The sequence below is a fragment of the Pseudothauera rhizosphaerae genome (assembly GCF_004801305.1).
Taxonomy (GTDB): domain Bacteria; phylum Pseudomonadota; class Gammaproteobacteria; order Burkholderiales; family Rhodocyclaceae; genus Pseudothauera; species Pseudothauera rhizosphaerae.
In genome coordinates this window covers 333,480-386,879 of sequence record NZ_SSOD01000001.1, presented here as the reverse complement: position 1 = coordinate 386,879, position 53,400 = coordinate 333,480, and the positions used below count along the sequence as shown (strand labels likewise).

The following is a 53,400-nucleotide window of genomic DNA, read 5'->3' as shown; positions in this document are numbered from 1 at the left end:
CGTGAAAGGCGACGGCAACGCGCGCGGCGCGAAGTCCGGCGACGCCGGTTTCGCGCTGGGCGCGGATCACCATTACGCCAGCGCTCGCGCGGGTGTCGCCTTCGCCTACAGCCGCGGCGAGGCCGACGTGAACGCGGGCGGTGGGCTGGAGGCGGACAGCTACCAGCTTGCCGCCTACGGCCGCTGGCAGGGCGAGCGCTTCTATGTGGACGGCACGGCCGGCGCGGGCCGGCACCGGGTGGAAAGCCACCGCGACGTGCGCGTCGGCGCCCTGTTCGCCGCGCGTGCTAGCGCCGATTACAAAGCCGACAGCCTCTACGCCAGCGTCGAAGCCGGGCTGCCGCTGGGCAGCGTCACGCCCTACGCCGGCATCGAGGCGGCGCGGGTATCGCGCGAGGGTTTCACCGAAAAGGGCGCGGGCGCGGCCAGCCTCGCGGTGAAGCGCGACACGCAGGAATCGCTGCGGAGCAGGCTGGGCGTGCGCTACGCCTGGCAGGGCACGCGCTTCGCGCCCAGTGCCGACGTGGCCTGGGTCCACGAGTTCGGCGACGACCGCGGCCGCATCGCCGCGGGCTTCGCCGCTGCGCCGGCCGCGGCCTTCCGCGTCGCTGGCCCGGAACTGGAGCGCGACCGCCTGGCCGTGGGCCTGGGGCTGACGGCGTGGGCAGGCAAGGATGCCCGGCTGGATCTCGCCTACCGCGGCGAATTCGCCGAATCCGACCGGGAGCACGGGGTGGCGGCCACCTTCCGCCGGGTGTGGTGAGGTGCCGGTCGCCGCGCGTCCTTTCGGTGCCTTAGCCGAAAGCCCCTGCCTGCTGTATGGTCATGCACTCGTGGATCCCTCCGGCCCGAACCATTTCGGTGGCCGCGTTACCAAGGGAGCAGCACTGCACCATCACCGAGCGACCATGCCTGCATCGACAATTTCCCTTGCCCGCATCGACAGGTTCTGGGACGAACTGAGCGCCTTCCCCATCAACCGGACCGAATCCGCCCTGAACCACGCCCTGGGCTTCCTGGCCGGCCTCGTCGGCGCCCAGCAGGCCCTGTGGTTCGACGGTGTGCGCCTCAAGCACGACGGCTCCGATCCCGTGGACGGCTGGCGCTGCACCGCCACGCAGTTCCTGCACAGCGATCCGCAGCTCGAAAAGCGCCGCACCCAGCACACCGAGCGCGTCGAACGTGGCCAGGTGGACGTCTGCATCACCACCCTGCTCGCCGGGGCGGGCCGCTACCGCATCGCCACCAACCGGGAAATCGTGCCGCCCGAATGGTGGGAGTCCGAGTTCTACAGGACCATGTTCGCCCCGCTGCAAATCCGCGACGTGCTCTACCTGGCCCACCCCATCGGCGAGGATATCGAATCCTGGCTCGGCTTCTGGCGCATGGGGCCGAACGCGCAGCCCTTCGGCGCTGCGGACAAGGAAAGGCTCGACGACGCCATGCGTCCCCTCAAGTGGTTCCACCGCCGCCTGGCCCTGCACTACGGCCTGCACATCGCCGAGAATCCGCTCACCGCCACCGAGCGCAAGCTGATCGAACACCTGCTGAGCCATGCCGGCGAGGCCGACATCGGCAAGGCCCTGGGGCTTTCCGGGAACACCGTGCACACCTACGCCACGCGCATCTACCGGAAACTGGGCGTCAAGGGCCGGCAGGGGCTGGCCGCCCTGTGGCTCGGGAAATAGGCTACTGACTAACGCCCCGCGATCCCCTGCGGGCGCCACAGCACCACCGCCACCAGCACCGCGCCGAAGAGCAGCAGTTCCAGGCCGGCGGTGGCGGCGAGGTGGGAAGGCAGCAGGTCGCGCAGCAGGGCGATGAGCTGCGGGATGGCGACGATGATCAGCGCACCCCACAGGGCGCCGGCCAGGTGGCGGGCGCCGCCGATGAAGGCCAGCACCAGCAGCTCGAAGGACAGCATGAGGCCGAACTGCTCGGGACTCACGAAGCCGATCCAGTGGGCGTACAGCGCGCCGGCGAGCCCCGACAGGCCGCCGCCGATGGCGAAGGCCGCCGCCTTGGCGCGGGCGCAATCGATGCCGCTGGCCGCGGCCGCACCCTCGTCGGCGCGGATGGCGTGCCAGGCGCGCCCCAGGCGCGAATCCACCCAGCGCCGGCAGGCCGCCCACGCCAGCGCCAGGGCCGCCACGCTGACCGCAGCCTCGGCCGGCGCGCCGCCGGCCGCGACAGGGCCGAGGGCGAGCGTGGGCACGGTCAGCCCCGCCGCGCCGCCGGTGAGCCAGGCCGCGCGCGCCAGCAGTTCCTCGACGATGAGGGCGAAGGCCAGCGTGCTCATGGCGAAGTACAGTCCGCCCAGGCGGCGCGCCGGCAGGCTGGCGAGCCAGCCGCCGCCGGCCGCCACCGCCACCGCCGCCGGCAGCGAGACGGGCGGCGGCAGGCCGTGGCGCGCGAGCAGGCCCTCGGTGTAGGCGCCCAGCGCGAGCAGGGCGCCCTGGCCGAGAGTGATCTGCCCGGCCTGGCCGACGATCAGCACCACCCCCAGGCCGGCGATGGCGAAGGTGGCGACCAAGGCGAGCTGGCCCAGGGCGTAGCCGGCGCCCATCAGCGCCACGATGCCGGCGGCCGCGGCGAGCAGGGCGGCAGCCGCCGCGCGGCGCGGAATGGCCGGCAGGCGCGGCAGGCGGACGGAGGCCATCCTCATCCGCGCCACCGCGCGAAGGCCGCGCCGAAGCCGCCGGGGAAGAGCAGCAGGGCCGCCATCAGCAGTACGTAGGGCACCATGTCCTTGGCCCCCTCCGGCAGCACCAGCCCGGCCAGCGCCTCGGCCACGCCGAGGAAGACGCCGGCGGCCAGCGCCCCCGGCAGGCTGGTCATGCCGCCCAGCACGGCGGCCGGGAAGGCCTTGAGCGCGATCAGCCCCATGTTGAGATGGACGAAGGCGAGCGGCGCGAGCAGCAGCCCGGCGAAGGCCGCCAGCCCCGCGCCGAGCGCCCAGGCCAGGGTGTGCATGGCCGCCACCGGCACGCCCATCAGGGCGGCCGCGCGCGGGTCCTCCGCGCAGGCGCGCAGCGCCAGCCCGAGGCGGGTGTGGCGGAAGAACAGGGCCAGCAGGATGGCTACGGCCACCGTGGCGGCGATGGCGGCGAGATGCGCCGGGGCCAGCGCCAGGCTGCCGATGGCGAGCGGCGCGTCGCCGAAGGGCAGGTCCAGGCGGTGCACGGAATGGCTGGCGGCCGGCACCGCGGTGACCGCGCCCCGCAGCACCAGGCCGACGCCGAAGGTGAGCAGCACCGCGGTCAGATGGGGCTGGCCCAGCGCGCGGCGCAGCACCGTGCGCTCCAGCCCCGCGCCGAGCGCGGTCATCGCCGCCAGGCCGAGGGGCACCGCGAGCCAGATCGGCACGCCGGCGCCGGCGTTGAGCGCCAGCACGGCGAAGGCGCCCAGCATCAGCAGTTCGCCCTGCATGAAGCTGACCGTGGCGGTGGCCTTGTAGATCAGCACGAAGGACAGCGCCACCAGACCATAGACGCAGCCGATGGCGATGCCGCTGGTGAGAACCTGGAGCAGGGTGAGCATGAGGGCGAAGCATAGCCGATGGCGGCAGGCGCCACCGTGCAATGTGCCCCGTGGCGAGCCCGGGCCGAGCCACCGCCCGATTACTCCCTCCCCTTCAAGGGGAGGGTTGGGGAGGGGATGGGTTCATCAGCGTGCAGTATTGAAACCCATCCCCCTCCTGACCTCCCCCTTGAAGGGGGAGGAACGCGCTGTGGCATACGCGCGCCGTTTCAGCCACCGAGTGCGGGGCTCGCCGGCAGGGCGCAGGCGGCGCGGTACTCGGCGGCGAGGCGGTCCACCAGCTCCGCCACCGGCGGCACGTCGTGGATGGTGGCCACGCCGTGGCCGGCGCTCCACACGTCGCGCCAGGCGCGCGCCTCGTCGGCGATGGCGTGGATCTTCCCTTTGCCGAAGTTCACCGAGAGCTGTTCCCGGTCGAAGCCGGCGCGCTGCAGGCTGGGCCACAGGAAGTTGGCGTTGGTGCCGGAGATGGCGTCGGTATACACCACGTCGCTGGCGCCGCTGTCCACCAGCATGGACTTGTATGCGTCCTGCGCCATGGACTCGCGCGTGGCGATGAAGCGAGTGCCCATGTAGGCGAAGTCCGCGCCCATGACCTCGGCCGCGCGCACGCTGGCGCCGTCGGAGATGCTGCCCGCCAGCACCAGCGCGCCGTCCCAGAATTCGCGGATCTCGCGCACCAGGCTGAACGGGCTCTGCGTGCCGGCGTGCCCGCCGGCGCCGCCGGCCACCGCGATGATGCCGTCCACGCCCGCGGCGGCGGCCTTCTTCGCGTGGTAGGCGTGGATGATGTCGGAGAACACCAGGCCGCCGTATTCGTGCACCGCCTTCACGACTTCGCCCGGGTGGCCCAGGCTGGTGATGACGAAGGGCACGCGGTGGGCGACCACCAGCGCCAGGTCTTCGGCGAGGCGCGGATTGCTCGCGTGCAGGATCAGGTTCACGCCGTAGGGCGCCACCGGGGCGCCGGGATGGGCGGCGCGGTGCGCTTCGAGTTCGGCGTTGATGCGGCCCAGCCATTCATCGAGCTGGGCGGCCGGGCGTGCGTTGAGGGAGGGGAAGGTGCCGGCCACGCCGGCCTTGCAGGCCGCGATGACGAGTTCGGGGCCGGACACCAGGAACATGGGCGCAGCGATGACGGGTACGCGCAGGGCGCCGCGGAAGGTATCGGGAACGGACATGCTGTCTCCTCTCGGATGTTGCGGGTCTGTGTCGTGCCCGCGTCGGAGCCGACTCTAGCACGCCGCGGCGCCAGGTCAAACGGTCGTTTGAAATGGCGCCGGGTGCCGATGGCCGCCCGCGGCGGCGCGGTGCTATGCTCCCGCGCCATGCCTGCCCTGTCCATCGAACCCCTGATCTACGGCATCGGCCTGGCCGGCGTGGCGGTCAATGCCGCCTCCGGCGTGCTGGAAGCCGGACGCAAGCCCTTCGACCTGTTCGGCATGGTGGTGGTGGCGCTGGCCGCCGCGCTGGGCGGTGGCAGCCTGCGCGACATGCTGCTCGACCGCACGGTGTTCTGGGTCGCCGACCAGAGCTATCTGGTCGCGGCCCTGCTCGCCGGGGTGGCGACCTTCGCGCTGGTGCGCGTGGTGCGCCTGCCGCCGCGCCTGTTCCTGCTGCCGGACGCAGTGGGGCTGGCGCTGTTCACGGTGAGCGGCACCCAGGCCGCGCTGGCGATGGGCGCCCCGTGGCTGGTGGCGAGCCTGATGGGGGTGGTCACCGGCGTGTTCGGCGGCATCGTGCGCGACGTGCTGTGCAACGAGGTGCCGCTGGTGTTCACCGGCGAGCTCTACGCCACCGCGTCCTGGCTGGGGGCGCTGCTGCTGGTGGGGCTGGCCGCGGCGGGCGTGTCCGCCGGCTGGGCGGCGCTGGCGGCGGCCTCCGCGGTGCTCGTGGTGCGCCTGGGGGCGATCCGCTTCCGCTGGCGGCTGCCGGTGTTCACCGCGCGGAACTGAGCCGGCGGTTCCGCGACGGTCTGGCCGCGTTTCCGTTTCTACGGGCAGCCCCCTCTCCCCCAGCCCCTCTCCCGCAAGGGGAGAGGGGAGTCCCGGCCCGGGAAGTCCGCACGGACAACGGTTTTCTCCCTCTCCCCTTGCGGGAGAGGGTCGGGGAGAGGGGGCCGCCCCGCAAACAGGCAACCCGTTTCAGGGCAGGCGCAGAAGGATCTTCAGCCCGTCGGCCGCCTCGTCGGCGGGCAGATAGCCGATGGCGGCCGGAACGTCCGCCACCCGGCGCCGCACTTCATCGGCGTCGGCTGCTTCGCGCGGCGGCAGGGCGCGCCCGGAGAACACCTGGCGCGACCACCAGGCGCGCACTTGCGCCGGATTCTTGCCGGTCAGCAGCAGGTAGAAGCGGTCCCGCGCCGGGCCGGCGGGCAGGTCGATGAGCTGTACCGGCGTGCCGTCGGGCAGGGTGTTGCGGCGGCCCATGTAGAGCTGATCGGCCTGCTCGCGGCTCAGGCTGTCGAGCGGACCGTCGGGGTGGCCGACGAGCACGAACTCGGCATGCGCGGCCGCGCACAGCAACAGTCCGGCGAGTGCGGCGAGGAGGGCGCGGACCATGGCGGGGTTCAGAACACCACGTCCAGGGACAGGCTCAGCACGTGCACCCTGTGTCCGCCGGGCGGCTGCCGCGGGTCGCCCGGAAAGAAGCTGCCCCAGGCGTCGCGGTCGATGCGCGCGCGGGAGAGCTGCGCCTTGAAGGCGGCGTTGCGCGCGAAGTCCCAGCGCGTGCCCACGGTGACGCTGCGCTGGGCTTCGTTGCGGGAGGCGAGGAAGGCGGCGAAGCCGGCGGCTAGCGCCGGATCGGCGATGTCGGCGCGTGCCACGGGGCGGTCCTGGCGCTGGCGGGCGAGGGTCAGGAAATGGGTAAAGCTGCCGCTGCGCTGCCCCACCGTGAGCTGCCAGGCCTGAGCGCTGTTCACGTAGCGGTTGACGCGCCGTTGCACCGCCTCGGCGATCACCAGGTGGCGGCCGTCGTCCCACTGCAGGCCGGCGGAGCTGAAGCGGGCGCGGCCCTCGTCGCCGGCCAGTTGCGCCGGCACGCCGGCCAGCGCGCCGCCCGCCTGCGTCAGGCCGGCGGCCACCGCGCGGTAGCCGTCGTCTCCCCATTTCACGTGCAGCCGGCCTTCGCCGTGGGAGAGGTGGGCGCTCAAGTGCACGCCGGAGAGGGCGACGTTGATCCCGCGCACGTCGCGCAGGGTGGCGCGGCTGTCGTCCGCCAGGTCGATGCGGCCGTTGCCGAAATAGGGCTTCAGTTCCAGCTCCAGCGCACCGGCCGGTACGCGCAGCAGCAGGTCGGCGCCGTCGATCTCGCTGAACGGGTTGAGGCCGTACACCTCCTGCGGCGGCCGGACCCAGGGGTAGGCGTAATTGACGTTGAGGGAATCCGACAGCATGAAGAAGGGGGCGCGCAGGCGGCCGGCGCGCAGCGTGAGCGCGGCGTTCACGTTGTAGCGCCAGAACGCCCAGGCGATGCGCGGGTCGTAGTCGCCGTGCGGCGTCTCGCTGCTTACGGCCTGCACGGTGAAGTCGCTGGCCTGGCCGACGCGCAGGCTGCCCTGCACGCCGACCAGCGTGTCGGTGCCGAAGTCGAGGCGGTTCCTGCCCGGCTTGTTGAAGCCCGAGCGGTAGGCCCACACGTCGCTGCGGTCGGTGACGAGGGCGCCCACCGTGGCGAAGCCCGAGAGGTGGAAATCGGGTGCCTCGGCGCGCAGTTGCGCGGGCAGGACGGCACCCAGCGCCGCCACCAGGCAGGCCGCCAGGTGCGGGCGGGCTTTCATCGGATGAGTTCCTTGGTGTGCGGGGCGCTGGCCAGCAGGCGGGCCACGGCGTCGGCGTCGAGGGGGCGGGCGTACAGGTAGCCCTGCCCGAAATCGCAGCCCATGGTGCGCAGCAACGCTTCCTGTTCCGCGGTTTCGATGGATTCGGCGACCACGGTCATGCCCAGGTCGTGGGCCAGCGCGATGCTGCGGCGGACGATGGCGCCCAAGCGGGCATCGCCGGCCAGCGTGCGCACGAAGGAGCCGTCGAGCTTGATCACGTCGCAGGGGATGGTGTGCAGGTAGCTGAGCGCCGAATAGCCGGTGCCGAAATCGTCGATCAGCACCTTCATGCCGGCCTGGCGCAGCGCCGCGAGCATGGCCGGCGCGGGGCCGGCGGCGGCGGCCAGGGCGCTTTCGGTGACTTCCACGCGCACCGCCGCCGGCGGCAGGCCGTGGCGGGCCACCGTGTCCAGCAGTTGCTGCGGCAGGTCGGGCACGAGGAACTGGCGGGCGGACAGGTTGATGCTCACCGGCGGCAGCGCGCTGGTGCCGCAGGCGGCCTGCCAGCGCACGATGTCGGCGCAGCCCAGGTCCAGCACCAGCATGCCGAGCTCGTGGATCAGGTCCAGGGTTTCGGCCAGCGGCACGAAGTCCTGCGGGGGGAGCAGGCCCTTGTCCGCGTGGGGCCAGCGCACCAGCGCCTCGAAGCTGGCGAGGCCGCGGTCGGCCAGGCTGACGATGGGCTGGTAATGCACGATGAGGGTGCGTTCGCGCAGCGCGGCACGCAGGCCGGATTCGAGCCGCAGGGTGAGCAGGGTCTGGGCGTGCATGCCGGACTCGAAGATGGTCACCGCCTCGTCCGGGCTGCGCCGCGCGCGGTGCAGGGCGTTGTCGGCGTCGCGCAGGATGGCCTCGGCATCGTCGCCGTAGTCGTCGGAGAGCGCCACGCCGATGCGTGCCTTGGGATACACCGCATGGCCGGCGACCGTGGCCGGCTGGGCGAGCTGTTCGCGCAGCGCGGCGGCGAAGCGCGGCGCCTCGGCGCGGTTGCCGACGCCGTTGAGGAGGATGGCGAACTGGTCGCCGCCGATGCGCGCGGCCACGTCGCCGCCCCGCAGCCGGCGGCCGATGCGGTCGGCCACGGACCTGAGCAGCTCGTCGCCGGCCACGTGGCCGAAGCTGTCGTTGATGAGGCGGAAGCGCTCCAGGTTGATGGTGAGCACGGCGAAGCGGAAGTCGTCGTTGCGGCGCTGCTGGCCCAGGGCGCTGTTCAGGTGCTCGATGAACAGCGCCCGGTTGGGCAGGCCGGTCAGCCCGTCGTGCAGGGCATCGTGCAGCAGGCGCTGCTGCGCCTGGCGGCGCACATGCACGTCGCCCACCGAGCCGGCCATGCGGCAGGCCCGCCCCGCGGCGTCGCGCTGGGCCACGCCGCGGATCAGCACCCAGCGGTAGCTGTCGTCGGGCATGCGGACGCGGTGCTCCAGCATGAACTGGGCGCTGTCGCCCTTGAGGTGTTCGACGAGCTGGTCGCGGTAGCGGCCGATATCGTCCGGATGCAGGTGGGCGAAGACTTCCGCCGGGGCGACCTTCAGCTCGCCGGCGGACAGCCCGGCGATCTCCGAGCAGCGCGGCGACAGGTACAGGGTGCCGGCGGCGATGTTCCAGTCCCACAGCCCGTCGTTGGCGCCGCGGATCGCCAGCGCGTAGCGTTCCTCGCTGGCGTGCAGGCGGACGGCGGTGTCTTCCAGTTCGCCGATGCGCGCCTGCAGGCGTTCGGCCATGATATTGAAGCGTTGCGCCAGACGGGCGAGTTCGTCGCTTCCCTCTTCCTTCAGGCGGTGGTCGAGATGGCCCTCGGCCAGAGCCTGGCTGCCGGCCAGCAGCCGCCCCAGGTTGCGCGTGAGCAGATAGCCGATCAGTGACAGCAGCACGAAGGTGAGCACGACTTCGGCAACCGCGATCGCCGTGCCCTGTTCGAGGATGGCGCGCCGCGCGGCGGCCAGTACCGACACCGAGACGCCGAACTGCAGGAAGCCGACCTCGTTGCGGTCGAGCAGCAGCGGACGGCGCACGTGGATCAGCGCGTCGCCCAGTCCGCCCTGCAGGCGCCCGCCGGTTTCGGGGTGGGGCGGCGGCAGCACGGTCATGGTGGGCAGGCCGGCACTGACCAGCAGCGCGCCGTCCGGCCGGCCGATGCGCACGTACACCAGCCCTTCGCCGGCATCGGCGAGCAGTTCGCCGAGCACGTCCTGCAGCGCGGCGTAGCCCTCCTGCGGGCCGTAGGCCGCGGCCATGGTGTGCAGCATGGCCGCGTTCTGGGTGACCAGGGTGTCCAGGCTGGCCGAGGCCGCCTCGTCCATCAGCCGCACGCTGTTGGCGAGCAGCAGCGACAGCAGCACCACCTGCACCACCGTGCTGGCCAGCAGCAGCCGGATGCGGATCGAATGCAGTCCGAATGGGAATCGCGGCAACGTGGCGCCCCGGTTTTGTGCCGCCGTCAGCGGCGCGCCAGCCGCTTGACCGCGGTGGCGGCGTCGATGCGCCCTTCGCAGGCGAAGGATTCCAGGTTGTCCTCGATGCGGTCCGGGTCGTAAAGGTAGTTCACCATCACCCCCCACGACTGGTCGAAGCCCTTCGCGGACGTGTCGGCCAGCCAGTTCAGGCGCTCGACGCGGGCGCCGTTGCCCAGGTGGAAGCGCGCCACCGGGTCCACCGGCCGGCCTTCGCGCTGCGCCTCCAGCAGGTAGCGCGCGGCGATGCGCAGCAGCGGTTCGCGCAGGGCGCGGGCGAGCGCGGCGTCCTCGTGGCAGCCGGCCTTGCCGTCGAGCACCTCGCGCAGGCGGGGGGCGTCGGGGCCGTCCACGCCGGCGGCGGCGAGGCGCTTCCAGTCCGCCTCGGTGAAGGCGGCGGCGATTTCGGCCGGGTGCTTGCGCGTCCAGCGCGCCAGGCCGGGCAGCGGCGACAGGGTGGCGAAGGTGTCCAGCTTCGGGAAGTCGCGCCGCAGGTCCTCCACCACCCGCTTGAGCAGGAAATTGCCGAAGGACACGCCGCGCAGGCCGTCCTGGGTGTTGCTGATGGAGTAGAAGATGGCGGCGCCGGCGCGCTGCGGGTCGAGCACCGGGGCCTGCTCGTCGAGCAGCTTCTGCACGTTGTCGGCCAGTTCCTCCACCAGCGCCACCTCGACGAAGATCAGCGGCTCCAGCGGCATGCGCGGGTGGAAGAAGCCGTAGCAGCGGCGGTCGGAATCGAGCCGGTTCTTGAGGTCGGTCCACGAGCGGATTTCGTGCACCGCCTCGTATTCGACCAGTTTCTCGAGCAGGGCGGCGGGCGAGTTCCAGGTGATGCGGGCAAGCTCCAGGAAGCCCACGTCGAACCAGGCGCTCAGGCGCGCCTCCAGTTCCCGGTCCAGGGACTTCAGCTCCTTGTCGCCGGGCAGGAAGCGCAGCAGGTCGGCGCGCAGGTCCACGAGGAACTTCACCCCCTGCGGGATGGCGTTGAACTGGGTCAGGATGCGGATGCGCGAGGAGCGCATCGCCGCGCGCAACTGGGCTTCGGCGTCCCACTGGCGTTCGCTGCCGACCGCGGCCTGGTAGGCCTCGTGGGCCTTGGCGACGCGCTTGGGGTCGGGGCCGAACTCCAGCGCGATGATGCGCAGGAAGGCGTGGCGCGCGGCGTCGTCCAGGCGCAGATAGGTGTCGGCCAGGCGCGCGGCGCGCTGCCGCGTGGACACCTCGCCGCCGCGCCCTTCGGCGCACTCGCGCAACTGCCGGCGGATGCGCTCCAGCGTCTTCTCCGACGGTTCTTCCTTGCGGCCGGTGGCGCTCGCCACCATCTCCCGCACCATCGTCAGGCTGCGGGACATCAGTCCTGGGGCCATGTTGCCTCCCTGCGGGTGGGTCGGGCCTGGTGCCCGTTGCAATGGTTTTTTGGTGGATCATACCGTGCCGCCCGCCACGGTTGGCGGCGGGAAACGCGAGTAAGATCGTCCGACGCTGTAGCGGACATCCCGTTTCGAAGACTGCCGGCCATGACTTCCCGTTCCCCAGCGGCCGTGCCCTCGCCCGGGCGGCTGGCACTGGCCATCGCCCTGATCTACGCCGCGCTCGCTACCGGCTGGATCATCCATTCGGACCGCCTGCTGGCGGTATGGGCGCGGGACGCGGCGATGTTGACCGAACTGCAGACGTGGAAGGGCCTGTTCTTCGTCCTGTCCACCGCCATCCTGCTGTGGCTGATGATCCGCTTCGGCTTTTCCTCCATGCTCGGCCTGCAGGGCCGCCTCGCCGACCGCGAGGCCGTGCTGCAGGTGGCCTTGCGCGCCACGCGGGTCGGCCTGTGGGACTACCGTGTCGGCCGCGCCGAGATCGGCACCGACGAGACCGTGGCGCGCATGCTCGGCCATGAGCCCGAGACCTTCCGCGAGACGATCGCGGCGTGGCTGGACCGTGTCCATCCGGACGATCTCGCCGAGGTGCGGCTGCGTTTCCGCAACTACCTGGAAGGGCTCGCCCCGGACTACGTGTGCGAATACCGCATGCGCCTGGCCGGCGGCGGCTACCGCTGGTTCCGCGCCTCGGGCGAGATCGTCGAACACGACGGGGATGGCCGCCCCACGCGCGTGATCGGCACCTACCTGGACATCCATGAGCAGGTCGAGGCCTACCGCCGCCTGGCCGAGGGCGAGGCGCGCGCGCGGCTCTACCTGGAGCGCATCCCCATCGGCTGCATGGTGACCGACACCGACTGGCGCATCCTGGAGTGCAACCCGGCGTTCGAGCGCATGTTCGGCTTCCCTGCCGAGGAACTCGCCGGCCGCAGCGCGTTCGACACCATCATCCCGGCGAGTGCGCGGGCGCAGACCGAGATCATCCTGGCACGCCTGCGCCAGGGCGTCTTCGACGGCCACGACGTCAACGAGAACCTCACCCGCGACGGCCGCCGCATCCTGTGCGAGTGGTTCACCACCCCCATCCGCGACGGCGACGGCCGGGTCGTCAAGTTCCTCGCCATGGCCATCGACATCAGCGCGCGCGAAGCCGCCGACCGAGCGCTCGCCGACAGCCACCGCCAACTGGCGGAACTGTCGGCGCGCCTGCTGCAGATCCAGGAAGAGGAGCGCGGCCGGCTGGCGCGGGAACTGCACGACGAGATCGGCCAGGAGCTCACCGCGGTCGGATTCGACCTGCGCGCCATCGGCCAGGAAGCGCTCGGCGATGCGGCGCGGGCCCGGCTGGAGGACTGCGAGCGCATCGTGGACCGCAGCATCACGCGCATCCGGAACCGCGCGCTGGCCCTGCGCCCGACCATGCTCGACGACCTGGGCCTCGGTCCGGCGCTGGCGTGGTACTGCCGCGGCCAGGCCGAGCGCAGCGGCGTGCCGGTCGCGCTGGGCGGCGCGGAAGGCCTGCCGCGCCTGGCCGAAGCGGCCGAAACGGCGGCCTTCCGCATCGTGCAGGAATCGGTCGACAACGCGCTGCGCCACGGCGCACCCAGCCGGGTGGAGGTGGCGCTGGCGCTCGACGACGGGGTGCTCGAACTGCGCGTGGACGACGACGGCTGCGGCTTCGCGCCCGGCGAGGCGGAGGGCGGGCGGACGAGCCTGGGCCTGGCGGGCATGCGCGAGCGCGCCGAGCTGGCCGGCGGGCATTTCGAGCTCCAGTCCGCTCCCGGCGCGGGGACCCACGTCCTCGCCCGTCTGCCGGCCGCGGCAAGGGCGGCAACATGATCGGCGCGCACCTGTCGCCGCCGGGCGACACTCCGCCGGATGTGGAATCCTCCGCACATTTGAGGCGGATCAGGGTTTCTACGATGTCATCCGGCTGATGATTCAGGCATTATCGCGGCATGCCAACGAGGTGAATTCGTTCATGAGTTCGAATACCTGTACCGCCACCGCCGCCTGCGCGCAGGCCGAACCCGCGCTGCGGGTGCTGCTGGCCGCGCCCACGGAGGTGCGCAGCGGCCGTCTGGAAGCCCTGCTGGCCGAGTCGCCCGACGTGGAGCTGGCCGGCTGGACCGACAGCGAAAGCCGCGCCATGCAGCTCTTCTTCCTGCTTACGCCGGACGTCACGGTGCTCGACTGGCGCGTCTCGGTGTCCGAGCCGGCGCGCTTCGTCGGCCTGCTCAAGCGGGTCGCGCCCTATGCGCGCATCGTCTCGGTGGTGCCGGCCCACGACTCCATGCCGGCGCGCGCGGCGCGCGCGCTGGGCGCCGACGCCGTGGTCACCAGCGAGGAGCTGCCGGCCACGCTGCAGGCGTTCGCCGCCGATCGGGGGACGGTGCCCGCGCGCTACCGCTGAGTCTTCCCGGCCGCCAGCAGCCACGCCCCGGCAGCGATCATGGGCACGCACAGCCACTGGGCGGTGGATAGCCCCAGCGACAGCGTGCCGAAGATGCCCGGATCGGGCGTGCGGAAGAACTCCGCGGCGAAGCGCAGCACCCCGTAGCCCAGCAGGAAGGCGCCCGATACCGCCCGCACCGGGCGCGGCCGCGCGGCGAACAGCCACAGGATCACGAACAGCAGCAGCCCCTCGCCGAGGGCCTGGTAGATCTGCGACGGATGGCGCGGCACCGCGTCCACCCACGGAAAGATCATCGCCCAGGGCAGGTCGGGGTCGGCCGGGCGGCCCCACAGTTCGCCGTTGATGAAGTTGCCGATGCGCCCGGCGGCCAGTCCGGTGGGCACCAGCGGGGCGATGAAGTCGGTGACCTGCCAGAAGCCGCGCCCGCTGCGCCGGCCGTACAGCCACATCGCCACCAGTACGCCGAGGAAGCCGCCGTGGAAGCTCATGCCGCCCTTCCATAGCTGCGGGATTTCCAGCGGGTGGCTGAAGTAGTAGCCGGGTTCGAAGAACAGCACCTCCCCCAGGCGGCCGCCGATCACCACGCCGAGCACGCCGTAGAACAGCAGGTCGTCGATGTCCTGGCCGTTCCAGCCCAGGTCCGGGCGGCGGCGCGCATGCAGGCGGCCGAGCACGAGGAAGAGCACGAAGGCCAGCAGATACATCAGGCCGTACCAGTGCACCGAGACGGGGCCGATGGAGATCGCGACCGGATCGAAGCGGGGATGGGTCAGCATGGCGGGCGGAGCGGGGGGCTATTCGAACTGGGCGCGGAACTTCTCGAACTCGCCGCGCAGCCAGTCCACTTCCTGGCGCAGGCGGCGCACTTCGTCTTCCAGTTCCGCGACGCGGCCGCGCCCACTGCCGCCGGGGGCTTCCGCGGTGCTGCTCTCGGCCTGCAGCGCCAGGCCGGCTTCACCGCCCAGCAGGTGCGCCCAGCGCGTCTCCTTGGTGCCGGGCGCGCGGGGCAGGGCCACGGCCAGGGGCGGGTTCTTCTCCGCCAGGTGTTCCAGGATGGCCTCCACCTCGGCGATGTCGCCGAAGCGGTGCATGCGCTCGCAGCGCTGGCGAATCTCACCCGCGGTCTGCGCGCCGCGCAGCAGCAGCATGGCCAGCACGGCCTGCTCCGGCGGCGGCAGCGAGTGGCGCAGGCGCACCAGGTGTTCGTACTTGGCCACGCGTGCGCCGGCCTGGTCGCGGCGGGACGCCAGGCGGCGCGCCATCAGGCTGTCCATGGCGCCCTGCACGGCCGCCTCGGAGAGTTCCATGACGGGCTCGCGGCCGGTGAGCTGGTTGCAGCCCGCCAGCAGTGCATTGAGGGACAGCGGGTAGTTGTCCGGGGTGACGAAGCTCTTCTCGATCAGCACGCCGAGCACGCGCAGTTCGAAGGGGTCGAGGTCCAGGCCGGGCCCGTCCGCGGGGTGGTCTTGGGAATCCATGGAGTACCGTGGCTGCTCGGAAAGAAGGGGATGATAGCGCAGCGCCGCTGCCGGGCGGGCGCGGAGGGCGGTACAATCTTTTCCTTTGTCTCGCAGCATCCGCGGAGCCCAGCCATGCCCCAGTACCGTTCCCGCACCTCCACCGCCGGCCGCAACATGGCGGGCGCGCGCGCCCTGTGGCGCGCCACCGGCATGAAGGACGGCGACTTCGAAAAGCCCATCATCGCCATCGCCAACAGCTTCACCCAGTTCGTGCCCGGCCACGTGCACCTGAAGGACCTGGGCCAGCTCGTGGCGCGCGAGATCGAGGCGGCCGGCGGCGTGGCCAAGGAGTTCAACACCATCGCCGTGGACGACGGCATCGCCATGGGCCACGGCGGCATGCTTTATTCCCTGCCCTCCCGCGACCTCATCGCCGACAGCGTGGAGTACATGTGCAACGCCCACACTGCCGACGCCCTGGTGTGCATCTCCAACTGCGACAAGATCACCCCGGGCATGCTGATGGCCGCGCTGCGCCTCAACATCCCCACCATCTTCGTGTCCGGCGGGCCGATGGAGGCGGGCAAGGTGAAGTGGGAAGCCAAGGTGATCGCGCTGGACCTCATCGACGCCATGGTCAAGGCCGCGGACAAGAACTGTTCGGACGAGCAGGTGGAAGCCTTCGAACGCTCCGCCTGTCCCACCTGCGGCTCGTGCTCGGGCATGTTCACCGCCAACTCTATGAACTGCCTCACCGAGGCCCTGGGCCTGTCCCTGCCGGGCAACGGCACCACGCTCGCCACCCACGCCGACCGGGAAAAGCTGTTCCGCGAAGCCGGCCGCCGCATCGTCGAGCTGGCCAGGCGTTACTACGAGCACGACGACGCTTCGGTGCTGCCGCGCTCCATCGCCTCCTTCGCCGCCTTCGAGAACGCCATGAGCCTGGACGTGGCCATGGGCGGCTCCACCAACACCGTGCTGCACCTGCTGGCCGCGGCGCGGGAGGCCGGCGTGGACTTCACCATGAAGGACATCGACCACGTCAGCCGCCGCGTGCCCTGCCTGTGCAAGGTGGCGCCCGCGGTGCAGGACGTGCACATCGAGGACGTGCACCGCGCCGGCGGCATCATGGGCATCCTGGGCGAGCTGGACCGCGCCGGCCTGCTCCACCGGGACGTGCCCACCGTGCACAGCAAGACCCTGGGCGAGGCCTTGAGCCGCTGGGACATCATGCAGGCCCACGACAAGTCGGTGTTCGACTTCTTCCTCGCCGCGCCCGGCGGCGTGCCGACGCAGACCGCCTTCTCCCAGGACCGGCGCTGGAACGAGCTCGACATGGACCGTGCCAAGGGCGTGATCCGCAACAAGGCCAACGCCTTCACCGCCGACGGCGGCCTCGCGGTGCTGTACGGCAACATCGCCGAGAAGGGCTGCATCGTGAAGACCGCCGGCGTGGACGAATCCATCTGGAAATTCACCGGCAAGGCGCGCGTGTACGAGAGCCAGGAAGACGCCGTGGACGGCATCCTGGGCGAACGGGTGCAGGCCGGCGACGTGGTGGTGATCCGCTACGAAGGCCCCAAGGGCGGCCCCGGCATGCAGGAGATGCTCTACCCCACCTCCTACCTGAAGAGCCGCGGCCTGGGCAAGCAGTGCGCCCTGCTCACCGACGGCCGCTTCTCCGGCGGCACCTCGGGCCTGTCCATCGGCCACGCCTCGCCGGAAGCGGCCATGGGCGGCGCCATCGCCCTGGTGGAGGACGGCGACGGCATCGAGATCGACATCCCCAACCGCCGCATCCACCTGGCGATTTCGGACGATGAACTCGCCCGCCGCCGGGCCGCGATGGACGCGAAGGGCAGTGCGGCGTGGAAGCCGGTTGACCGCGAGCGCGTGGTCTCCGCCGCGCTGCAGGCCTACGCGGCGCTCACCACCAGCGCCGACACCGGCGCGGTGCGGGACGTCAGCCAGGTCCAGCGCTGAAGCGCGGCATGGCGGCGCGCAAGGGCGTGTCCGCCGCGTCTTCCGCGCCTATGCCGTAGACCGCCATCGCCAGCCCGGCCACCAGGTCGGTGCAGCGGCTGTCCCGGTCCCAGGGCAGCAGCACGGCGGCGGTGGGCACGCCCAAGTTGGCGAGCTGGTGCGGCACGCCCCAGCCGTGGCGCAGATGGCCGCTGCCGATGATGCCCACCACCAGCGCGCCCGGCCGCGCGGCGCGGGCGGCGACGATGCCTTCGGCCATGGCCCGGTCCCACAGCAGTTGGGCGTCGACGAAGGCGCGTGCCGCCTGTTCGCTGCCGCGGGCCGGATGGTGGGCGAGCTGGATCGCCCGCAGCCAGTCGGCGTAGGCGGTGGCCGGTTCCGCGGGGCGGCCGACGCCTTCCCGGTCGGCTTCCGGCACCCCGTCGTAGCCGGCGCGCCCCACGGCGCGGATCAGGCCGCGCTCCACGTTGAGGGCGTGCAGCGGGATGCGGTGGTCGCGGGCGAAGCGGAAGATGTCCAGGTAGAGGGCGGCGTCCATGCGCCACACTTCGGCCCAGTCGCTGCGCGCGAGGAACTCGGCTTCCGTGAGCTCGCCGCGCACCCAGGCGTCCAGGGCCGGCTGCACGCGGCGCGGGAACATCTCCAGGCCGATCACCATGTCGGGCTGGCGCGCGTACAGGGCCGCCAGCGTCTCCAGTTGCCAGCGGTGGTGCGCCATGCTGTCGTGGCGTTCGCCGAGCAGCACCACGCCGTTCGTCGCCAGGCCGTCCAGCAGCAGGGCGTGGTTCAGTTGCCCGCCGCCGGGCGCGACCCAGGCGGCATCGGGCACGCAGGCCCGGCCATGCCGGGTGCTGCCGGCCGGCACGGCACTCATGCAGGCGGCCAGCGACAGCAGCGGGACGAGCAGGATCGCTTTCTTCATCGGCACTCTCCGGCGCCATGCGTCGATGCGGCAGCCCGGCGGCGCGGGCCATATGCTGTCTCGGAGTCGCCGGCGGCCGATCGGTTCCGTGTCCTCTTGCACGGTCCAACGAAAGGCGAGACACTGCGAATCCGACGGCAGCCGTGGGCTGCCTCTTTTTGTTTCAAGGAGTTACATCGTGAGCTGGAGCATGTGGGTCGCCTTTCTGGTCGCCGCCATCGTCATTGCCGTCACGCCCGGACCGGGCGCCGTGATGTCCATGGCCACCGGCCTGCGCCATGGCTATCTGGCTGCCCTGCGCGCGATCTGCGGGCTGGAGATCGCGCTGCTCGTGCAACTGGCGGTGGTGGGTCTGGGCCTGGGCGCCGTGCTGGCAACCTCGGCGACCGCCTTCCTGGTGCTCAAGATCGTCGGCGCCGCCTACCTGGTGTGGCTGGGGGTGCAGAAGTGGCGTGCACGCCCCGAGCCGATGGACGAGGCGGCTGAGGACGGATCGCCCCGCCGTCGCGGCGGGCTGGTGCTGCAGGCCCTGTTCGTGAACCTCACCAACCCCAAGGCCATCATCTTCATGGCGGCGCTGGTGCCCCAGTTCATCGACCCGCGCGCCCCCCAACTGCCGCAGTTCGTCATTATCGGCGTCACCATGGTGGTGGTCGATACACTGGTGATGTCCTGCTACGCGGGGCTGGCCACGCGCTTCCGTCCGCTGCTGCGTAACCCGCGCGCGCTGCGCCTGCAGAACCGGCTGTTCGGCGGGCTGTTCGTGGGTGCGGGGGCGGCGCTGGCGGCTTCTTCCAGATAAGAAAGGGCGCGGCTATGGCCGCGCCCCGTTCTCCCCGACGGCGAGGCGGTTCTCAGTTGTCGCAGACGTGCTGCTTGCGCGCCTTGCCGTCTTCCTTTTCCAGGCCGGCGTAGGGCGAGGCAGCCGGCACCAGGCCCTGCATGGGCTTGGTGCACTCGGCCATGGCCGTGACGGTGGGGGCCTTGGCCATCTCGGCGGCGTACTTGACCGCTTCCTTCTGCGCCTCGTCGCGCTTGCCGGTGGAACACAGCTCCTCGATCCGCGCCTGCATGCGCTGGCCTTGCTGTTCGAGCTTCTGCAGGCCCTTCTGGTCGATCTTCGCGATGCATTGCTGCATGGCCTGCATGCCCGCCATCATGCGCTGCATTTCGGCCTGGCTGGGCGCCTGCGCAGCGGCCGCGCCGCTCAGGATGAGCCCGGCAACGAGCAGGGTACAGCGGGTGCTGAATTTCGGCGTCATGTCGTCCTTGTCCTCGTCGAGTTCACTCTTCCGCCCGCAGACCGGCCAGAAGCGTGGCGAGATTGTGCCGCATCAAGGCCACGTAGGTCGATGCGGGGCCATCGCCGGCCGACAGGGCATCGGAATACAGCGTGCCGCCCAGGCGGGCGCCGCCCTCGCTGCGGATGCGCTCGACCAGGCGCGGGTCCACGACGTTCTCGAGGAAGGCGGCCGGCACCTGCTCGGCGCGGATCTGGCGGATCAGCCGGGCGATGTCGCGGGCGCTGGGTTCGGCCTCGCTCGCCACGCCGTGGGCGGCCAGGAAGCGCACCCCGTAGGCGCGCCCGAAGTAGGCGAAGGCATCGTGGGAGGTGACCACCTTGCGCCGCTGCGGCGGCACGGTGGCCAGCGCGTTGCGGATCTCCGCGTCCAGCGTCTGCAGCTCGGCCGCGTAGCGCTCGGCGTTGGCGCGGTACAGCGCGGCGCCTTCCGGGTCGGCGGCGGCCAGGGCGTCGGCGATGTTGCGCACGTAAATGATGGCGTTGGCCACGTCCTGCCAGGCGTGCGGGTCCACGTCGTGATGGCCGTGGTCGTGGCCCCCCTCGTGCCCCTCCTCGTGGTCTTCCTCGTGCGCCGTTTCCAGCGTGCGGATGCCCCGGGAGGCGATCAGCACCGGACGCTTGGCTCCGGCCGAACGGGCCAGGCGTTCCATCCAGGCGTCGAAGCCCAGGCCGTTGGCGATCACCAGGTCGGCGGCGCCCACCCGGCGGGCGTCCGAGGGGCGCGGCTGGAAACCGTGGGCGTCCTGGTCGGGGCCGACCAGGCTGTGCACGGTGACGCGCTCGCCGCCGACCGCGGCGGCGAGGTCGCCGAGGATGGAGAAGCTCGCCACCACGTCCATCTTCTGGGCGTGGGCCGGCTGCAGCGCGGCGGCGAGGAAGAGGACGGCCAGCGGCAGGACGTGGCGGAGGGGGCGGAGAAGCTTGCGCATGGGGGCTCTTTCCGGTTTCAGGATTCCAGGTGGCTGCGCGCGGGCAGGCGGGCGGCGAGTACGCCGTCCGGCGCGAGCAGCAGCGAGGCGAGGTAGGCCAGGCCGCACATCAGCACGATGGCGGGGCCGGCGGGTACGTCGGCGTGGAAGGACAGCAGCAGGCCGGCCAGCGCGCTGGCGAAGGCCAGCGCCGAGGCGGTGGCGAGCAGGGGCCCGAGGCGGCGGGTCCACACGCGGGCCGCGGCGGCCGGCAGGATCATGATGCCCACCGCCATCAGCGTGCCCAGGGCGTGGAAACCGGCCACCAGGTTGAACACCACCAGCGCCAGGAAACCGTAGTGGGCCACCGGCGACAGCCGGCTCACGCCGCGCAGGAAGGCCGGGTCGAAGCACTCCAGCGCCAGCGGGCGCAGCAGCAGGGCGAGGCCGAACAGGGTCAGGCTGGCGATGGCGGCGATCAGCAGCAGGGAGGCGTCGTCCAGGGCCAGTACCGAGCCGAACAGCACGTGCAGCAGGTCCAGGTTGTTGCCGCGCAGGGAGACGATCATGACCCCGGCGGCGAGCGACAGCAGGTAGAAGGTGGCGAGGCTGGCGTCCTCCTTCAGCACCGAGCTGCGGGTGACCAGGCCCGCGAGCAGCACCACCGCGAGGCCGGCGAGGATGCCGCCCACGGTCATCGCGGCCAGGGACAGGCCGAAGGCCAGATAACCGAGGGCTGCGCCGGGCAGGATGGCGTGGCTCATGGCGTCGCCCATCAGGCTCATGCGGCGCAGCAGCAGGAACACCCCCACCGGCGTGGCGCCCAGCGCCAGCGCCAGGCAGCCGGCCAGCGCGCGGCGCATGAAGGCGAAGTCGACGAAGGGCGCGAGGAAGAAATCGATCACGCGTGGGCCTCCCCGGCATGGGCATCGTCGGCGTGGGCGTCCTCGGGGCGGTGGCAGACCGCGGCCTCCTCGTCGAAGGCTTCCGACAGCCGGCGCGCGTGGCCGAGCAGCGGTTCGGTGAGCACCTGGGCGGTGGGGCCGAAGGCGACCGGTTCCCGCGCCAGCAGCAGGCAGGTGGGGAAGTGGCGGCGCACCTGGTCCAGGTCGTGCACCACCGTGAGGATGGTGCGCCCTTCCCGGTGCCAGGCCAGGATCAACTGCATCAGGTCGGCCACGGTGCGCGCGTCCAGCGCGGCGAAGGGTTCGTCCAGCAGGATCAGCGGAGCGTCCTGCAGGATCAGGCGGGCGAAGCGCACGCGCTGCATCTGCCCGCCGGACAGCGAGCCGATGGGGCGCGCCTCGAAGCCCGAGAGGCCGACCGCGTCCAGCGCCGCCTCGATGCGGTGCAGGTGTTCGTCGCCTACCCGGCCGAAGGCGCCAATCTCGTGCCACAGCCCCATGGCCACCATCTCGAACACCGACACCGGGAAGCTGAAGTCCAGCTCGCCGCGCTGGGGCAGATAGGCGACCTGCGTGCGCGGGCGGCAGTTCAGATGGATGTGGCCGCCCAGCGCGCGCAGTTCGCCGGCGATGCCTTTCAGCAGCGTGGACTTGCCCGCGCCGTTGGGGCCGACCACGGCGAGCAGCGCGCCGGCGGGAATCTCGATGTCCAGGTGGTGCACCGCCGGGTGGCGGTCGTAGCCCAGGGTGAGGTTCTCCAGGCGGAGCAGGGGCGGCTTCATCGTACGAGCGCCCACAGCACGGCGGCCCACAGCAGGGCGGCGGCGGCGGCGGCGACTGCCAGGCGCTGGCCGAGGCCGCTGGCGAGCAGGCTGCCGCGGGGATTGTGATGGTGATGATGTTTCATCGGGAGCTCGTCGGGAATTCGAATTCTTGCGGATGGACTTGCTGCAACAGCGTTTCAGCGTTCACCGTTGCGGGCACAGTCCGGACAGGCGCCCCGCAGCACCAGTTCGGCCTGCTCCAGGCGGAAGCCTTCCGGCAGCGCCACGGCGATGGCCGGCTCGACGGCCTCCAGGCACAGCACGCGGCCGCAGGTGTCGCAGTGGAAATGGGCGTGGCGGTGGCCGCGCCGCACCGCCTCGAATTTCCATGCCCGGTCGCTGCCCGCGATGCGCGCGGCGATGCCCTGCTCCACCAGCCAGTCCAGCGCCCGGTACACGGTGACGCGGTCATGGTGTTCGCCCGTGGCGGCCAGTTCGGCGGCGATCTGGTCGTGGTTCAGCGGCTGGTGGCTGGCCAGCAGGCTGTCCAGCACCGCCACGCGGGTGCGGGTGACCCGGCCGTGGGCGGCGATCAGCGCCTGCGCCGGGCTTGCGGCGGGCGGTGCCGGCGGCGGGCGGGAACGGGAGGCGGCCATGGGGGAACGGGTTTGCTTATGGAATTGCAACATTGTAGCATCTTGTCCCGTTCAAGCGTCGGGAGTGCGAGCAATGAGGAAACTGATGGCGGCCCTGCTGGGCCTGGGCATGAGTACGGCAGCGTTGGCGCAGCACGCTCACGAGCACGGCGTGGCCAGCCTGCAGGTGGCGGTGGACGGCGGGCAGCTCGCCATCGAGCTGGAGACGCCGCTGGACAACCTGGTCGGCTTCGAGCACGCGCCGGGCACCGATGCGCAGCGCCAGGCGGTGCGCGACGCGGAGGCGAAGCTGCGCGATTTCCCCCGCCTGTTCGTGCTGCCGGCCGCGGCCGGCTGCGCGGTGCAGGAGGTGGAACTGGAATGGCCGTGGGCGGAAGAGGATCACGACCACGACCATAAGCACGGCCACGATCACGAAGAGCACCACCACGACGAAGGCCACAGCGACCTGCACGTGCACTACAGCCTCGCCTGCACCAACCCGGCGGCGCTGGAGGAGGTCCGGGTGAAGCTGTCCGAAGCCTTCCCGCGCATGGGCAGCGTGCGCGCGCAGACGGCCACGCCCCGCGGGCAGGGTTCGGCCGTCCTGAACCGCGCGCAGGACAAGCTGCCCCTGTGAGCGCCCTGGCGCCGCCGGCCGTCGACCTGCAGGGCATCCGCTTCGCCTGGCCGGGCGCCGCCGCGCCCTGCCTGGAGATGGCCGCCTTCGCGCTGGCCGCCGGCGAGCGCGTGTTCCTGCACGGCCCCAGCGGCAGCGGCAAGACCACGCTGCTGTCGCTGGTGGGCGGTGTGCTCGATCCCCAGGCCGGCCGCGTGGCGGTGCACGGCCAGGTGCTGGGCGAGTTGCGGGCCGGCGCCCGCGACCGCTTCCGCGCCCACCACATCGGCTTCGTGTTCCAGCTCTTCAACCTGATTCCCTATCTCTCGGCGCGGGACAACATCCTGCTGCCGTGCCGCTTTTCCGCCCTGCGCCGCGCGCGGGTGCAGGAGGCCGGCACCACGCCGTCCGCCGAGGCCGCCCGTCTCGCGCAGCGGCTGGATTTGGATGCCGCCCTGCTCGACCGCCCGGCCGCGGAACTCTCGGTCGGCCAGCAGCAGCGCGTGGCCGCGGCGCGCGCGCTGATCGGCCGCCCAAGCCTGGTGATCGCCGACGAGCCGACCTCGGCGCTGGACGCCGACCGCCAGCGCGGCTTCCTCGACCTGCTGCTGGCCGAATGCGCAGACGCTCGCGCGGCGCTGCTCTTCGTCAGCCACGACGCGCGCCTGGCGGAACATTTCGACCGCCGGGTGGCGCTGGGCGAGATCAATCGCGTGGGGGGTGGAGCATGAAGGCCCCGCTGTGGCACCTCACCTGGCGCAGCATCGCCAACCGCCGCCTCACGGCCCTGCTCACGGTGGTCTCCGTGGCCCTCGCGGTGGCCCTGCTGCTGGGCGTGGAGCGCCTGCGCCACGATGCGCGGGAGGGCTTCGCCTCCACCATCTCCGGCACCGACCTGATGGTAGGCGCGCGCAGCGGACCGGTGCAACTGCTGCTGTATTCGGTGTTCCACATCGGCAACGCCACCAACAACGTGTCCTGGCAAAGCGTCCGGGACATCGCCGCGCTGCCGGAGGTGGACTGGCTGGTGCCCCTGTCCCTGGGCGACTCCCACCGGGGTTTCCGCGTCGTGGGCACCACGGACGATTTCTTCGCCCACTACCGCTACGGCCGCGGCCACGGGCTGGCCTTCGCCGACGGCCGGCCCTTCGGCGACGTGTTCGAGGCGGTGGTGGGGGCCGAGGTGGCGGCGCGCTTCGGCTACCGGGTCGGCCAGTCCATCGTGGTCAGCCACGGCGCGGGGGAGGCCACGTTTGCCGAGCACGACGACAAGCCCTTCACCATCGTCGGCGTGCTCGAACGCAGCGGCACGCCGGTGGACCGCTCGGTGCTGGTCAGCCTGGAAGGCATCGAGGCCATCCACGTGGATTGGGCGGGCGGCGCCCGCCTGCCCGGCGTCAACATTTCCGCCGAGCATGTGCGCAAGTTCGACCTCAGCCCGAAGAGCGTCACCGCCGCGCTGGTGGGGCTGAAGTCGCGCACGGCGGTGTTCCGCGTGCAGCGGCGGATCAACGACTGGCCTGCGGAACCCCTGCTGGCGGTGCTGCCCGGCGCCACGCTGCAGGAGTTGTGGAACGTGGTAGCGATTGCCGAGCGGGCACTGCTGGCCGTGTCTGCGCTGGTGGTGGCGGTGGGCCTGGCGGGCCTGGTAGCGGTGGTCGTCGCCAGCCTGGGCGAGCGCCGCCGGGAACTCGCCATCCTGCGGGCGCTCGGTGCCAGCCCCGGCCAGGTGTTCCGCCTGCTGGCGCTGGAAAGCCTGCTGCTCGGCCTGGCCGGCTGCGTCCTCGGTATCATGCTGCTTTCCGTCGCGGTGGCCGTGGCCGGGCCGTGGCTGGAAACGCGCTACGGCCTGCCCCTGTCGGCCGGCTGGCCGTCGGCCGCCGAATGGCGGCTGCTCGGCGCGGTGCTGAGCGCGGCCCTGCTCGCCAGCCTGGTGCCGGCTTGGCGCGCCTACCGCTATTCCCTGGCCGACGGCATGACGATCAGGATTTGAGATGAGATTCCGCTTCGCCCTCGCTGCACTCGTTCTGGCCGCCGTCGCCGGCCTGGCGGCGCTGCTGCCCGACGCCCAGGCGCAGAAAGCCCCCACACCGGCCGCCCAGCCGGGCTACCAGGTCGGCGACCGCCTGAGCGGCGGCGGCAAGCCCGCGGCGGAATTCACCGAAATCGAGTGGGACGACCTGCTGCCGCCGGACTGGAACCCCCAGGCCCTGTTCGACGACATCGACCTGGATTCCCTCGGCGACAACGACCCGCGCGCCATGGACCTGATGCGCCGCCTGCGCGAGGAATGGGACCGGGCACCGGTGGTGCAGGCCATGAACGGCCGCCGCATCCGCATCCCCGGCTTCGTCGTGCCCCTGGAAGGGGACGGCAAGACCGTGCGCGAATTCCTGCTGGTGCCCTACTTCGGCGCCTGCATCCACGTGCCGCCGCCGCCCGCCAACCAGTTGATCCACGTGCTGCCGGACAAGCCCATCCCGGGCGACTGGAACATGGTGCCGGTGTGGGTCAGCGGCGTGCTCACCGTGGCGCGCATCGACTCCGAACTGGGCAACGCCGGCTACCAGTTGCGCGGCATCAAGGTCGAGGAATACGTCGAACCGCTGCCGGGCACGAAGTAGGGTCAGGGGCGGCGTAGCCCCTGCAGGATGGTGCGCACCGGCGTCGGCAGCGGCGCCTCGTCCAGCGCGTCCAGGGCCTGCCAGCGCAGGGCGCCGTCCGCGGCCAGGGCGGGCGGGGCGGGCAGGTCCACCAGCCAGGGGCGGATTTCCAGCACGAAGTGGGTGAAGGTGTGGGTGAGCGCGGGCAAGGCGCGCCCGTCGGCGACACCGAAGCGCCGGGCGGCCCAGGCCGCGGCGCCCGCCGCGTCGGCCTCCGGCAGCGCCAGCAGTCCGCCCCAGATGCCGGCGGCCGGGCGCCGTTCCAGCAGCACCGCATCGCCGGCGCGCACCACCGCCACCTCCACGCTGCGTCGCGGCGGCGCCTTGCGCGGGCGGGCCGCGGGCAGTTCAGCCGTGCGGCCGTCCCGCAGCGCCATGCAATCGCCCGCCAGCGGACAGCGGGTACAGGCGGGGCGGGTACGGGTGCACACCGTGGCGCCCAGGTCCATCTGGGCCTGGATGTAGCGCCCAACGCCGGTCGCCGGCAGCAAGTCCTCCGCCAGCGCCCACAAGCGCTGCTCCACCGCGCGTTCGCCGGGGAAACCCTCCACGCCGAAGGCACGGCACAGCACGCGCTTGACGTTGCCGTCCAGGATGGGCACGCGCTCGCCGAAGCAGAACGCGGCGATGGCCGCCGCCGTGGAGCGGCCGATGCCCGGCAGGCGGGCGATCATTTCCGCCTGCTGCGGGAACTGCCCGCCGTGCTCGGCCATCACGGTCTGCGCGGCCTTGTGCAGGTTGCGCGCGCGGGCGTAGTAGCCCAGCCCGCTCCACAGGCCCAGCACCGCCTCCTGGGGCGCGGCGGCCAGGTCGGCGAGCTGCGGGAAGCGCTCCAGGAAACGCAGGTAGTAGGGGATCACCGTCCCCACCTGGGTCTGCTGCAGCATGATCTCCGACAGCCACACGCGGTAGGGGTCGCGGGTGCGCTGCCAGGGCAGGTCGTGGCGGCCGTGGGCGGCCTGCCAGGCCATCAGGCGATGGGCGAAGTCTTGCTTGGACAAGTGCTGATCCTGTTGTCGTGCCGCGGGGTCGACGCGGGTCGCCTTCGCAGCCATAATCCGTCGCTCCTACAGACCGGTTCCGGGCCCTGTCCCATGTCCGCACAGAGCTACTACACCCACGAAGACTTCACCCGCAATTTCCGCAATGCCCTGGGCATGTTCGCCACCGGCATCACGGTGGTCACCACGCGTGCGGGCAACGGTGCGCCGGTGGGGCTGACGGTGAATTCCTTCAACTCGGTCTCCCTCGATCCGCCGCTGGTGCTGTGGAGCCTGTCGGCCGCTGCGCCCAGCGTGCCGGTGTTCGAAGCCTGCGAATACTACGCCATCAACGTGCTGGCGGAAGACCAGCAGGATCTCTCCCAGCTTTTCGCGAGCCGCAGCGAGGACCGCTTCGCCGGACTGGAATACGACGAGGGTCTGGGCGGCTCGCCGCTGCTGCGCGGCTGCTGCGCGCGCTTCGAATGCCGCAACACGCACCGCTATCCGGGCGGCGACCACGTGCTGTTCGTCAGCGAGGTGGTGAACTTCGACCGTGCGGACCGTCCGCCGCTGCTGTTCCACGGCGGTGCCTATCGCCGGCTGGCGCCCTGAAACGGTGCGCTGCGCCGAATGAAAAGAGGTGGCCGCGGCCACCTCTTTTTCTTGCCGGTGAAGGCTGAAGCTCAGCCGCCGAGGAACACCGCTCCGGCACCGGCGATGGCCACGCCGACGGCGCGCTGCAGGCGCTGCGCCCACTGGGCCTGCGGCACCTGGCGGCCGATGAGGTAGCCCGCGCCATGCAGCAGCGCGGTGGCGATGGCGAAGCCGGCGGCGTAGGTGAACAGCGAACCGTCGCCCATCTCGGCGTGGTGGGCGTGGCCGTGGAAGAGGGCGAAGGCCGCCACCAGCGGCAGCGCGGCCACGACCGGCAGGCGGGCGGCGAAGGCGATCAGCAGGCCCAGCACCAGCACCGAGGCGGCGATGCCCGCTTCCACCGCGGGCAGTTCCACGCCCAGCGCGCCCAGCCCGGCGCCGACCAGCATGGCCACCACGAAGCCCACCGGCAGCGCCCAGCGCTGCCAGCCGGACTGGCGGGCGGCGTACAGGCCTACGGCGAGCATGGCCAGCAGGTGGTCGATGCCGCCCAGGGGGTGGGAGAAGCCGGAGAAGAAGCTGGCGGATTCGTGGCCCTGGTGGGCCAGGGCGGTGCCGCTGGCGAGGGCGAGGCCCAGGGTGATCAGCGCGCGGGTCGGGTGCATGTTGCCTCCTGAAATGCTCGGACGGGACGGAAAGGGGTAATCAAGTTGCGTGCCAGCGGAAAAGCTACGCCCGGATGCGCTTTTCGGCAAGGACGGGGTTGGCACGGGGTGGCTGCATGCTTGCCGGCTTCCGCTGCGAAGCGGTCAGTCGGCTGCCGGCTGGCCGCCGCGCTCCACCGGCAGTTCGATGACCAGCTCCGCCCCGCCGGCCGGGTGGTTGCGCGCCGAGAGCTGGCCGCCGTGGCGCTCCACGATGCCGTAGCTGATGGACAGTCCCAGCCCGGTGCCCTTGCCCACCACCTTGGTGGTGAAGAAGGGATCGAAGATGTGGGCGAGGTGGTGTTCGGCGACGCCCGGGCCGTTGTCGTGGAAACGGATCGTGGCGCGCCCGCCTTCCACCCGGGCCTCGATGTCCAGCCAGGGTTCCGGCAACTCGGCGGTGGCGTCCCAGGCGTTCTGCACCAGGTTCATCATGACCTGCTGCATCTGGCCGGGCGAGCCGCGCACGGGGATTTCGGCGGGCAGCGTCATGCGCACGCGGAAGCTCTCGCGGGTGGCCTTGCATACCCAGCGCACGGCGCGCTCGATGACCTCGGCGAGGTTGAAGGGCTGCTGTTCGTCCCGGTCGATGGCGGAAAAGCGCTTCAGGCCGTCCACGATGTCCCGCGTGCGCTCGGCGCCCTCGATGGTGCCTTCGATCAGCGGCGGCAGATCGGCCAGGATGCGGTCGATGCGCAGCTCGGCGCGCAGTTCGGCCAGCCGCGCCGCGGATTCGCCCGCGTGCAGTGCGGCCAGGTACTGCCCCAGCCGGCCGGCGTAGCGCTGCAGCGCATGGACGTTGCCCAGGATGAAGCTGATGGGGTTGTTCAACTCGTGGGCCACGCCGGCCACGAGGCGGCCGAGGGAGGCCATCTTCTCCGAGTGCAGCAGTTGCTGCTGGGTGCGCTTGAGGTCCTCGTGGGCCTGGCGCAGGGCCTGGTAGGCGCGCCGCAGCTCGCCCACCGGGCGGCCGGTGACCACCATGCCCAGGGACTTGCCCACGGCGTTGTAGCGCGGCGTGCAGTTCAGCGACACCGGCACCGTGCTGCCGTCGCGGGCGCGCAGGGGCAGCTCGCAGTCGTGCACGCTGGCCTCGCCGTACAGGGTGAGCAGGTGGCGTGCCTGGGTGCGCGCCACCTCGTCGGCGAACAGGTCGAACACCGAGGTTCCCCGCAGTTCGTCCAGGCTGCGCCCGGTGAAGTCGAGCAGCGAGCGGTTCACGTCCTCGATGAGGCCGTTGCGGTCGCACACCACCAGGATGTCGGACATGGAGGTGAGCACCGACAGGATGAACTGCTGGGATTCCTCCAGCTTGGCGTTCTTCTGTTCCAGCGCCACCTCGTACTGCAGCAGGTCGGAATACACCTCGTCCATCTTGTGGATGACGTCCATCCACACGTCCTCGCCCACACCGACCAGTTCGCCGGGGTGGCCGGTGTGCTGCAGCGGGGAGGGCTTGGGCTGGTCGGTCATGGCTGCGGGGCGGGTGGGGTCAGTGCACGGTACAGACCATGCACGGGTCGAAGGAACGTACCACGTGCTGCACGACAAGGGACTTGCGGGCGTCGTCCATGGGTAGACCGGCGAGGGCCTGCTCCAGTGCGCCGGGGGTGCCGGCGGCGTCCCGCGGCGAGAAGTTCCAGGTAGTGGGGGCGATGATCTGGTAGCCGGCGATGCGGCCGTGGCGGATGGTCAGCCAGTGGCCCAGCCCGCCGCGCGCCGCTTCCACCAGGCCGCAGCCCGCCCCCTCGTCCGGCAGCGCGCCGTGGGCGCAGAAGGGCTCGCCGGGTGTGAGCGCCTGCACCCAGGCTTCCATGGCCGGCAGCACGCGGGTGAGTTCCAGCAGGCGGCACAGCACGCGCGCCAGCACGCTGCCGCCGTCGCGCGCCACCAGGTCGTGGGCCAGCGGATGGCCGTCCACCATCTGGCGGGCCAGCGCGCCGCATTCCACCACCTGCCCAGCCAGGCGCGGCGCCTTGCACCAGGTGTAGGCGCCCGCCTTGTCGGCGTCCGGCTCGGTGAGGCCGCGCCAGGGGTGGCGGGTGTCACCCTGCAGCCAGGCGTGGCTGAGGTCCTCGCGGATGTCGGCGGGGTCGAAAAGGGCGGTGGCGCCGTCCTCCGGCTGCCACAGGCCGCGGGCGAAGAGCGGCGTGCCGGCCAGCGGATAGGCGCCGTAGCTGAGGAAGCGGTCGGTGGCGCGGCCCAGGCGGGCGAGTTCCAGGTCGGCGGCGATCTCCAGGAACAGGCGCAGGTCGGAGGAGGTTGGTGCCCGCGCTGCGGCCCAGGCGGCCAGGGCGTCGGCCGAATCCAGCGCAGCGACGGCCTCCAGCGCATCGCCGAACAGATGGCGCTCCAGCCAGCGGCGGAACTCCCGCAGCAGGCCATGGAGGCGAATCTTCTCCACCGCGCTCACTGCGCGTGACGAGCCGCCCGGTTGCAGGCTCAGGGTGTGGGGCCACTTGCCGGCCAGTATCCCGGTGAGCTGCAGGAAAGCGGTGCGCGCCGGCAGGGCCTCGGCCGCCGCCGTGCCCCGCACCGCCTTGAAGCGCGCGCGCGCAGCGTCGAACCAGGGCCGGCCGGCGTACTCGTCGCGGGCGAAGTCCGGCATGAAGAAGAGGTAGAAATGGGTGAAGTGGTCGGCCAGGTTCTCCGCGGCCAGCACCAGGTTGGCGGCCAGTTCGCCGTTCTCCGGCACCGCCAGCCCCATGGCCTCCCGCAGGGCCGCGGCGGCCGCGGCCGACTGGGACACGGAGCAGATGCCGCAGATGCGCGGCACCAGCACCAGCGCATCGCGCGGGTCCTTGCCGCGCAGGATCTGCTCGAAGCCGCGGAACAGGGGCGAATTGACGTAGGCCGCCGCCACCCGGCCGCCGGCCACTTCCAGGCTGACTTCCAGGTCGCCCTCCACGCGGTTGAAGGGGCCGAGGACGATGCGCCGACTCATTTCAGCCCGGTGCGGCGGATCGCCGGGGTGACCACCAGATGGTCGGCGGCGGCGTTCTCCCGCACCCGCTTCGGCGTGGCGGACTTGGACAGGGCGGCCAGCGCCACGAACCAGGCCTTGGGCATGTCGGAGGGCAGGCCGATGGGGATGCCGGCGACCTTGGGCGTCTGCACGAAGGGGTGGCCCGGTTCCTCGAAGCCCGGCTCGGTACAGGAGATGCAGGCGTAGCCGCCGCGCGTGCATGAGCCGCCGCCGTTCCACGGCCGCAGGTTGCAGTCGGCGTGGGCCTGGGTGCCCTTGCAGCCCATGTTTTCCATCAGGCAGCCCAGGTCGGACGGCCGTTCGGCGCTGGCCTTGAACTCGTAATACTCGTTGCGCGCGCAGCCGTGGTGCACGAGCTGGTCGGCGTAGGAGCGCGGGCGGGCCAGCGCGTCCATCGAGCCGGCGTCGAACTGGCCCAGGGCCAGCGCCAGCAGCGTCTCCATCACCCAGCCGGGGTGGGTGGGGCAGCCGGCCACGTTGATCACCGGCAGGCCGGCGGCCGAGCGATAGTCTGCGCCGAGCAGGCCGCCCGGCTCCTCGCCGTCGTACTGCAGGCCGCAAGCCCCGGCCGGGTTGGGCCCGGCCGTGGTGATGCCGCCCCAGGCAGCGCAGGAGCCGATGGCCAGCGTGTAGCGCGCGTGGGCGGCCAGTTCCCGCACCCAGGCGATCATCGGCCTGCCGCTGCCGCCCAGCATGTGGAAGCGCCCGCTGCCGTCGGGGCCGCGCAGCAGAGAGCCTTCGATGCAGAGCAGGTCCACCGGGGTGTGGCCGGCCGCGCAGGCGGAAAGGATGTCCAGGACCTCGGCGCCGCTCTCCTCGGACAGGGATGGATGCCACAGGATGCGGATGCCCGCGTCGGTCAGGCTGCCGAAGAGGTCGCTGGAATCCGCGCACAGCAGCGACATGGTGCAGCCGCCGCAGCCGCCGGACTGGAGCCAGAGGAGGTTCATGGGCGCAGGGAAGCGCCGGGGGCGGGCTGGGGACGCAGACCGGCGATGGCCAGGGCGAGCCAACCCAGGATCAGGCTGGCGCCGCCCAGGGGCACGACGTAGATCCACGGCCCTTCGTGGATGCCGGCGAAGATGCGCAGACCGTAGATGCCGCCCGAAAAGCCCAGGATGCCGACCGCGAACAGCACGCCCGCCCCATGCACCCAGGCGTTCGCCCCCTGCCGCACCCACAGCGCGATGCCGAACAGGGCCAGGGTATGCAGCATGTGGTGCAGGTTGGCTGCGCGGGCGCGCTCCAGGCCCACGGCCAGCGTGTCGGGGTCGAGGAAATGGGCCAGGCCGTGGCTGCTCCACGATGCCAGTGAGACACCGATGGCGCCGAAGAGGGCGGCAATGACGATCCACAGGCGGAACATTCGGGGGTCTCCAGCGGGTTACGGGTGGGTGGCGGATTCGTGACCGTGCGTGGCGGTGTGGATGGCGATCCGGTCAGTAATGGTCCCGGCACTGAGCGATGAGGATGTCGTCTCCATCGACCGCATAGACCAGGCGGTGGCGGTCGTCGATGCGCCGGGACCAGAAGCCGGAGAGCTGATGCTTGAGCGGTTCGGGTTTGCCGATGCCTTCGAACGGATGCCGGCGGATGTCCTCGATCAGGGCGTTGATCCGCTTGACCTGCTTGCGGTCGGTTTCGTGCCAGTAGAGGTAGTCTTCCCAGGCGTGGTCAGAGAACTTCGGCTGCATCGTCGTCCAGCAGGTCGCGCTTCTTGCCCTTGCCGGCACGCAGTTGCTCCACGGACTCCATCAGGCGCTTTGCACCCTTGGGGTTGCGGAGCAGGTAAGCGGTTTCTTCCAGGGCGTTGTAGTCGTCGAGCGACATGATGACCACCGGTTTGCCGCGCTGCGTGGTGACGAGCACGGGTGCGCGGTCCTCGTTGACGGTGCGCATCACCTCCGCGAGGTGGGCGCGTGTGTAACTGAAGGTGAGTGCGTCCATCTCCATCTCCATCTCAAAACTTTGTACAAAGTCTAGGGCAATCCTCGGATGAAGTGCAACCCGCTTCCATCCCGATGCGGCCTCATCCCCCGTCCAGCCCGTAGCGCACGAGCTTGGCGCGCAGGCCCACGCGGGACAGGCCCAGTTCCTGCGCCGCCCGCGTCTTGTTCCAGCGCAGGCGGATCAGGCATTCCTTGAGGATGCGGGCTTCCAGCGCGTCGAGCCGGGTCTTGAGGTCGCCCTGCAGGCCGTCGATGAGGTCCAGCGCGGCTTCCTGCCCGGTGTCCGCGGCGCGCAGCACGCGGGGGCTCAGGTGGGCGGCGGAGAGTTCGCTGCCTTCGGCCAGCGCGGCCATGCGCAGCACCTCGTTGCGCAGTTCGCGCACGTTGCCGGGCCAGCGCCAGGCGGTCAGGCAGCCCACCAGTTCGGCGGACAGGGGGGCGAAGCGGCGGCCCAGGGCGGCGCCGGTCTCGTCGGCCAGGCTGCGGGCGATCAGCGGGATGTCCATGGGCCGCTCCCGCAGCGGCGGCACGTGGATGGGGAAGGCGGCGAGGCGGTAGTAGAGGTCTTCGCGGAAGCGCCCGGCGCGCCCCTCGGCTTCCAGGTCCCGGTTGGTGGCGGCCACCACGCGCACGTCCACGGCCTGGGTGCGGCTCGCGCCCAGGGGGCGGATCTCGCCTTCCTGCAGCGTGCGCAGCAGTTTCACCTGGAAGGCGGGAGAGGTCTCGCCGATCTCGTCCAGCAGCATGGTGCCGCCGTCGGCCTGCTTGAACAGGCCCACCCGGTCCTCGAAGGCGCCGGTGTAGGCGCCCCGCTTGTGGCCGAAGAGTTCGGATTCCAGCAGCTGGTCCGGCAGCGCCCCGCAGTTCTCCACCACGAAGGCCTCGTCGGCGCGGGGGCTGTCGTAGTGCAGCGCGCGGGCCAGCAGTTCCTTGCCGGTGCCCGATTCGCCGGTGAGCAGCACCGGGATGTCCAGGGCGGCCAGGCGCCCCACCAGGGCGCACAGGGCGTTCATGGGCGAATCCGGCGCGCGCACCAGGCGGTCCAGGGCGTAGTGGCGGGCCAGCCGGTCCCGGCGCTCGCCGACGCGGGCGGCGAGCACCGGCGCGGCGGTCTTGAGGTCCACCGCCAGGCGCTGGTTCTCCGCCTGCAGGCGGGAGAGTTCGGCCGCGCCGCGCAGCGTGAGCAGCAGCTGTTCCGGCTGCCAGGGCTTGAGCAGGTACTGGTAGATGCCGGCCTCGTTGACGCCGGCGATGATGTCCTCGGAATCCGTGTAGCCGGAGATGATGATGCGCACCGCGTCGGGCCAGCGTTCGCGCACCTGGCGCAGCAGGGCCACGCCCGAGGTGCCGGGCATGCGCTGGTCGGTGAGCACGATCTGTATCCACTCCCGCTCCAGGATGGCGAGCGCCTCGTCGGCGCCGGAGGCGGTGAACACCTCGAAGTCCTCTTCCAGCGTGCGGCGCAGGGCCTCCTGGGAGCGCACCTCGTCGTCCACCACCAGCACGGTGGGCAGGCGCCTGGTCATGCCGCGGCCTCCGCGGCGGGTCGCCAGCCGGGCTCCCGGTGGCGGGCGAGGTGGCGCGGGGTCCAGGAGTGGGGCGTCTTCATGACGAAATGGTAGCGGGCGACGTGGTAGCTGGGGTCGAAGCCGTAGAAGTTGCGCCGCATCATCTCCAGCTCCTGGGCGCGGTACGCGGCCAGCGGCCTGGCGGCCTCGTCGGCGGCGCGGCGCGCGGCCTTGGCGGCGATGCGGGCGTCCACATCCCCGGCGGCGAGGGCGGCGGCCTGGCGTTCCAGTTCCGCTTCGAAGGCGGCTACGTCGCCGCCGAACACGCGGTCCACCAGGCCCCGTTCGGCGGCCAGGCGGGCGGTGAGCGGCAGGCGTTCGCCCATGAGGCGCGCCGCACCCGCCTCGCCGACGCGGCGGGGCAGCAGGTAGGTCCAGTATTCCGAGCCGTACAGGTTGCCCATGTTCTTGTAGTGGGGGTTGAGCACCACGCCGTCGCGGGCCCACACCTGGTCGCAGGCGAGTGCCAGGAAGCAGCCGCCGGCGCCGGCATTGCCCCGCAGGGCGGCCACGGTGAGGCGGTCGGTGGTTTCCAGCAGGGCGAGGCAGAGATCGTCCATGGCCTGGATGTTGCGCCAGGACTCGTCGGCGGGGGATGCCGCGGCCTCGATGCGGCCCAGGTGGATGCCGTTGGACCAGAAGTCGTGGCCGCCGGTGAGCACCAGCACCTTCGCCGGGCGGCGGCGGGCGGCGCGCACCGCCGCGACCAGGCGTCCGCACTGGGCGCTGCCCATGGCGCCGTTGTAGAACTCGAAGGCGAGGTAGCCGATGCGGCCGTCCGCCGACTCCCGGTAGGCGATGTCGGGGTAGGCGGGCGTGGCGTCGGCCCGCTCCGGCAGGGTGGCGGCCTCGTCGGCGAAGGCGAGCGCCGCGGGCAGCTTGAAGGGGTGGGCGTGGCCGGGGCGCTGCACGTGGCCTATCCACACGCTCCCGTCCCGGGTGGCGACCTGCAGCGCGTCATGGCGGCGGCCGATCACCGTGCCGGGTTCGGCACCTGCCACGCGGGGGCCGGGGTGGGCGTCGAACAGGCGGCAGGGCTGGCCGAACAGGCTGTCCAGCACGCCGGGGAAGCCGTCGGCGGCGCGGATGCGGGCGAGGATTTCGGCGCTGGTCATGGCCGCCCAGTCCAGCGCGCGTTCGGCCTGGTTCATGGGGGCGTGGGGCCGGCCGCGCACGGCGGGGTCGGCGTAGTCCTGCACCCGCGGCTGCCAGCGTCCGGCGCGCCAGTCCGGGTAGTGGGTGAGGGCCGCACGTACCGCGGCCAGCGCGGCAGCGGTGACCTCGTTGCGGTAGGTGCCCGCCTTGGTGGCGCCGGGGCGCAGGGCGAATTCCGCGTGGGCCCACACCGGGCCGGCGTCCATCTCCGCCTCGGCCTGCAGCACGGTCACGCCCCACTCCCGCAGGCCCTGCTGGACGGCGTGGTCCAGGGCCGAAGGGCCCCGGTCGCCGACGATGCCCGGATGCACGATCAGCGTGGGCACGCGGCGCCACACGGATTCCGGCACCGGGCGCTTGAGGAAGGGGGCGAGCACCAGGTCCGGGGCGAACAGGGCCACCGCTTCCCCGGTCACGCTGTCGGCGATGTCGAACTCCACCGACAGTTCGTGGCCGTCGGCGGCCAGCTCCGCGTACAGGCGCTGGGTCAGGCTGTTGAAGGCGTGGGTCAGCAGCAGGATGCGCATGGTCCAGGGCTCTTCAGCAGATGCGCGGCAGCGGTTCGCCGGAGAGCCAGTCCAGCATGCGCTGGCCGCCGAAGGCGGTGCGGGCCTGGACGAAGTACTGCGGGTCGGCGGTGACCGTGCCGATGCGCGCGGCATCGCTGCCGAGGGGGTGGGTGCGCAGGGCGGCGAGCGCGGCGTCGGCGGCGTCCGCGGCGCACACGACGACCAGCTTGCCTTCGTTGGCGAGGTAGAAGGGGTCCAGGCCGAGCAGTTCGCAGGCTGCGGCCACCTGGGGATGGACCGGGATCGCCGCCTCGTCGAGTTGCATGCCGACGCCGGACTGGCGGGCGATCTCGTTGAGGGTGGTCGCCAGTCCACCGCGGGTGGGGTCGCGCAGCACGTGCACCGCGGGCACCGCGGCGAGCAGCGCGTCCACGAGGCCGTGCAGGGCGGCGCTGTCGGAGACGATGGCGGATTCGAAGCTCAGGGATTCCCGCTGGGCGAGGATGGCCATGCCGTGTTCGCCCATGCTGCCGGAGACCAGCACCGCGTCGCCGGGCCGGGCCAGTGCGCCGCCCAGCTCGCGCCCGGCGGGCAGCGCGCCCAGGCCGGTGGTGGAGATGAACACGCCGTCGCCCTTGCCCTGTTCGACGACCTTGGTGTCGCCGGTGACCACCGGCACGCCGGCCGAGCGGGAGGCGGCGGCCATGGATTGCACGATGCGGGCCAGGTCCGCCAGCGGGAAGCCTTCTTCCAGGATGAAGCTGGCGGTGAGATACAGCGGGCGGGCGCCCATCACCGCCACGTCGTTCACCGTGCCGTGCATCGCCAGGCTGCCGATGTCGCCGCCGGGGAAGAAGAGCGGGCTCACCACGTGGGCGTCCGTGGCCAGCACCAGGCGCTCGCCCGCCGCCGGGGCGGGCAGCACCGCGCCGTCGTTGCCCTGGGCCAGCCAGTCGTTGGCGAATGCGCGGGCGAACAGCTCGTCGATCAACTGGGCCATGGCGCGGCCGCCGGCGCCGTGGTTGAGGTCCACGCGGCCGTGGCGCAGGTCCAGGGGGCGGACGTAGTGGGCTTTCATGGCTTGAGCTGGAACAGGTCCGGCCGGGACTGCTGGTACACCCGCAGCCAGTTCAGCGTCAGCGGCGCGAGTTCGCGCACCGCCACCCACACCGCCAGCGGCCCGGCGCTGCCGGCGGCCAGTTCGCGGCCCAGTTCCTGCCAGCGCGCCCAGTCGATCTCCGCAATGGCGGCGCGTGCCGGCTCCGGCAACTGTTCGGCCGCCTGGGCGATGGCCTTCAGGCGCTTGACCGTCTCGCCGTGGGTCAGGCGGCTGCGGAAGAACTCGGCCTCACTCACTTCCTCGGTCAGGGTGACGATCTCGGCACAGGCTTCGTCGATCAGGCCCAGCAGGGCGCCTTGCAGCATGGTGGGTTTCCTTTTTTTCAGGTTGGGGCGTGGTCGCGGAAGCGGCCGTAGTTGTAATGGGCGGCACAGGCGCCTTCCGAGGACACCATGCACGAGCCCATGGGATTTTCCGGCGTGCACACGGTGCCGAACAGCCTGCAGTCCGTGGGGCGCTTGACCCCGCGCAGGATGGCGCCGCATTCGCAGCCCTTGTGGTCCGGCACCGGGCGGTAGTCCAGGCCGTACTTGGCCTCCGCGTCCCAGGCGGCGAAGGGTGCGCGGATGCGCAGGGCGGAATAGGGCACGCTGCCCAGTCCGCGCCATTCGAAGGCGCGGCGCAGCTCGAAGACCTCGGACACCAGGGCCTGGGCCTTGAGGTTGCCGTCCCGGCTTACGGCGCGGGTGAATTCGTTTTCCACCTGGGCGCGGCCCTCGTTCACCTGGCGCACCAGCATGCGGATGGCCTGCATCACGTCCAGGGGCTCGAAGCCGGCGATGACCACCGGCTTGCGGTATTCCTCGGCGAAGAATTCGTAGGGCCGGCTGCCGATCACCGTGGACACGTGGGCCGGGCCGACGAAGCCGTCCAGGGGCACGCTGCCGAGCTGGCGCACCTCCGGGCTCTCCAGGATGGTCTGGATGGCGGACGGGGTGAGCACGTGGTTGCACAGCACGCTGAAGTTTTTCAGATCCAGTTCCCGCGCCTGGCGCAGCACCAGGGCCGTGGGCGGGGTGGTAGTCTCGAAGCCGATGGCGAAGAACACCACTTCCCGCGCCGGTTCGCGCTGCGCGAGCGCCAGCGCGTCGGCCGCCGAATACACCATGCGGATGTCGGCGCCGCGGGCCTTGGCCTTCAGCATGGAAAGCCCCTCCGAGGCCGGCACCCGCAGGCAGTCGCCGTAGGTGGCGACGGTGACGCCCCGGTCCAGGGCAAGCCGGATGGCCAGATCGATGCGGCCGATGGGCAGCACGCACACCGGGCAGCCGGGGCCGTGGATCATGCGCACGTTGGCCGGCAGCAGGTCCGTGACGCCGTAGCGGGAGATGGCGTGGGTGTGGCCGCCGCAGAATTCCATGAAGGCGTAGCGGCGCGCGGGGTCGGCCTCGGCGCGGATCGCCGCGGCCAGCCCCTTGGCCAACTCGCCGTCGCGGAACTCGTCCACGTATTTCACGCCGCGCTTCCCGGTTGCAGCAGTTCGCCGGCCTCGCGGAACAGGGCCAGCGTGGCCTCGGCCTCCTCCGGGTCGAGGCGGGACAGGGCGTAGCCCACGTGCACGATCACGTAGTCGCCGGGCACGACGCCGTCCACCAGGGCCAGCGAGATCTGCTTGCGCACGCCGCCCAGGTCCACCACGGCCTGGTCGTCGGCGGCGAGTTCCACCACGCGGGCGGGAATGGCGAGGCACATGCTTCAGTTTCCTTGGAGGATGCGTTGGGCTACCCAGGCCTGCCCGGCGGCCAGGCCCGCATCGCCCGGCGGCAGGCGTTCGGGGCGCAGCACGGCGAGGCCGGCGGCGGCGAGTCTGTCGGCGAGGGCGGCGGAGAGCAGGCAGTTGTGGAAGCAGCCGCCGCCCAGCGCCACGGTGCGGCAGGCGAGGTTTTCGGCGGCGGCGATGAGCCATCCGGCAAGGGCCGCGGCCAGGGTGGCGTGAAAGCGGGCGGCGCCGAGCGGGGCGTTTGGTTCGTCGGCCAGGCGTGCGAGCAGCGGCAGCAGATCCAGCGTGCCGTCCGGCTCGATGCGCCAGGCATCGGGCTCAGGGGGCACCGGGCCGTGGGCCCGGGCCGCCGATTCCAGCGCGACGGCGGCCTGGGCGCCGGTTTCGTTCACCTCGCACAGGCCCAGCAGGGCTGCGGCGGCGTCGAAATGGCGGCCCAAGCTGGTGGTGGGCGGGGACAGTTGCGGGCGGTCGACGATGGATGCCAGTTGCGCGGCGGCCGTGTGGCGGGGGAAGCGGCGGGCGATCTCCGTGCCTCGCCCGGCCCGCTGCAGCACCGCAGCGGCCATGCGCCAGGGCTCGCGGGCCGCCCGGTCGCCGCCGGGCAGGGGCAGGGCACGCAAATGGCCCAGCCGGGTACAGGCGGCGCCATCCACATGCAGCAGTTCGCCGCCCCAGGCATGGCCGTCCGTGCCCAGGCCCACGCCGTCGGCGGCGATGCCCACCACCGGGCCGGCGTGGCCGTGCTCGGCCAGCACCGCGGCGAGATGGGCGTGGTGGTGTTGCACGGGGATGGCGGGCACCTGCAGCCGTTCCGCCAGCGCGCATGCGGCAAGTGTGGAGTGGAAGTCCGGGTGCAGGTCGTGGGCCACCGCCCGGGGCGCTTCGCCGGGCAGCGCGCCCAGCGCGTCCAGGGCGGCGTCGAAGCGGCGGCAGGCGTCGGCGTCGATCAGGTCGCCGGCGCCGGGGGCGCGGTGGAAGCGGCCGTCCGCGACCCGTCCCGGCGTGCCCTCGAACCAGGCGCCGGCCGCCAGCACCGGCGCACCGGGCAGGGGGAGTGGTGGTTCGACTGTGACTCCAACCGTTCGGGCTGAGCTTGTCGAAGCCCGCTTGGCGCAACGCCCTTCGACAGGCTCAGGGCGAACGGGAGCTTTGCACAGATCCGGGTTCATCTGTTCCGCGCGCGGGTGGCGCCGGCCTCTATCCAGGCCAGCCAGTCGTCGAAGCCTTCGCCGCTGGTGGCCGAGCAGCGGATCACCCGCAGCTTCGGATTGACCCGTAGCGCGTAGTCCACGGCGCGCCCGGCGTCGAAGGACAGATGGGGCAGCAGGTCCACCTTGGAGAGCAGCATCAGGTCGGCGGCGGCGAACATGTCCGGGTATTTCAGCGGCTTGTCCTCGCCCTCGGTGACCGACAGGATCACCACCTTGTGGGCCTCGCCCAGGTCGAAGGCGGCGGGGCACACCAGGTTGCCCACGTTCTCGATCAGCAGCAGGCCGTTCTGCGGCGGGGGCAGTTCGTCCAGCGCCCGGCCCACCATGTGGGCGTCCAGGTGGCAGCCCTTGCCGGTGTTGATCTGCAGCGCCGGGGCGCCGGTGGCGCGGATGCGCTCGGCGTCGAACTCGGTCTGCTGGTCGCCCTCGACGACCGCCACCGGCAGGCGGCCGGCCAGCCGGCGGATGGTCTCCACCAGCAGCGTGGTCTTGCCCGAGCCGGGACTGGAAACGAGGTTGAGCGCGAACACGCCCCGCTCGGCCAGGCGCCGGCGGTTGGCGGCGGCGAGGGCGTCGTTCTTGCCGAGGATGTCCCGTTCGATGCGCACCATCTCGCCCTGGGAGAGGCCGGGCGCGTGGGCGTGGGCCGGGCCGTGGCCGAAGTGCAGGTGGCCGGGGGTGGCGTGCACGGCTTCCGTTTCCACCGGCGGGGTATCGGCAGCCGGACGCCAGGTGCGCGTGCCGCCCTCGTTGTGCGCCTTGGCCGGCGCCCGCATCGGCACCGCCCGGCCGTCTATCGTCAGCGTTCCGCCGCCGCAACCGCAAACCGTACACATGCTTCCTACTCCAGTTCCAGGGCCTTGACCCGCATCTCCGTGCCGCCAGTGGGCTGCACCTGGTAGCTGCCGCAGTGCGGACAGGCATCGTACAGCGCCGCGATCGGCACGTTCGCGGCGCATTGCATGCACCAGCCGGTGCCGGGCGTCGTTTCCACGTCCACGCGGGCGCCTTCGGCCACGCTGCCGCGCAGCACCACGTCCAGGCAGAAGGTGAGCGCTTCCACCTCCACCGCGGCGAGTGCGCCGATCTCCAGCACCACCGCGGCTATCTTCCGCCCCGGATGGGCGCGGGCCGCGTCTTCCACGATACCGCGCACGCCTTCGGCCAGGGACATCTCATGCATGGCCGGCCTCCGCGAGGTTTACCTGGAAGGGCACGCAAGGATTGAGCCCGAGTACCAGCGCGGTCAGATGGCGGCGCGCGGTCTCCGGGTCCGGCGCCTGCCAGCCGCTGCCTTCGCGGGCGAAGCTGCCGGCGGGGTGGAAATTCCATTCGGTGGGGGCGACGATGGCGTAGTCGGCGATGGTGTCGCCTTCCAGACATACGGCGTGGATCAGCACGCCGCGGGCGGTCTCGCAGCGCGCCAGGCCCGCCGCTTCGCCGAGGGGCGCGGCGTCCAGCACCGGCGGCATGTCGTTTGCCAGCGGGTGGCGCAGCCGGCTGGCCCAGTCGGAGAGATCCACCACCTCGGCGAAGAGCCGCGCGGCCACCGGGTGGCCGCGGTCGATCAGCAGCTTGACCAGCATGGAGCCGTGGTGGCGCGCCAGCGCCCCGGTCTCGGCTGGTGCGCCCTGCCAGGTGGGGGCGCGGCAATAGGCTTCGTCCGGCACGCCGCCCAGTTCTGCCGCCCAGGTGGCGGCATCGGCGCCGGGCAGCAGCGCGGCCATGCCCTGCGGTGGGCTGTGGGTGCCCATCTCCAGGAGGTCGGCCAGGGCCGCGCCCACGGTGCCGCCGCGCCGGGCGCGGCTGGCGAATTCCGCTAGGCTGGACGGCTCCCGCGCCACCGTGAAGAAGCCGGAGAGCAGTTCGGCGGCCACCAGGTCCAGGAGCTGGCCGCCCACCTCGCGCGCGGTCTCGGCGCCGCCGGAACCCGCGCTGGCGAGGCGGCGGTAGAGCTCGGCGAAGCGCGCCCGGCGCGGTTCATGGTCGAACAGGGCCGGCCAGTCCAGCAGCAGGCGCCACAGGTGTTCCTGGGCGGCCTCGGCGGCGATGGCGCGTTCGGCGGCGATGCGCGCGGGTTCGTCGGGGGCGGGCTCCGCGCGGGCGGCGGCCACCGCGGCCCGCGCGGTGAGCCCCTGCGCCTTGCCGCACAGGGTGAAGAGGGCCGGCACCAGCGCCAGGGCCTCGTCCACGCTGCGCCCGATCAGCAGCTTCGCGGCGTGGGGGCGGCTGTTGCGGGCCGCGGCGCGGGTCACGCCGAGGCCGTCCCATTCAGCCGCGATCAGCAGTTCGCCGGCCGGGTTCATCGCCCGCCTCCGAACAGCCCGCCGCGCAGGAAGGCCCGCCGCGAGACGGGCTGGGCCGCCGGTTCGGCCAGCAGGGCGGCGAAGGCCGCCCGCGCGAAGGCTTCCCCATCCGCCTGGGTAGGGAAGTCGAAGGCCGGCGACGCCAGGGAACAGCATTGGTAGGGGCCCAGGCCGTCCTCGTGGCTGCCGAGGAATTCGTACTCGCCGGAAGGGAAATGCCAGTGCTGGGAGGCACCCACGGCGATGGCGCGGAAGCGCCCGCCGGAGCCGGGCAGGATGACCAGGTTCACCGCCCACGGGGTCACCAGCACACCCACCCACTCGCCCTGCCAGGCCTCCATGGCGGGCACGGCCACCGCCAGCGCCGGGTTCGCCACCGGCAGGCCGGCCATGCGGGTGGCGGCGATGCGGGCGAAGCGCTCGGCCAGGAGCTGCCGGGGGTTCTCGGTGTGGAAGGAAAAGGCCGTTGCGAGCACGGATGAGGTACCGGAACCTGCTAATGCGGCCGGAAGCATGTTCGGAGCGAGTGGTGTGTACCGCACTAGTCGTTGACCACCAGGAACTTGTGCTTGGGGGCGTCGCAGTTGGGGCAGGTCCAGTGGGCGGGCAGGCGGGCGAAGGGGGTGCCGGGCGGGATTCCGCCCACCTCGTCGCCCTCGGCCGGGTCGTACACCCACCAGCAGATGCCGCATTCGAGCCGCGCATCGTCGGTGAGCCGGCCGTCGTCGCCGAGATAGCTGCCCTCAAACATCGCCGGCGCCGTCTGCCAGACCTTTGCGCAGGGTAGCGACCCATTCGTCCAGCCGCAACAGGCTGTCGGCGAAATCCTCGGCGGCCGCCAGCGCCACGTCCGGGATGGCGGTGACCTCGACGGTGTCCAGGATCAGCCTGTCGTCGTTGTTGAAGTACTGCACGCGCCAGGTGGCGGGCAGCGCCGTGGCGGCGATGCGGCAGTTGCCGTAGCCGCGGGACAGGATGACGGCGCGGCCGGTGCCGAGGGCGGCGGAGAGCCAGGCCAGATCGGCCGGCGTCATGGGCAGCAGGCTGAGGTTGACCACGTGGGCGGGGTCGCCCGGGCGGTGGGCGTGGGCGGCGGCGATGAGTTCGTGCACCACGGGCTGGGCATTCATGATGCCGGCTATCAGGGGCGGCAGCGGGTGTCCGGCCTCCCGCTGCGGGGCGGCCGCGGCGGTCGGGACCGCGGCGGGGATGGGGCCCGCTTCCAGCACGTCGGCGGCCAGCCGCCCGTCCGCGTCCAGGGTCTGCACCCGCCACAGGCCGGCGAACACGGTCTCCTGGACGTGGATTTCGCCTGGGGTGCCGGGCGTGCCGCGCACGATGGCGGACACCTCGCCCTGGCCGAGGGCTTCGTTGATCACCGCCAGCGCGTCCGGTGGCATGGGCGCGAGGTCGTAGGCCGGGTTGGTGCCGGTGCCGAAGACCCAGCCGCGCAGGTCGGCAAGGGCGTCTTCCAGCACCGCGATGGCCGCGGCGGTGGCGGCCGGGTTGGCCGTCTCCGGCAGGGGCGGCGGGTCGAAGGTGCCCATGCCCGAGGGCAGCGGCAGCCAGTCGAAACCCTCGTCCGCGGCGGCTTGCGAACCGGGGCCGACCAGGGCGGACACGGCGTCCAGGGAAACGACCGGGATGGGGAAGGCTTTCATGGCCGGGGCTCCGTCGGTGGCAATCGGGCGAGGCTCACGACGTGGGAGCCTTGCGCAGGAATTCGGGCAGTTGCGGGCCGCGTTCGACGAGGTCGGCGAAGGCGGCGTCCACGTCGGCACTGCGCCCGGCGAGCAGGTCGCCCAGCGCGTCCAGGGCGGCGCCGATCCGCGCGGCGCGCTCGGCGTCCAGGACCTCGCGGGCGGCACCGAGGAAGGTCAGCAGCCAGGTGCCGGGGGGTTGGGGGCCGGTGAGCAGCAGGTCTATCCAGGCCTCGGCGCCGTCGCGGCCGCGGCACAGGGCGCGGACGGCATCGCCGTGTACGACCTGCATGGGAACGCCGATGCACATCAGCGCACCGCGTCCGGGTGGAAGCGCCCGTCGCCCAGGCGCCAGGCGGCTTCGGCCGGCGGGCGGCCGGCCTCGTAGCCGGCCAGGGCCAGGGCGTCGTCGTTGAGCACCGGCCGGGCGCCCTCGGCGGGACGCAGGTCCACGCCCCAGGCGCGCAGGCGGGCGGCGGCGAGTTCCACCGCCTCGGGCACGAGGGCGCGCACGGCCGGGCGCAGGCTGCCGCCGTAGTCGTCCAGTTCCGCGGGCTGCACGCCGATCAAGAGCATTTCCGCGGGCAGTTGCCCGAGCAGTTCGGCCGCGGCTAGCACTTCCTGGAAGCCGGTCTGGTGCAGGCTCATCTTCTTGACGCCCATGAAGCGCGGCACCTCGCCGTTTTCCACCTGGCGCAGGGTGCCGGGCGGCAGGCCGTAGTCGATGGCGTCGAAGACGATGAGGCGGCGCGCGGCGGTCAGGTAGGGCAGCAGGTACAGGCCCTGGGTGCCGCCGTCGAGCACGGTGACCCGCTCCGGCACCGCCCAGCGTTCGCCGAAGGCTTCCACGCAGCGCACGCCGAAGCCTTCGTCGGCCCACAGCAGGTTGCCGATGCCGAGCACGAGGATGGGGTCGGGCGTGTCGTTCATGGCGGTGGCGGGCGAGGGCGGAAGGGATGGGGAAGTCCAGCACGGAGCATGCCAGCCGCCGCCCCCGGCGACGGCGGCGGAGAATCAGCGACTTGGGGCGCGGAGCGGAGCGCGCAGGTGCTGAGGGTGGAAAGAATGTTTCCGGAACGGAAGGATTTCTTTCGTTTCAGTGCGGCAGCAGGCCGGAGGCGAAGTGCGCGTCGAATTCCTGCGGCAGCATGGGCTTGCCGACCAGGTAGCCCTGGATCACGTCGCAGCCGCGGCCGAGCAGGAAATCGCGCTGCGCTTCCGTCTCCACCCCTTCGGCGACGAGGGCGATGCCCAGGGTGCCGGCCATGGCGACGATGGCGCAGATGATGGCCTCGACGCGGGGGTCGCGCCCGATGGCCTGGACGAAGGACAGGTCGATCTTCAGCGTGTCGATGGGGTAGCGGCCCAGGCAGGCGAGGGAGGAATAGCCGGTGCCGAAGTCGTCGATGGCGATGCCCACGCCCATCTCCTTCAGCGCGCCGAGGATGTTGGGGGCGCTGTTGGCGTTGCTGAGGGTGAGGCTTTCGGTGATCTCGATCTCCAGCGCCGCGGGGGGGAAGCCGGTTTCTTCCAGAACCTCGTAGATCATGGGCACCAGCGTGCGCTCGCGGAACTGGCGCGCCGACAGGTTGACCGCCACCCGCAGGTCGCTGAAGCCCTGTTCGTGCCACAGGCGGCCCTGGGTGCAGGCGGTGCGCAGCACCCATTCGCCCACCTCGACGATGAGCCCCTTCTCCTCGCTGAGGGGGATGAAGCGGTCCGGGGTGATCACCTCGCCGTTGTGGCGCCAGCGCAGCAGGGCCTCCACGCCGACCGGGCGCTGCGCGCCGGCGCGGAACTGGGGCTGGTAGACGAGGAAGAACTCGTTGGCGCCCAGCGCGTTCTTGAGCGCGCTGCCGATGGCGAAACGCTCGCCGCTGCGGGTGTGCATCTCGGGGCGGTAGAACAGCATGGAGTTGCTGCCCAGCTCCTTGGCGCCGTACATGGCGTTGTCCGCGCAGCGCAGCAGCAGGTCGGGGCTGTCGCCGTCGTCGGGGAAGAGCGCGATGCCGATGCAGCCGCTGACGTAGACCTCGTCGGTGCCCAGCGCCACCGGCCCGCACACCGAGTCGAGCAGCTTGCGCGCCACCGTGGCGGCGTCGTGCATGTGGGGGATGCCGGGCAGGGCGACGACGAACTCGTCGCCGCCCAGGCGCGCCACCATGTCCTCGGAACGCAGGCAGGCGGCGAGCCGTTCGGCGACGGTGCGGATCAGGCGGTCGCCCTCGTCGTGGCCCAGGGTGTCGTTGACGTACTTGAAGTCGTCCAGGTCGAAGAACAGCACCGCCACCGTGCTGCCCTCGCGCCGCGCGCGGGCGAGCACCTTGGCGAGGTAGTCCTCGAAAAGGCCCCGGTTGGGCAGGCCGGTGAGCTGGTCGTAGTAGGCCTTGCGCGCCAGTTCGGACTCGATGCGCTTCTGTTCGGAGATGTCGATCAGCAGCGCGACGAAGCGGACGGCCTGGCCGCTGTCGTCGTGGATGGCCGACACGCACAGCAGCTCGGGGTAGATCTCGCCATTCTTGCGCCGGTTCCAGATCTCGCCGCGCCAGCACCCATACGCGCGCAGGGAGGCCCAGAACGCCTCGTAGAAGGCCTGGTCGTGGCGGCCGGACTTGAACAGCGCCGGGGTGGCGCCGAGCACTTCGGCTGCGTCGTAGCCGGTGATGCGGCAGGCGGCGGGATTGGCGGCGAGGATGCGGCCGTTGAGGTCGGTGATGAAGATGCCTTCCATGGCGCTGTCGAACACCGCCGCGGCCTGGTGGCGGTGGGCCAGCGCCTCGTCCGCCGCGGCGACGCGCGCGCGCAGGGCGAGGACGGCGGCGAGGTGGGTGGCGACCGTTTCGAGGAAGGCCAGCTCGCCCTGGCGGAAGCTGCGCCCGGGCGCGGCGCGCAGGCCGAGCACGCCGTGGGGCGCGGCGCCGGAGGCCAGCGGCAGCACGGCGGTGGCGCCGGGGGGCAGCGTGATCGGCAGTTCGGCCACCGCGTCGCGCGCCTGCGCCGTCTTGCCGGTGCGCAGGCAGCGGTAGGCGAGGGTTTCGCCGCGCAGCCCCTTGCTGTGGGGCAGGGCCTGGCCGGGCAGGGTTTCGAGTTGCGGATGGGTGCCGCCGACGGCCTCGATGTGCAGCGTGCCGGAGGCATCGGCGAGGGCGATCCACGCCGCCGGGCAGCCCAGGGCCCGCGCCAGCAGGCCTACGACTCCGTCCAGCACCTCCTCGTGGTCCGTGCCGGCCGACAGCAGCCGGGCATGGATGTCGAGGAGCAGGGATTGAAATCGCGGCGGCATGTTCGGCATGGCGGAATCAGCGCATCGACGGTCGATTCGTTCGCCGCTGGCCCGCACGCGACACCCCGGAGCGCACTCCCTTGTCATCGGAAGAAAAGGTGCGCGAATACTAATGCCGTGGCCGAAAGCGAAGCTAGACGCCGATCGCCTACCACTGCGCCGGGCGACACCGGCAGCGCTGTAGGAAAATGCCTACGTGATCCTTCAGTACAGGTTGTGCGCGAGCGCGTAGCGCACGATCTCGGCGTTGTTGCCCAGTTCGAGCTTGCCCAGCAGGCGCGCGCGATAGGTGCTGACCGTCTTCGCGCTGACGTTCATGTCGGCGGCGATCTGCGAGATGGTGTGGCCCTTGGCGAGCTTGATGAACACTTCGAATTCGCGCCGCGACAGGAGGTGGTGGGGCGGGTCGCCGCCGCCGCGGGCGAGGCGGAAGAAGAGGTCGGAGGCCGAGTGCGCGTCGATGTAGGAGCCGCCGGCCGCCACCTTGCGCATCGCCTCCACCAGGTGATGGGCGGAGCAGTCCTTGCTGAGATAGCCGGCCGCCCCCAGGCGGGCGGCCTGGGCGGCGAAGCGCTCGGCGGGGTACATGGTCAGCATCAGCACCGGCACGTCGCGGCCTTCGGCGCGCAACTGGCGCAGCACCTCCAGCCCGCCCGCGTCGGGCAGGCGGATGTCCAGCAGGACCAGGTCCCAGGGCTGGGCACGGATCATCGCCAGTGCCTGGGCGGCGGTGCTGGCCTCGCCGGCCATTTCCAGGTCGGGCACGTCGGCCAGCAGGCGGTGCAGGCCCTGGCGGAACAGGGTGTGGTCGTCCACCACCAGCACGCGGGTCATCGTTCCGTTTCCCCGGTGGCCAGCGGCACCACCAGGCGCACGCGGGTGCCGCCGGCGGCGGCGCGGCCGATCTCCAGATAGCCGCCCATCAGCAGCGCCCTTTCGGTCATGCCGCGCCGGCCGCCCGCATCCCCGCCGCTGCGGCTGCCGTGGCCGTCGTCCTCCACCTCCAGCACCAGCAACTGGTCGTTGATGCGCCCGTCGATGCGCACGCGGCTGGCACAGGCGTGCTTGGCCACGTTGGTCAGGCATTCCTGCACCACGCGGTAGGTCTCCACGGCCTGGGTCAGGTCCACGCGCTTCAGCGCCGGCGACAGGTCGAGTTCCACCGCGATGTCGTGGTGCTGGCGAAACTCCCGTGCCAGCCAGCCGATGGCGCCGCCCAGGCCCTGCTCCTCGACGATGGCCGGGCGCAGGCCGGTGACGATCTGGCGCGCGGAGGCCAGCGAATGGGCGACCAGCTCCAGCATGATCTGCAGGCGTTCCAGGCTGGCGGCATCGGTGGTGCGGTCCGTCAGCCACTCGATGTCGTGGCGCAGGGAGACCAGCGAGCCGCCCAGTTCGTCATGCACCTCGCGGGCGATCTGGCTGCGCTCGGACTGGCGGGCCAGTTCGGCGCCGAGCGCGAGTTCGCCGATCTCCCGCTCCAGGCGCTTGCGCTCGGTCACGTCCTGCTGGATGGCGACGAAATGGCGCACATGGCGCTTGCCTTCCAGGATGGGGGTGATGGTCTGCTGGGCCACGTACAGCTTGCCGTCGCGGCGCCGGTTGGTGATCTCGCCGCTCCAGGGCCTGCCGGCGCGGATCGCGGTGGTCAGTGCGCGGTAATACTCGGCGTCCTGCACGCCGGAATGCAGCAGGCGCGGCGTGCGCCCGATGGCCTCTTCGCGCGGGTAGCCGGTGAGCGCGACGAAGGCGTCGTTGACCCATTCGATCACGGCGTCGCGGTCGGTGATGAAGATGGCGTTGGCGGCGGCCGACAGGGCCGCGCCGAGCAGGTTCACCAGCGCGGCCTGGGTCTGGCGTTCCAGCGCCGCGCCGAGCTGCGCGCCGAATTCCGTGCGCAGCGCGTCCAGCGCACGCTCGTCGAAGGTATCGGGGGCGGACGGGCACATGACGATGACGCCCCACGCGCTGCCGCCGGCGACGATGGGCAGCATGCAGGTGCCGCGCCCGCACAGGCCGGGCATCGCCCCCAGCCAGCACGACGGCAGTGCCCGGCCGTTGTCCCGGCACACGTAGGGTTCGGCGGAGGCGAGCGCGGTGGCCAGACAGGCGCTGGCGCCGGGCCCCTGCCAGACCAGGCCGTGTTCCAGAAGCTCCTTGAGGGCCGCGCTGTTCTTGCCGGCGTGGGCGAGCACGCGCAGGCTGCCGTTGGCATTGCGGCGCGCGGCGAACACCAGGTCGAGGGGCAGGGCGTCGTGCAGGGCGCTGCAGCACTGCCGCAGCAGGGCGTCGACTTCCTGGGATTCCGCGCTCAGTCCGTCCCCCCTCAGGGGAGAAGGGGGTTCCTTGCGCGGCTTGCGGCGCGCATCGCGGGAAATTGCAATCATGTCCAGTTCGCCGGCTGCCATGCGTCGGAGGTTAGCATGCGTGCCGAGGCAAATGGCAGCGGGCACGCCCGCGCCGCGAACGGACGGCGGCCCGGCGCACGCCGGGCCGTGGACGGCGGATCAGTCCTTGAACATGCGCCAGCCGCTGACCATGGTGCTGATCAGGCTCTGGCGGCTCATGATGTCCTCGCGGATGGCCGCATAGACGTGCACGATGACGAAGCACACGGTCACCCACATGCCCAGCCGGTGCAGGCTGTGCACCTGCATGCTGTTGCCGCCCAGCACCGCGATCACCCAGCCGAACAGCTCGTCGGCCCAGCTCCCGGCGCCCTGGCCCTCGCCGTACAGGGCGAAACCGGTGAGGATCATGTAGACCGCGCCGATGGTGAAGAACAGGAACATCATCAGTTGCGCCAGCGGGTTGTGGCCCACGTACTTGTTCGGTTCCCTCACCAGGAAGAGATACCAGCGCAGTTCGTACAGCACCTCGCCCCACCATCGGGGGTTGAGGACGGGCAGCAGGAAGAGCTGGCGCGCGTGGTGGTTGCCGACGAAGGCCCAGTAGATGCGGGCGAGGAAGCCGATGGCGAAGACGTAGGCGGCCGAGAAATGCAGCAGGCGGATCCAGCCCATCAGGTACTGGGCGCTGGTGTCGCCCGACAGCGCCGGCAGCGGCTTGCCGATGAAGTAGCCGGTGACGGCCAGCACCGTGATGGCCAGCGCGTTGACCCAGTGCCACAGGCGCAGCGGGGCTTCATAGACGTATATCGCCCTGACCATGCGCGCGCTGCGCTCGGCTTCGAAGGCGTCTTGTTCAGCCAGCATGATGTTCTCCTGTGTGGGGCCGGTCGGCGGCAGGGCGGGAGGTGCCGAAGGAGAAAACCACTCCCGCCCTGCCGTGACGGCACCCGGTGGCGCTCAGCGCACCTTGACCTGGGCCATCTCCTGTCCGTCCGGGCTCATCACGTGTGTGGAGCAGGCCAGGCAGGGGTCGAAGGAATGCAGCGTGCGCAGGATTTCCAGGGGCTCGTCCGCCTTCGCGAGCGGCGTGTCCATCAGGCTGGCCTCGAAGGCGCCGATCTGGCCCGTGTGGTCGCGGGGGCTGCCGTTCCAGGTGGTGGGCACCACGGCCTGGTAGTTGTCTATCCGGCCGTCCTTGATGCGGATCCAGTGGCCCAGCGCGCCGCGCGGCGCCTCGGTGAAGCCAGCGCCCTTGGCCTCCTTCGGCCAGGTGGAAGGCTCCCACTTGTCGATGTTGGCGGTGGTGAGGTCCCCCGCCTTCAGGTTGGCGATCAGCTTGTCGAACTGCTCCACCTGGAGCTGGGCGCAGTACAGCGTCTCGATGCCCCGTGCCGCGGTGCGGCCCAGCGTGGAGAAGAGCGCCTGCACCGGCACGTCCAGCTTGGCCAGCACCGCGTCGATGGTGTCCTTGATGAAGGGGTACTGCTGGGGCTGCAGATAGCCCAGCACCATGCGCGACAGGCAGCCCACCTCCATGGCGTGGCCGCGCCAGCGCGGGGCCTTGATCCAGGAATACTTGCCTTCCTCGTCCAGGGACTCGATGCGGGTCTTGCTGCCCCTGGTGTTGGGGCCGAGCACGAAGCTGGGTTCGGTGACCCCGTCCCAGGGGTGCAGGCCCTGGGTCTCGTCGGCGTACTTGTACCAGGAGTGGGAGACGAATTCCTGCACCTGCTCCGGGTCCTTGAGGTCCACCGCGTGGATTTTCGTCAGGTCGCCGTCGATGATGGCCCCGCGCGGCAGCAGCAGGTTGGGGGCGGAGTAGTCGTTGGCGCGCTGGGGGATGTCGCCGTAGGACAGCAGCGCCCGGGAGGACAGCCCGCCGCCGTACAGCCAGTCCTTGTAGAAGGAGGCCACCGCCAGCAGGTCGGGGATGTAGACCTGCTCGATGAAGGTCCGGGTCTGGTCGATGATGCTCTTGACCAGGTTCAGGCGCTCCATGTTGATGGCGCCCACCGCGCCCGGCCCGTCCAGGTTGATGGCGCACGGCATGCCGCCCACGAGCCAGTTGGGGTGGGGGTTTTTGCCGCCGAAGACGGCGTGGACCTTGACGATCTCCTTCTGGAAGTCGAGGGCTTCCAGGTAGTGGGCCACCGCCATCAGGTTGGCTTCCGGCGGCAGCCGGTAGGCCGGGTTGCCCCAGTAGCCGTTCATGAAGGGCCCGAGCTGGCCGGATTCGACGAACTTCTTCAGCCGGTTCTGCAGGTCGCGGAAGTAGCCCGGCGAGGACTTGGGCCAGGCGGAGATGCTCTGGGCCAGTTCCGAGGTGGCCTTGGGGTCGGCGGACAGGGCCGAGACCACGTCCACCCAGTCCAGCGCGTGCAGGTGGTAGAAGTGCACCAGATGGTCGTGAACGTAGAGATTCAACTGCATCAGGTTGCGGATGGTGTTGGCGTTTTCGGGGATGGCGATGCCCAGCGCGTCCTCCACCGCGCGCACGCTGGTGAGCGCGTGGGTGCCGGTGCACACCCCGCAGATGCGCTCGGTGAAGGCCCAGGCGTCGCGGGGGTCGCGCCCTTTCAGGATGACCTCCAGCCCGCGCCACATGGTGCCGGTGGAGACCGCGTTGCGGATCACGTTGTTCTCGTCGAGATTCACCTCCACGCGCAGGTGGCCCTCGATGCGGGTCACCGGGTCCACGACCACGCGCTTGCCGGTGTTGTCGAGCTTGAAGCCCTGAGTCTCGTACACGCCCATGTTCACTCCCCTTGCTTCACGGCGATGCCGGTCTTGTTGCGCGCGCGCGCCAGCGCCGTGACCGCCGCATGGGCGGCCACCGCGGCGCCGACCACGCCCGCCGCCGTGGCGCCCACCTTGTCGGCGTTGGATTCGATGCCGAACTGCTTGATGTCGGTGACCCGGTCGTAGAAGCTGCCCTTGTCCCAGAAGCCCTCCTCGGAGCAGCCGATGCAGCCGTGGCCGGACTGGATGGGGAAGGACGTGCCCTCGTTCCAGCGCACCGTGGAGCACGCGTTGTAGGTGGTGGGGCCCTTGCAGCCCATCTTGTAGAGGCAGTAGCCCTTGCGCGCGCCCTCGTCGTCCCAGCTCTCGGCGAACTGGCCGGCGTCGAAGTGGGGGCGGCGGTAGCACTTGTCGTGGATGCGCTGGCCGTAGAACATGGCCGGGCGGCCCATGCGGTCCAGCGTGGGCAGGCGCTCGAAGGTGAGCAGATAGGTAACCACCGCGGTCATCACCTCGGGAATCGGCGGACAGCCCGGCACCTTGATCACCGGCTTGTCGGTGATCACCTTGTGCACCGGCGTGGCCCGGGTCGGGTTGGGCTTGGCGGCCTGCACGCAGCCCCAGGATGCACAGGAGCCCCAGGCGATGATGGCCTGGCAGTCGGCGGCCATGTCCTTCAGCTTCTCCACGAAGGGCCGGCCGCCCTGGAAGCAGTACATGCCGTCCTCGTTCAGCGGCGGGTTGCCCTCCAC

The 53,400-nt window shown here is 71.5% G+C and carries 57 protein-coding genes (2 of these 57 running past the window's edge); 12 read left to right on the top strand and 45 right to left on the bottom strand.

Annotated elements, in window-relative coordinates:
- A protein-coding gene (locus E6O51_RS01880; protein WP_136383268.1) for an autotransporter family protein crosses the window boundary here: on the top strand, window positions 1–763 show its end. The gene continues 2,648 nt to the left of window position 1, outside the view; 763 of the gene's 3,411 nt are visible here — the last part of the coding sequence; the start codon falls outside the window, past its left edge; it ends in the stop codon at window positions 761–763.
- Between the two features lie 145 nt (window positions 764–908).
- A complete protein-coding gene (locus tag E6O51_RS01875) occupies window positions 909–1,688 on the top strand; it encodes a response regulator transcription factor (protein ID WP_168735155.1) in 780 nt (259 codons plus the stop codon).
- Window positions 1,689–1,696: 8 nt separating this feature from the next.
- Here the strand turns inward: E6O51_RS01875 and E6O51_RS01870 are convergent, their stop codons facing one another.
- The 3 genes from E6O51_RS01870 to E6O51_RS01860 all read right to left on the bottom strand — a co-directional run bounded on the left by E6O51_RS01870 (window position 1,697) and on the right by E6O51_RS01860 (window position 4,721).
- Window positions 1,697–2,659, bottom strand: a complete 963-nt coding sequence (locus tag E6O51_RS01870) for a branched-chain amino acid ABC transporter permease (RefSeq protein WP_136383266.1) — start codon at window positions 2,657–2,659, stop codon at window positions 1,697–1,699.
- 2 nt (window positions 2,660–2,661) lie between these two features.
- Window positions 2,662–3,540 (bottom strand): branched-chain amino acid ABC transporter permease, encoded by an 879-nt coding sequence (locus tag E6O51_RS01865; protein WP_136383265.1) that lies wholly within the window; start codon window positions 3,538–3,540, stop codon window positions 2,662–2,664.
- A 209-nt stretch (window positions 3,541–3,749) separates the two neighbouring features.
- Window positions 3,750–4,721 carry an NAD(P)H-dependent flavin oxidoreductase gene (locus E6O51_RS01860; RefSeq protein WP_136383264.1) on the bottom strand — a complete coding sequence of 324 codons (972 nt, stop codon included), beginning with the start codon at window positions 4,719–4,721 and terminating at the stop codon, window positions 3,750–3,752.
- 147 nt (window positions 4,722–4,868) lie between these two features.
- Here E6O51_RS01860 and E6O51_RS01855 point away from each other — a divergent pair, with 147 nt between their 5' ends.
- Entirely contained in the window at window positions 4,869–5,495 is a 627-nt protein-coding gene (locus E6O51_RS01855) for a trimeric intracellular cation channel family protein (protein WP_136383263.1), read from the top strand.
- A 189-nt stretch (window positions 5,496–5,684) separates the two neighbouring features.
- Here E6O51_RS01855 and E6O51_RS01850 read toward each other — a convergent pair whose 3' ends face one another.
- The 4 genes from E6O51_RS01850 to E6O51_RS01835 are packed head-to-tail and all read right to left on the bottom strand — an operon-like array spanning window position 5,685 to window position 11,180.
- Complete coding sequence (locus E6O51_RS01850; RefSeq protein ID WP_136383262.1) at window positions 5,685–6,101, bottom strand: hypothetical protein; 417 nt, start codon at window positions 6,099–6,101, stop codon at window positions 5,685–5,687.
- A gap of 8 nt (window positions 6,102–6,109) precedes the next feature.
- Entirely contained in the window at window positions 6,110–7,321 is a 1,212-nt protein-coding gene (locus tag E6O51_RS01845) for a hypothetical protein (protein WP_136383261.1), read from the bottom strand.
- Window positions 7,318–9,774 carry an EAL domain-containing protein gene (locus E6O51_RS01840; RefSeq protein WP_230976667.1) on the bottom strand — a complete coding sequence of 819 codons (2,457 nt, stop codon included), beginning with the start codon at window positions 9,772–9,774 and terminating at the stop codon, window positions 7,318–7,320. The genes E6O51_RS01845 and E6O51_RS01840 overlap by 4 nt, the downstream gene beginning before the upstream one ends.
- A gap of 26 nt (window positions 9,775–9,800) precedes the next feature.
- On the bottom strand, window positions 9,801–11,180 hold the full coding sequence (locus E6O51_RS01835) for a malonyl-CoA decarboxylase (RefSeq protein WP_136383260.1): 1,380 nt from the start codon (window positions 11,178–11,180) through the stop codon (window positions 9,801–9,803).
- Between the two features lie 150 nt (window positions 11,181–11,330).
- On the opposite strand from E6O51_RS01835, the gene E6O51_RS01830 reads away from it, so the two are divergent.
- Together E6O51_RS01830 and E6O51_RS01825 are read left to right on the top strand one after the other, a co-directional pair.
- Complete coding sequence (locus E6O51_RS01830) at window positions 11,331–13,028, top strand: PAS domain-containing sensor histidine kinase (protein WP_136383259.1); 1,698 nt, start codon at window positions 11,331–11,333, stop codon at window positions 13,026–13,028.
- A 142-nt stretch (window positions 13,029–13,170) separates the two neighbouring features.
- On the top strand, window positions 13,171–13,602 hold the full coding sequence (locus E6O51_RS01825) for a response regulator (protein WP_211091296.1): 432 nt from the start codon (window positions 13,171–13,173) through the stop codon (window positions 13,600–13,602).
- Here E6O51_RS01825 and lgt read toward each other — a convergent pair.
- Together lgt and E6O51_RS01815 are read right to left on the bottom strand one after the other, a co-directional pair.
- Window positions 13,593–14,381, bottom strand: a complete 789-nt coding sequence (lgt, locus tag E6O51_RS01820; protein ID WP_136383258.1) for a prolipoprotein diacylglyceryl transferase — start codon at window positions 14,379–14,381, stop codon at window positions 13,593–13,595. The genes E6O51_RS01825 and lgt overlap by 10 nt on opposite strands.
- A gap of 18 nt (window positions 14,382–14,399) precedes the next feature.
- Entirely contained in the window at window positions 14,400–15,083 is a 684-nt protein-coding gene (locus E6O51_RS01815; RefSeq protein ID WP_136383257.1) for a YceH family protein, read from the bottom strand.
- Between the two features lie 114 nt (window positions 15,084–15,197).
- On the opposite strand from E6O51_RS01815, the gene ilvD reads away from it, so the two are divergent.
- Window positions 15,198–17,048 carry a dihydroxy-acid dehydratase gene (gene ilvD / locus E6O51_RS01810; RefSeq protein WP_136383256.1) on the top strand — a complete coding sequence of 617 codons (1,851 nt, stop codon included), beginning with the start codon at window positions 15,198–15,200 and terminating at the stop codon, window positions 17,046–17,048.
- Here the strand turns inward: ilvD and E6O51_RS01805 are convergent.
- Window positions 17,029–17,970: a ChaN family lipoprotein gene (locus E6O51_RS01805; protein ID WP_136383255.1), complete on the bottom strand. Its 942-nt coding sequence runs from the start codon at window positions 17,968–17,970 to the stop codon at window positions 17,029–17,031. The genes ilvD and E6O51_RS01805 overlap by 20 nt on opposite strands.
- A gap of 178 nt (window positions 17,971–18,148) precedes the next feature.
- Between E6O51_RS01805 and rhtB the strand changes: the two genes are divergently transcribed.
- Window positions 18,149–18,772 (top strand): homoserine/homoserine lactone efflux protein, encoded by a 624-nt coding sequence (rhtB, locus tag E6O51_RS01800; protein ID WP_136383254.1) that lies wholly within the window; start codon window positions 18,149–18,151, stop codon window positions 18,770–18,772.
- A 52-nt stretch (window positions 18,773–18,824) separates the two neighbouring features.
- Here rhtB and E6O51_RS01795 read toward each other — a convergent pair whose 3' ends face one another.
- The 6 genes from E6O51_RS01795 to E6O51_RS01775 are packed head-to-tail and all read right to left on the bottom strand — an operon-like array spanning window position 18,825 to window position 22,506.
- On the bottom strand, window positions 18,825–19,232 hold the full coding sequence (locus E6O51_RS01795) for a DUF4175 domain-containing protein (protein ID WP_136383253.1): 408 nt from the start codon (window positions 19,230–19,232) through the stop codon (window positions 18,825–18,827).
- 22 nt (window positions 19,233–19,254) lie between these two features.
- On the bottom strand, window positions 19,255–20,202 hold the full coding sequence (locus E6O51_RS01790; protein ID WP_136383252.1) for a metal ABC transporter substrate-binding protein: 948 nt from the start codon (window positions 20,200–20,202) through the stop codon (window positions 19,255–19,257).
- Between the two features lie 17 nt (window positions 20,203–20,219).
- Window positions 20,220–21,044: a metal ABC transporter permease gene (locus E6O51_RS01785; protein ID WP_408003392.1), complete on the bottom strand. Its 825-nt coding sequence runs from the start codon at window positions 21,042–21,044 to the stop codon at window positions 20,220–20,222.
- A gap of 38 nt (window positions 21,045–21,082) precedes the next feature.
- A complete protein-coding gene (locus E6O51_RS01780; protein ID WP_136383250.1) occupies window positions 21,083–21,868 on the bottom strand; it encodes a metal ABC transporter ATP-binding protein in 786 nt (261 codons plus the stop codon).
- Window positions 21,865–21,993, bottom strand: a complete 129-nt coding sequence (locus E6O51_RS22360; RefSeq protein WP_269140092.1) for a hypothetical protein — start codon at window positions 21,991–21,993, stop codon at window positions 21,865–21,867. Before E6O51_RS22360 ends, E6O51_RS01780 begins: the two co-directional genes overlap by 4 nt.
- Window positions 21,994–22,047: 54 nt before the next feature.
- The gene (locus E6O51_RS01775) at window positions 22,048–22,506 is read right to left on the bottom strand and encodes a Fur family transcriptional regulator (protein WP_136383249.1); all 459 of its coding nucleotides are present in this window, start codon (window positions 22,504–22,506) and stop codon (window positions 22,048–22,050) included.
- A 73-nt stretch (window positions 22,507–22,579) separates the two neighbouring features.
- Here E6O51_RS01775 and E6O51_RS01770 point away from each other — a divergent pair, with 73 nt between their 5' ends.
- Genes E6O51_RS01770 through E6O51_RS01755 form a run of 4 tightly spaced genes read left to right on the top strand, consistent with a single transcriptional unit; the run spans window position 22,580 to window position 25,728 of the window.
- Window positions 22,580–23,125 (top strand): DUF2796 domain-containing protein, encoded by a 546-nt coding sequence (locus E6O51_RS01770; protein WP_136383248.1) that lies wholly within the window; start codon window positions 22,580–22,582, stop codon window positions 23,123–23,125.
- Entirely contained in the window at window positions 23,122–23,835 is a 714-nt protein-coding gene (locus tag E6O51_RS01765) for an ABC transporter ATP-binding protein (protein WP_136383247.1), read from the top strand. Before E6O51_RS01770 ends, E6O51_RS01765 begins: the two co-directional genes overlap by 4 nt.
- The gene (locus E6O51_RS01760) at window positions 23,832–25,097 is read left to right on the top strand and encodes an ABC transporter permease (RefSeq protein ID WP_136383246.1); all 1,266 of its coding nucleotides are present in this window, start codon (window positions 23,832–23,834) and stop codon (window positions 25,095–25,097) included. The genes E6O51_RS01765 and E6O51_RS01760 overlap by 4 nt, the downstream gene beginning before the upstream one ends.
- Window position 25,098: 1 nt before the next feature.
- Window positions 25,099–25,728: a DUF3299 domain-containing protein gene (locus E6O51_RS01755; RefSeq protein WP_136383245.1), complete on the top strand. Its 630-nt coding sequence runs from the start codon at window positions 25,099–25,101 to the stop codon at window positions 25,726–25,728.
- Between the two features lie 2 nt (window positions 25,729–25,730).
- Here the strand turns inward: E6O51_RS01755 and mutY are convergent, their stop codons facing one another.
- On the bottom strand, window positions 25,731–26,768 hold the full coding sequence (mutY, locus tag E6O51_RS01750) for an A/G-specific adenine glycosylase (RefSeq protein ID WP_269140091.1): 1,038 nt from the start codon (window positions 26,766–26,768) through the stop codon (window positions 25,731–25,733).
- A 93-nt stretch (window positions 26,769–26,861) separates the two neighbouring features.
- On the opposite strand from mutY, the gene E6O51_RS01745 reads away from it, so the two are divergent.
- Window positions 26,862–27,362 (top strand): flavin reductase family protein, encoded by a 501-nt coding sequence (locus E6O51_RS01745; RefSeq protein ID WP_136383243.1) that lies wholly within the window; start codon window positions 26,862–26,864, stop codon window positions 27,360–27,362.
- Between the two features lie 71 nt (window positions 27,363–27,433).
- Here the strand turns inward: E6O51_RS01745 and E6O51_RS01740 are convergent, their stop codons facing one another.
- The 28 genes from E6O51_RS01740 to E6O51_RS01605 all read right to left on the bottom strand — a co-directional run.
- Window positions 27,434–28,009: a HupE/UreJ family protein gene (locus tag E6O51_RS01740; RefSeq protein ID WP_136383242.1), complete on the bottom strand. Its 576-nt coding sequence runs from the start codon at window positions 28,007–28,009 to the stop codon at window positions 27,434–27,436.
- 144 nt (window positions 28,010–28,153) lie between these two features.
- Complete coding sequence (locus E6O51_RS01735) at window positions 28,154–29,521, bottom strand: PAS domain-containing sensor histidine kinase (RefSeq protein ID WP_136383241.1); 1,368 nt, start codon at window positions 29,519–29,521, stop codon at window positions 28,154–28,156.
- Between the two features lie 19 nt (window positions 29,522–29,540).
- Window positions 29,541–30,992 (bottom strand): nickel-dependent hydrogenase large subunit, encoded by a 1,452-nt coding sequence (locus tag E6O51_RS01730; protein WP_136383240.1) that lies wholly within the window; start codon window positions 30,990–30,992, stop codon window positions 29,541–29,543.
- Window positions 30,989–31,984 carry an NADH-quinone oxidoreductase subunit B family protein gene (locus tag E6O51_RS01725; protein WP_136383239.1) on the bottom strand — a complete coding sequence of 332 codons (996 nt, stop codon included), beginning with the start codon at window positions 31,982–31,984 and terminating at the stop codon, window positions 30,989–30,991. The genes E6O51_RS01730 and E6O51_RS01725 overlap by 4 nt, the downstream gene beginning before the upstream one ends.
- Window positions 31,981–32,400: a DUF423 domain-containing protein gene (locus tag E6O51_RS01720; RefSeq protein ID WP_136383238.1), complete on the bottom strand. Its 420-nt coding sequence runs from the start codon at window positions 32,398–32,400 to the stop codon at window positions 31,981–31,983. Before E6O51_RS01720 ends, E6O51_RS01725 begins: the two co-directional genes overlap by 4 nt.
- 73 nt (window positions 32,401–32,473) lie before the next feature.
- A complete protein-coding gene (locus E6O51_RS01715; RefSeq protein ID WP_136383237.1) occupies window positions 32,474–32,728 on the bottom strand; it encodes a Txe/YoeB family addiction module toxin in 255 nt (84 codons plus the stop codon).
- Complete coding sequence (locus tag E6O51_RS01710) at window positions 32,709–32,981, bottom strand: type II toxin-antitoxin system prevent-host-death family antitoxin (protein WP_136383236.1); 273 nt, start codon at window positions 32,979–32,981, stop codon at window positions 32,709–32,711. Before E6O51_RS01710 ends, E6O51_RS01715 begins: the two co-directional genes overlap by 20 nt.
- 82 nt (window positions 32,982–33,063) lie before the next feature.
- Window positions 33,064–34,509 (bottom strand): sigma-54-dependent transcriptional regulator, encoded by a 1,446-nt coding sequence (locus E6O51_RS01705; RefSeq protein WP_136383235.1) that lies wholly within the window; start codon window positions 34,507–34,509, stop codon window positions 33,064–33,066.
- The gene (locus E6O51_RS01700) at window positions 34,506–36,233 is read right to left on the bottom strand and encodes a hydrogenase maturation protein (RefSeq protein ID WP_136383234.1); all 1,728 of its coding nucleotides are present in this window, start codon (window positions 36,231–36,233) and stop codon (window positions 34,506–34,508) included. Before E6O51_RS01700 ends, E6O51_RS01705 begins: the two co-directional genes overlap by 4 nt.
- Window positions 36,234–36,246: 13 nt before the next feature.
- A complete protein-coding gene (gene hypE / locus E6O51_RS01695) occupies window positions 36,247–37,293 on the bottom strand; it encodes a hydrogenase expression/formation protein HypE (RefSeq protein WP_136383233.1) in 1,047 nt (348 codons plus the stop codon).
- Window positions 37,290–37,640, bottom strand: coding sequence for a hypothetical protein (locus tag E6O51_RS01690; protein WP_136383232.1), 351 nt, complete (start codon window positions 37,638–37,640; stop codon window positions 37,290–37,292). Before E6O51_RS01690 ends, hypE begins: the two co-directional genes overlap by 4 nt.
- 17 nt (window positions 37,641–37,657) lie before the next feature.
- A complete protein-coding gene (hypD, locus tag E6O51_RS01685) occupies window positions 37,658–38,791 on the bottom strand; it encodes a hydrogenase formation protein HypD (protein WP_136383231.1) in 1,134 nt (377 codons plus the stop codon).
- Window positions 38,788–39,027, bottom strand: coding sequence for a HypC/HybG/HupF family hydrogenase formation chaperone (locus tag E6O51_RS01680; RefSeq protein WP_136383230.1), 240 nt, complete (start codon window positions 39,025–39,027; stop codon window positions 38,788–38,790). The genes hypD and E6O51_RS01680 overlap by 4 nt, the downstream gene beginning before the upstream one ends.
- A 3-nt stretch (window positions 39,028–39,030) precedes the next feature.
- Window positions 39,031–40,092: a Kae1-like domain-containing protein gene (locus E6O51_RS01675; RefSeq protein ID WP_230976666.1), complete on the bottom strand. Its 1,062-nt coding sequence runs from the start codon at window positions 40,090–40,092 to the stop codon at window positions 39,031–39,033.
- Between the two features lie 131 nt (window positions 40,093–40,223).
- On the bottom strand, window positions 40,224–41,105 hold the full coding sequence (gene hypB, locus E6O51_RS01670; protein ID WP_136383229.1) for a hydrogenase nickel incorporation protein HypB: 882 nt from the start codon (window positions 41,103–41,105) through the stop codon (window positions 40,224–40,226).
- Between the two features lie 5 nt (window positions 41,106–41,110).
- Window positions 41,111–41,452, bottom strand: a complete 342-nt coding sequence (gene hypA / locus E6O51_RS01665; RefSeq protein ID WP_136383228.1) for a hydrogenase maturation nickel metallochaperone HypA — start codon at window positions 41,450–41,452, stop codon at window positions 41,111–41,113.
- Entirely contained in the window at window positions 41,445–42,575 is a 1,131-nt protein-coding gene (locus E6O51_RS01660) for a nickel-dependent hydrogenase large subunit (protein ID WP_136383227.1), read from the bottom strand. Before E6O51_RS01660 ends, hypA begins: the two co-directional genes overlap by 8 nt.
- Window positions 42,572–43,051 carry a [NiFe]-hydrogenase assembly chaperone HybE gene (gene hybE / locus E6O51_RS01655; RefSeq protein ID WP_168735153.1) on the bottom strand — a complete coding sequence of 160 codons (480 nt, stop codon included), beginning with the start codon at window positions 43,049–43,051 and terminating at the stop codon, window positions 42,572–42,574. Before hybE ends, E6O51_RS01660 begins: the two co-directional genes overlap by 4 nt.
- Before the next feature lie 65 nt (window positions 43,052–43,116).
- Window positions 43,117–43,326 (bottom strand): rubredoxin, encoded by a 210-nt coding sequence (locus tag E6O51_RS01650; RefSeq protein ID WP_136383225.1) that lies wholly within the window; start codon window positions 43,324–43,326, stop codon window positions 43,117–43,119.
- Window positions 43,319–44,236 carry a hydrogenase expression/formation protein gene (locus E6O51_RS01645; protein ID WP_136383224.1) on the bottom strand — a complete coding sequence of 306 codons (918 nt, stop codon included), beginning with the start codon at window positions 44,234–44,236 and terminating at the stop codon, window positions 43,319–43,321. Before E6O51_RS01645 ends, E6O51_RS01650 begins: the two co-directional genes overlap by 8 nt.
- Before the next feature lie 34 nt (window positions 44,237–44,270).
- Complete coding sequence (gene hypC / locus E6O51_RS01640) at window positions 44,271–44,585, bottom strand: HypC/HybG/HupF family hydrogenase formation chaperone (RefSeq protein WP_136383223.1); 315 nt, start codon at window positions 44,583–44,585, stop codon at window positions 44,271–44,273.
- Window positions 44,585–45,205, bottom strand: coding sequence for a HyaD/HybD family hydrogenase maturation endopeptidase (locus E6O51_RS01635; RefSeq protein ID WP_136383222.1), 621 nt, complete (start codon window positions 45,203–45,205; stop codon window positions 44,585–44,587). Before E6O51_RS01635 ends, hypC begins: the two co-directional genes overlap by 1 nt.
- 166 nt (window positions 45,206–45,371) lie before the next feature.
- Window positions 45,372–47,558: a bifunctional diguanylate cyclase/phosphodiesterase gene (locus E6O51_RS01630; RefSeq protein WP_168735152.1), complete on the bottom strand. Its 2,187-nt coding sequence runs from the start codon at window positions 47,556–47,558 to the stop codon at window positions 45,372–45,374.
- A gap of 204 nt (window positions 47,559–47,762) precedes the next feature.
- Window positions 47,763–48,392, bottom strand: coding sequence for a response regulator (locus E6O51_RS01625; RefSeq protein ID WP_168735151.1), 630 nt, complete (start codon window positions 48,390–48,392; stop codon window positions 47,763–47,765).
- Complete coding sequence (locus E6O51_RS01620; RefSeq protein WP_168735150.1) at window positions 48,389–49,945, bottom strand: GAF domain-containing sensor histidine kinase; 1,557 nt, start codon at window positions 49,943–49,945, stop codon at window positions 48,389–48,391. Before E6O51_RS01620 ends, E6O51_RS01625 begins: the two co-directional genes overlap by 4 nt.
- A 120-nt stretch (window positions 49,946–50,065) precedes the next feature.
- Window positions 50,066–50,773, bottom strand: a complete 708-nt coding sequence (gene cybH / locus E6O51_RS01615) for a Ni/Fe-hydrogenase, b-type cytochrome subunit (protein WP_136383218.1) — start codon at window positions 50,771–50,773, stop codon at window positions 50,066–50,068.
- A gap of 93 nt (window positions 50,774–50,866) precedes the next feature.
- Window positions 50,867–52,663: a nickel-dependent hydrogenase large subunit gene (locus E6O51_RS01610; protein WP_136383217.1), complete on the bottom strand. Its 1,797-nt coding sequence runs from the start codon at window positions 52,661–52,663 to the stop codon at window positions 50,867–50,869.
- Between the two features lie 2 nt (window positions 52,664–52,665).
- Window positions 52,666–53,400 carry the 3' portion of a hydrogenase small subunit gene (locus E6O51_RS01605; RefSeq protein WP_136383216.1) on the bottom strand. Its footprint extends 351 nt past the window's final position, so 735 of the gene's 1,086 nt are visible here — the last part of the coding sequence; the start codon falls outside the window, past its right edge — the gene reads right to left on this strand; its stop codon occupies window positions 52,666–52,668.

What these genes read in the sequence shown, in the direction of transcription:
- E6O51_RS01705 (WP_136383235.1), bottom strand. Translation starts at nt 34,509, where the DNA reads ATGACCAGGCGCCTGCCCACCGTGCTGGTGGTGGACGACGAGGTGCGC.
- E6O51_RS01720 (WP_136383238.1), bottom strand. Translation starts at nt 32,400, where the DNA reads ATGTTCCGCCTGTGGATCGTCATTGCCGCCCTCTTCGGCGCCATCGGT.
- E6O51_RS01660 (WP_136383227.1), bottom strand. Translation starts at nt 42,575, where the DNA reads ATGAACCCGGCCGGCGAACTGCTGATCGCGGCTGAATGGGACGGCCTC.
- E6O51_RS01860 (WP_136383264.1), bottom strand. Translation starts at nt 4,721, where the DNA reads ATGTCCGTTCCCGATACCTTCCGCGGCGCCCTGCGCGTACCCGTCATC.
- E6O51_RS01725 (WP_136383239.1), bottom strand. Translation starts at nt 31,984, where the DNA reads ATGAACCTCCTCTGGCTCCAGTCCGGCGGCTGCGGCGGCTGCACCATG.
- E6O51_RS01835 (WP_136383260.1), bottom strand. Translation starts at nt 11,180, where the DNA reads ATGGCCCCAGGACTGATGTCCCGCAGCCTGACGATGGTGCGGGAGATG.
- E6O51_RS01875 (WP_168735155.1), top strand. Translation starts at nt 909, where the DNA reads ATGCCTGCATCGACAATTTCCCTTGCCCGCATCGACAGGTTCTGGGAC.
- lgt (WP_136383258.1), bottom strand. Translation starts at nt 14,381, where the DNA reads ATGCTGACCCATCCCCGCTTCGATCCGGTCGCGATCTCCATCGGCCCC.
- E6O51_RS01785 (WP_408003392.1), bottom strand. Translation starts at nt 21,044, where the DNA reads ATGCGCCGCGCGCTGGCCGGCTGCCTGGCGCTGGCGCTGGGCGCCACG.
- E6O51_RS01755 (WP_136383245.1), top strand. Translation starts at nt 25,099, where the DNA reads ATGAGATTCCGCTTCGCCCTCGCTGCACTCGTTCTGGCCGCCGTCGCC.
- ilvD (WP_136383256.1), top strand. Translation starts at nt 15,198, where the DNA reads ATGCCCCAGTACCGTTCCCGCACCTCCACCGCCGGCCGCAACATGGCG.
- E6O51_RS01700 (WP_136383234.1), bottom strand. Translation starts at nt 36,233, where the DNA reads ATGCGCATCCTGCTGCTGACCCACGCCTTCAACAGCCTGACCCAGCGC.
- E6O51_RS01845 (WP_136383261.1), bottom strand. Translation starts at nt 7,321, where the DNA reads ATGAAAGCCCGCCCGCACCTGGCGGCCTGCCTGGTGGCGGCGCTGGGT.
- E6O51_RS01775 (WP_136383249.1), bottom strand. Translation starts at nt 22,506, where the DNA reads ATGGCCGCCTCCCGTTCCCGCCCGCCGCCGGCACCGCCCGCCGCAAGC.
- E6O51_RS01610 (WP_136383217.1), bottom strand. Translation starts at nt 52,663, where the DNA reads ATGGGCGTGTACGAGACTCAGGGCTTCAAGCTCGACAACACCGGCAAG.
- E6O51_RS01850 (WP_136383262.1), bottom strand. Translation starts at nt 6,101, where the DNA reads ATGGTCCGCGCCCTCCTCGCCGCACTCGCCGGACTGTTGCTGTGCGCG.
- E6O51_RS01745 (WP_136383243.1), top strand. Translation starts at nt 26,862, where the DNA reads ATGTCCGCACAGAGCTACTACACCCACGAAGACTTCACCCGCAATTTC.
- E6O51_RS01825 (WP_211091296.1), top strand. Translation starts at nt 13,171, where the DNA reads ATGAGTTCGAATACCTGTACCGCCACCGCCGCCTGCGCGCAGGCCGAA.
- E6O51_RS01815 (WP_136383257.1), bottom strand. Translation starts at nt 15,083, where the DNA reads ATGGATTCCCAAGACCACCCCGCGGACGGGCCCGGCCTGGACCTCGAC.
- E6O51_RS01620 (WP_168735150.1), bottom strand. Translation starts at nt 49,945, where the DNA reads ATGATTGCAATTTCCCGCGATGCGCGCCGCAAGCCGCGCAAGGAACCC.
- E6O51_RS01625 (WP_168735151.1), bottom strand. Translation starts at nt 48,392, where the DNA reads ATGACCCGCGTGCTGGTGGTGGACGACCACACCCTGTTCCGCCAGGGC.
- E6O51_RS01795 (WP_136383253.1), bottom strand. Translation starts at nt 19,232, where the DNA reads ATGACGCCGAAATTCAGCACCCGCTGTACCCTGCTCGTTGCCGGGCTC.
- E6O51_RS01680 (WP_136383230.1), bottom strand. Translation starts at nt 39,027, where the DNA reads ATGTGCCTCGCCATTCCCGCCCGCGTGGTGGAACTCGCCGCCGACGAC.
- E6O51_RS01780 (WP_136383250.1), bottom strand. Translation starts at nt 21,868, where the DNA reads ATGAAGCCGCCCCTGCTCCGCCTGGAGAACCTCACCCTGGGCTACGAC.
- hypE (WP_136383233.1), bottom strand. Translation starts at nt 37,293, where the DNA reads ATGAAAGCCCACTACGTCCGCCCCCTGGACCTGCGCCACGGCCGCGTG.
- E6O51_RS01760 (WP_136383246.1), top strand. Translation starts at nt 23,832, where the DNA reads ATGAAGGCCCCGCTGTGGCACCTCACCTGGCGCAGCATCGCCAACCGC.
- E6O51_RS01770 (WP_136383248.1), top strand. Translation starts at nt 22,580, where the DNA reads ATGAGGAAACTGATGGCGGCCCTGCTGGGCCTGGGCATGAGTACGGCA.
- cybH (WP_136383218.1), bottom strand. Translation starts at nt 50,773, where the DNA reads ATGCTGGCTGAACAAGACGCCTTCGAAGCCGAGCGCAGCGCGCGCATG.
- hypA (WP_136383228.1), bottom strand. Translation starts at nt 41,452, where the DNA reads ATGCATGAGATGTCCCTGGCCGAAGGCGTGCGCGGTATCGTGGAAGAC.
- E6O51_RS01855 (WP_136383263.1), top strand. Translation starts at nt 4,869, where the DNA reads ATGCCTGCCCTGTCCATCGAACCCCTGATCTACGGCATCGGCCTGGCC.
- E6O51_RS01715 (WP_136383237.1), bottom strand. Translation starts at nt 32,728, where the DNA reads ATGCAGCCGAAGTTCTCTGACCACGCCTGGGAAGACTACCTCTACTGG.
- E6O51_RS01635 (WP_136383222.1), bottom strand. Translation starts at nt 45,205, where the DNA reads ATGAACGACACGCCCGACCCCATCCTCGTGCTCGGCATCGGCAACCTG.
- E6O51_RS01690 (WP_136383232.1), bottom strand. Translation starts at nt 37,640, where the DNA reads ATGCTGCAAGGCGCCCTGCTGGGCCTGATCGACGAAGCCTGTGCCGAG.
- E6O51_RS01740 (WP_136383242.1), bottom strand. Translation starts at nt 28,009, where the DNA reads ATGCACCCGACCCGCGCGCTGATCACCCTGGGCCTCGCCCTCGCCAGC.
- E6O51_RS01830 (WP_136383259.1), top strand. Translation starts at nt 11,331, where the DNA reads ATGACTTCCCGTTCCCCAGCGGCCGTGCCCTCGCCCGGGCGGCTGGCA.
- E6O51_RS01735 (WP_136383241.1), bottom strand. Translation starts at nt 29,521, where the DNA reads ATGACCGACCAGCCCAAGCCCTCCCCGCTGCAGCACACCGGCCACCCC.
- E6O51_RS01650 (WP_136383225.1), bottom strand. Translation starts at nt 43,326, where the DNA reads ATGTTTGAGGGCAGCTATCTCGGCGACGACGGCCGGCTCACCGACGAT.
- E6O51_RS01865 (WP_136383265.1), bottom strand. Translation starts at nt 3,540, where the DNA reads ATGCTCACCCTGCTCCAGGTTCTCACCAGCGGCATCGCCATCGGCTGC.
- hypB (WP_136383229.1), bottom strand. Translation starts at nt 41,105, where the DNA reads ATGTGTACGGTTTGCGGTTGCGGCGGCGGAACGCTGACGATAGACGGC.
- E6O51_RS01730 (WP_136383240.1), bottom strand. Translation starts at nt 30,992, where the DNA reads ATGAGTCGGCGCATCGTCCTCGGCCCCTTCAACCGCGTGGAGGGCGAC.
- E6O51_RS01805 (WP_136383255.1), bottom strand. Translation starts at nt 17,970, where the DNA reads ATGAAGAAAGCGATCCTGCTCGTCCCGCTGCTGTCGCTGGCCGCCTGC.
- E6O51_RS01630 (WP_168735152.1), bottom strand. Translation starts at nt 47,558, where the DNA reads ATGCCGCCGCGATTTCAATCCCTGCTCCTCGACATCCATGCCCGGCTG.
- E6O51_RS01645 (WP_136383224.1), bottom strand. Translation starts at nt 44,236, where the DNA reads ATGAAAGCCTTCCCCATCCCGGTCGTTTCCCTGGACGCCGTGTCCGCC.
- hypC (WP_136383223.1), bottom strand. Translation starts at nt 44,585, where the DNA reads ATGTGCATCGGCGTTCCCATGCAGGTCGTACACGGCGATGCCGTCCGC.
- E6O51_RS01710 (WP_136383236.1), bottom strand. Translation starts at nt 32,981, where the DNA reads ATGGACGCACTCACCTTCAGTTACACACGCGCCCACCTCGCGGAGGTG.
- E6O51_RS01790 (WP_136383252.1), bottom strand. Translation starts at nt 20,202, where the DNA reads ATGCGCAAGCTTCTCCGCCCCCTCCGCCACGTCCTGCCGCTGGCCGTC.
- E6O51_RS01870 (WP_136383266.1), bottom strand. Translation starts at nt 2,659, where the DNA reads ATGGCCTCCGTCCGCCTGCCGCGCCTGCCGGCCATTCCGCGCCGCGCG.
- E6O51_RS22360 (WP_269140092.1), bottom strand. Translation starts at nt 21,993, where the DNA reads ATGAAACATCATCACCATCACAATCCCCGCGGCAGCCTGCTCGCCAGC.